We start from the raw sequence: 56,159 nt of genomic DNA, 5'->3' as shown, positions 1-56,159 counted from the left end.
ACTCGAAGAAATGCCTGCGGTTGCTGCTCTGGGTGAGCACGTCGGTGGTGGCCAGACGCTGCAACTCACCTTCGAGCTGTTTTTTCTCGGTGATGTCCTCGGCGATGCCGACGATGATCACCCGCTGGTCGCCTTCACGCTGCTGGTTGATATAGCACTTGTCGCTGAGCCAGCGCACCTCGCCGGCGGCGTTGAGGATGCGGTACTCGCGGTCCTCGACGGTGCCCTTGACCAGCACCTGGGCCAGGCTGCGCTCGGCGTACTCCAGGTCGTCCGGGTAGATGGCGTCGCGCCATTCGTTGTAGTCGGCCAACACCAGGCTGGCCGGGCGGCCGAAGATGCGTTCGTAGGCGGGGCTGACGTAGAGCACCTGGCGGGTTTCCCAGTCGAAGGCCCAGAGCACTGCGTTGACGCTGTCGAGCAGCGAGCTGTACAGCTGCTCGCGTTCGCTCAGGCGGGCCACTTCGCCTTGAGCGTGCAACAGGGCGAGCAGGGTTTGAGCAGCTTCGGGGCGCGGGGTGCCGGTAGAGGTGGGTGGGAGATCTTTGGCCATGAGCACGGAACGGTTCTCGACGATGGGCGTGCGGCCACGGTTCGGCCCGCCACGCGGGCGATATGCCGGATTTGAGTCGATTGCAGGGGGGGAAGTTCCGGTCGGCACGCCCCATTGCGGGGCATGCCGATCAACGGTGCTCAGGCGCCGTTGGGGCGCAGCGAGTAGGTCTTGAGCTGGGCGGCGAAGTCACGCAGCGACTGAATACCACTGGCCTCGGCCTCGTGTACCCAGTCCTTCATGGCGGCGAGCATGTCGTGGCCGTTGGCGCTGGTGCGCGCCCAGATCTGCTGTAGCGCCAGGCGCTTTTCGTAGATGGTCTTGAGAGCCTGGCTGTGGGCCAGCAGCGACTCGATGCGCGCGTGGTGGCGATCCTGCAGCAGGCTGGTTTCCCGCGAGAGCAGACGCTTGGCGCGGCGGAAGCGGTGGCGTACCGAGGTGTCGACCTTGTCCAGCTCCTGCTTGACCAGCGGGCCGATCACCAGCTTGCGGTACTGGGCCATGATCTGGAAGCGGTTGTTGAGGATGGCCATGGCAGTGTCCATGTCCAGCGACGCCTTGCCTTCCACCCGATGGGCGATGGGCGCCACCCGTTGCACCTTGGCGAGGCGCAGCAGGCTCAGCAGGCGGATCCACATCCAGCCCATGTCGAACTCCCAGCGGCGTACCGAAAGCTTCGCCGAGTTGGGGTAGGTGTGATGGTTGTTGTGCAGCTCCTCGCCGCCAATGATGATGCCCCACGGCACCAGGTTGGTGGCGGCGTCGCGGCATTCGAAGTTGCGATAGCCCACGGCATGGCCCAGACCGTTGACCACACCGGCGGCCCAGAACGGGATCCACATCATCTGGATCGCCCAGATGGTGATGCCGATGGTGCCGAACAGCAGCAGGTCGAGTACCGCCATCAGGGCGATGCCGCCGAGCTTGTAGCGGGTGTAGAGGTTGCGCTCGATCCAGTCGTCCGGGCAGTTCTTGCCGTAGATGCGCAGCGTTTCCTCGTTTTTCGCCTCTTCCCGGTACAGCTCGGCGCCCTTGCGCAGCACGGTGCCCAGGCCCTTGTGCACCGGGCTGTGCGGGTCGTCGGGGGTTTCGCACTTGGCGTGGTGCTTGCGGTGGATGGCGGTCCACTCGCGGGTGTTCTGCGCCGTGGTGAGCCACAGCCAGAAACGGAAGAAATGCTTGAGGCCCGCGTTCAGCTCCAGGGCGCGGTGGGCCGAGTAGCGGTGCAGGTAGATGGTGACGCTGACGATGGTCACATGGGTCATCAGCAGGGTGACGGCGACCAGTTGCCAGGCCGACAAGTCGAGCAGACCGTAATACCACATAACGGGAAATACCCTCGGAAAACAGGCGGAACAACGCAGGCATTATCCTTTGGCGGGGAAATAAAACCAGTCGCGCTTTTGGATAGGAAGTCACAGGGTGTTTCAGCCCCTATAATGCCCCTTCTTTTTTCATGGGCTCATTCACCCGACATGTCTGTTTCCGTTCGCGACGCCTTGCGCATGGCCGGGCTCTACGTGTTGCTTTCGATTCTCTGGCTGGTGCTGTCCGAGCTGGTCTTGCACGGCATGACCGAGGATCCGTTGGCCCTTGCCGTGGGGCGGCAGATCAATGTCGTGCTCTGGGTCTTGCTCAGTGCCGCGCTGATCTTCGTTTCACGTGCGCGCCTGCTCAACTTCATTGGTATCGGCGCGCGCCTGCGCAGCGATGACCGCGAGCGCCTGCGCATGGCTGCGGCGGTGTTCGACAGCACCCTGGAAGGGGTGCTGGTGACCGATCGCAACGGCCTGATCGTGCACGTCAACCGGGCATTCATGCGCATTACTGGCTACCAGCAGGAAGAAGTCATCGGCCAACGCCCGAGCAAGTTCAAGTCAGGGCGGCATGGGGCGCCGTTCTACCAGCAGATCTATGCCGCGCTGGCGGAGCAGGGCGAATGGAGCGGGGAAATCTGGAATCGCCGTAAAAGCGGGGAAATCTACCCGCAATGGCAGACGATCTGCGCCATTCGTGACGACAGTGGTGAGCTTAGCCATTACGTCGCAGTGTTCAGCGACATCAGCGTGATCAAGCACACCGAACAGGAGCTGGCCTATCTCGTTCACCACGACCCGCTGACCGGTCTGCCCAACCGCCTGCTGTTCAATGATCGCGCCATGCAGGCGATGGCCGCGGCGCAGGCCAACAAGCGCGGCTGCGCCTTGCTGCTGCTCGACCTCGATCACTTCCAGAGCATCAACGACGGCCTCGGCCACACCATTGGCGACCAACTGCTCAAGCTGGTCGGCGAACGTCTGCGCGAGGTGCTGGGCAACGGTGTGACCCTGGCGCGCCTGGGGGGAGACGAGTTCGGCGTGCTGGCCGAGAGCTGTCAGCAGGTCGGCCAGGCAGGCAAGTTGGCGCAATCGATCATCGAGCGCTTGAAAGAACCGTTCTGTTTCGAGGGCAACCGCCTGTTCATCAGTGCCAGCATCGGCATCAGCCTGTTCCCCAACGATGCACTGAGTGCCGAGCAGCTGCTGCGCAACGCCGATTCGGCGCTGTTCAAGGCCAAGAGCAATGGCCGCGCCTGCTACGCGCTGTACACCGAGGAGCTTACCGCCCATGCCCAGCAGCGGGTCGAGACCGCCGGCGAATTGCGTCGGGCGCTCGAACAGCAGGAGCTGCGGGTGTTCTTCCAGCCGGTGCACGACCTGTTCACCGCCCGGATGATCGGCGTCGAGGCGCTGGTGCGCTGGCAGCATCCCGTGCGTGGCCTGGTTCCCCCCGGGGAGTTCATCCCCATCGCCGAGCGTACCGGGCTGATTGCCGAAATCGACGCCTGGGTGCTGCACCAAGCGTGTCGGCAGATGGTGCAGTGGCAGGCCGAAGGGCGGCAGCTGGCATTCGTGGCGGTGAACATCTCCAGTCGCCTGTTCAGCCAGCGTGACCTGTACCGCCAGGTGGCCGATGCGCTGCACGATACCGGGCTGGATCCGTCGCTGCTCGAGCTCGAAGTGACAGAGAGCGCGGTGATGGAAGACCCCGAGGTCGCCCTGGAACAGCTGCATCGCCTGCGCGAGCTGGGCGTGACCTTGGCCATCGACGATTTCGGTACAGGTTATTCGTCATTGCTGCGGCTCAAACGCATGCCCGTGCAAAAGCTGAAGATCGACCAGGGCTTCGTGGCAGGCCTGCCCCATGATGAAGACGACATTGCCATCGTGCGGGTGATCATCGCCCTGGCGCGAAGCATGGGCATGCAGGTGCATGCCGAAGGGGTCGAGCAGGCCGAGCAGGCGCGGTTCCTGCTGGAGCAGCAGTGCCAGCTGGGGCAGGGGTACTGGTTCGGGCGGCCGGTGCCGGCGGCGGAGCTGCACTGGGGCTGACACCGCATCGCGTGGTAAGCCCGCTCCCACTGGTTGGAGCGGGCTTGCCCCGCGATGGGCTCAACGCTTGTTCAAACCTTTGGCCAAACGGTCCCCACCTAGCTGGATCACCGCCACCAGCGCCACCAGCATCACGATCACGGTCAGCATGATCTGGCTGTCGAAGCGCTGGTAGCCGTAGCGGTAGGCAATATCGCCCAAACCCCCGGCACCGATCGCCCCGGCCATGGCCGAGGAGTTGATCAGCGTCACCAGGGTGATGGTGAACCCGCCGACGATCCCCGGCAGCGCCTCGGGCAGCAGCACGTGCCAGACGATGTGCCAGCGCCGGCAGCCCATGGCCTGTGCCGCTTCGATAAGGCCGTGATCCACCTCGCGCAGGCTGACCTCGGCGATGCGCGCGAAGAACGGCGTGGCGGCAATTGTCAGCGGCACCACGGCGGCCCACACGCCATAGGTGGTGCCGACCACCAGGCGGGTAAAGGGGATCAGCGCGACCATCAGGATCAGGAACGGGATCGAGCGGAACAGGTTGACGATGGCACCCAGCACCCGGTTCAGCGCGGCGGCCTCGAAGATCCCGTCCTTGTCGCTGGTGACCAGCAGCACTGCCATCGGAACCCCGACGACCAGCGCGACCAGCGAGGACACGCCGACCATCAGCAGGGTGTCGAGCAAGCCTTGCAGCAGGCGATCAATCCACATGGCCGAGTACCTCCACATCCGTGGCCCAGCGGCGGGCGCGTTCGAGCAACTGGAGGGTGTCCAGCGGCGAGCCGCGCACTGCCAGGATCAGTTGCCCCAAGGCATGCTCGCCGATGGTCTCGACGCCGCCCTGGAGCAGCCGCACGCGTCCGCCCAGATCGCTGAACAGGGCGCTCAGATCCGGCTCGCCCACCAGGTCGAGCTTGAGCACCACGGCCGCGTCGCGGCTGCCCGGCTGGCTGCGTAGACTGGCCTGCAAGGCGGCCGGCAGCTTGGTCTGCAGCGGTGCGAGCAGGGTGCGGGTGACGTCGTGGCGCGGTGTGCCGAACACTTGCCAGACCTCACCCTGTTCGACGATCTCGCCCCGCTCGAGCACTACCACGCGCTGGCATATATCGCGGATCACCGCCATCTCGTGGGTGATCAGCACCACGGTCAGGCCCAGGCGTTGGTTGATGTCGCGCAGCAGCTCGAGGATCGAGGCGGTGGTTTCCGGGTCCAGCGCGGAGGTGGCTTCGTCGCACAGCAGGATCTCGGGGTCATGCACCAGCGCCCGGGCGATGCCGACGCGCTGCTTTTGCCCGCCCGACAGCTGCGCCGGATAGACATGGTGCTTTTCCGCAAGGCCCACCAGCTCCAGCAGCTCGCGTACCTTGCGCTGGCGCTCGGCCTTGGCCACGCCGGCCACCTTCAGCGGCAGCTCGACGTTCTGCCACACGGTCTTGGCCGACATCAGGTTGAAGTGCTGGAAGATCATGCCGATGCGCCGGCGCAGGGCCACCAGGCGGTCCTCGTCGAACGGCGCGATATCCACCTGGTCGATCAGCACCCGGCCCTGGCTGGGCTGTTCCAGGCGGTTGATCGTGCGCAGCAGCGAAGACTTGCCGGCACCGCTGCGGCCGATGATGCCGAAGATCTCGCCGCGGCGGATGTTCAGGTCGATGCCTTGCAGCGCTGGTTGGCCCTGGCCCGGATAGGTCTTGCCCAGGCCGATGAAGCGGATGTGCGCCTGGTTCACTTCCGGGCGCAGGGCCGTTTCCTCGGCCTTGCACGGTTCGGCAGGGGGGATGGGCGCCCTGAGGGCGCTGGCCTGGGCCATGTCAGCCTTCCCAGCCGGCCTGGTAGAGCTTGCCATGGGCCTTGTCCAGGGCGGCGCGCACGACCGGCGAGTGTTGGTAGATATCGACGAACTTGGCCAGGCGCGGGTCGTTTTTCTCCTGTGGGCGGATAACGAACTGGATCACGTACTCCTTGTTCTCCAGGCCGTCGAACAGCAGCGCCGACGCAGCGTCAAAGGTGTTGGCCAGGCGGATATAGGCCGGGTAGCCCTGCACCAGGTCGGCGTCGTCATAGGCGCGCACCAGTTGCACCGCTTCCACCTGGAGAATTTTGATCTTCTTCGGGTTGGCGATGATGTCGTCCTCGGTGGCCTTGTAACCCACGCCCTGCTTGAGGGTGATCAGCCCGGCCTTGGCCAGCAGTTGCAGGCCACGGCCACTGTTGATCGGGTCGTTGGCGATGGCCACGCTGGCGCCTTCGGGCAGCTCGGCAAAGCTTTTGTACTTTTTCGAGTACAGCCCGACGTTGTTGATGATCCCCGGTGCATAGGGGACCAGGTCGAAGCCGGCGGCGGCCTTGGCGTTTTCCAGGAAGGGGATGTGCTGGAAGTAGTTCACGTCGATGTCGCCGCTGTTGAGGCTGACATTCGGCGCGATCCAGTCGCTGAACTCGATCAGCTTCACCTCCAGGCCTTGTTTGTGGGCTTCTGCCACCGCCGCTTCCAACGGGATGGCGAAGGCGGCGGTGGTGCCGATCTTCAGTGGCTCCGCGGCGAAGGCGGCGGCGGACAGGCCGAGGCCCAGGGCGATGGCCGCGACGGGCCGGAACAGTTTTTCAAGCATGGTGCAGGGCTCCAGTCGGGGCAGGGGTGGGGGTGTTGCGGTAGGAGGATCCGGGATGGTCGGCGGGCAAGTGCGGATGTTCACTGGCGAACAGCTTCTCGCGCAGGGTGCCTTCGGCGTAATCGGTCTTGTAGCGGCCACGGCGTTGCAGTTCGGGTACTACCAGGTCGATGAAGGCCTCGAAGCTTTCCGGGGTGACGGTGCGGGTCAGGTTGAAGCCGTCCAGGCCGGTGTCGTCGAGCCAGCCGATCAGTTGCTCGGCCACCTGCCCGGGGTCGCCGACCAGGGTCACGTAGCGGCCGCCCAAGGCGTGCTGCTCCAGCAGGCGGCGGCGAGTCCAGGCGCTGTCCTGCAATTGGCGGGTGGCGGACTGGATGGCATTGCCCTTGGCGAATCCGATGGGTTCGTCCAGTTCGTAGCGTGAGAAGTCGATACCGGTGGAACTGGCGAAATGCGCAACACCTGCCTCGGCGCTGGCGTAATGCAGGTACTCGGCGTGCAGGGCGTGGGCTTGGTCTTCAGTTGCGGCAACGATCACGGTGATGCCCATGAATACCTTGACCGCCTGCGGGTCGCGACCAGCGGCTTGCGCCGCTGCGCGCACCTTGTCGACCTGGGCGCGGGTGGCGGCCTTTTCCTGGCCGCTGATGAACACGCACTCGGCATGGTTGCCGGCAAAGGCCAAACCGCGCGCCGAACTGCCGGCCTGGAACAGTACCGGTGTGCGCTGCGGCGAAGGCTCGCACAGGTGATAGCCGTCGACCTTGTAGAACTCGCCCTGGTGCTCGACCTTGCGCACCCTGTCCGGCCGCGCATACACGCGCTGCGCGCGGTCGGCGACCACGGCATCGTCGGTCCAGCTGCCTTCGAGTAGCTTGTACAGCACCTGCAGGTACTCGTCGGCCTGGTCGTAGCGGCGGTCGTGCTCGGGTTGCTGTTCCAGCCCCATGGCCCGGGCGGCACTGTCGAGGTAGCCGGTGACGATGTTCCAGCCGACCCGGCCGTTGCTCAGGTGGTCAAGGGTGGAGAGGCGCCGGGCGAACAGGTAAGGCGCTTCATAGGTCAGGTTGGCGGTGAGGCCGAAGCCCAGATGCCTGGTAACGGCGGCCATGGCCGAGACGAGCAGCAGCGGGTCGTTGACCGGCAACTGGATCGACTCCTTGAGCGTCACGTCCAGCGACTGGCCATAGACGTCGTAGGTGCCGACGATATCGGCGATGAACAGCCCGTCGAACAGCCCCCGCTCCAGCAGGCGGGCCAGGTCGGTCCAGTAGTCGAGGGTCTTGTACTGGGTCGAAGTGTCCCGTGGGTGGGTCCACAAACCGTGGTTGATGTGCCCGATGCAGTTCATGTTGAAGGCATTGAGCAGGATCTGCTTGGCCATCAGATGGTCCCTCGGCGCGGCGGTTTTTCGTCGTTGAGGTAGTAGTTGCCGATGGCGTGGTACTTCCAGCGCACCGGGTCGTGCAGGGTGTGCACCCGGGCGTTGCGCCAGTGGCGGTCGAGGTTGTGCTCGGCCAGGGTGGACTGGCTGCCGGCCAGCTCGAACAGGGTGGTGCCGGCGGCCAGGGAGATCTCGGTGCTGATCGCCCGGGCCTCGGCGACGGCAATCGAGGCGGCGGCCAGGGTCTCGGCGTTGCTGTCGGCCTGGGCGATGTCGAGGATTTCACCCGCGCGTTCGAGCAGGGCCTCGGTGGCGTGCAGGCGGATTGCCAGTTGGCCGAAGCTCTTCAGGGTCAGTGGATCGTCGCTGGCCTTGTCGAGGCCAGAGTCGATCCACGGGCGGCTGCGGGTACGCACGAAGTGCAGGGCGTCCTCGTAGGCGGCGCGGGCGATACCGGTGTCGATCGCGGCATGGAGGATCTGCGCCAGGGGGCCGACCGTGGTCGGGCGCTCGAAGGCGCTTTGGAACGGCACCACGTCTTCGGCGCGGACCGGCACATGGTTGAACACCACCGAGCCGCTGCCGGTGGTGCGCTGGCCGAAGCCGCTCCAGTCGTCGATCACCTCGATGCCCGGGCTGTCGGCGGGCACGAAGGCCAGGTGCGATACGCCCTGTTCGTCGATCACCAGGGTCGGGATGCGCTGGGCGTAGATTGCGCCGGTGCAGTAGAACTTACGGCCATCGATGCGGTAATGGTCGCCGTCGCGGCTCAGGCGGGTGGTGCGTTCGTGGGCGTTCTTCGTGCCGAGTTCGGCCAGGGCGTTGCCGAAGCGGCGGCCGGCGAGCACTTCGGCGTAGAGCCGTTGCTGTTGTTCGGCGCTGCCGTTCACCCGCAGCACCTCCAGGGCGTAGAAGTGGTTCTGCGGGATCTGCCCGAGCGAGGCGTCGGCCTGGGCGATGCGTGCGATGACCTTGGCCAGGGTGGCACTGGACACGCCGGCGCCGCCAAAGGCCCTGGGCACGCTGATGCCCCACAGGCCGGACTGCACGAAACGTTCGAGTTCGGCATGGGGCAGGCGGCGTTCGCGGTCGCGCAGGGCGCTGTCTTCGCGCAGGTAGTGGGCGAGTTCGTCGGCGACGGCCAGGGCCTGGCCGTCGGTGGTGATGATGGATGCAGTCATTGTGCTCTCCGGGCACTTGGGGCCGCTGTGCGGCCCTTTCGCCGGCAAGCCGGCTCCCACAGTGAGGCTTCACAGGAATCCTTGTGGGAGCCGGCTTGCCGGCGAAAGGGCTGCACCACAGCCCCTGGGCCGTGAATCAGATCCAGGAATGGCGGGCAGGCAGGGTGCCGTTGAGGTGGTAGGCGCCGACGGCGTGGTATTTCCAGCGCACCGGGTCGTGCAGGGTGTGCACGCGGGCGTTGCGCCAGTGCCGGTCGAGGTTGAACTCGGCCAGGCTGGCGCGGCTGCCCGCCAGCTCGAACAGCTTCTCGCTGGCCTGCAGCGAAATCTCTGTAGTGAGCACCTTGGCTTCGGCCACGGCGATCGAGGCACGGGCCGCGGCGGCGGCATCGATCTCGCCGGCGTTGACCTCGTCGAGCACCCTGGCGGCCTTGCGCAGCAGGGCCTCGGCGGCGTGCAGTTCGAGCTTCAGGCGGCCGATGTCGGCAATCACATAGGGGTCGTCGCTGTTGCGTTCGACCTTGGCCTCGATCCAGGGCCGGGACTTCTCCCGCACGAACTGGATCGTGTCCTCGATGGCCGCTTCGGCGATGCCGGCGTCGATGGCCGCCTGGATCAGCTGCGAGGCGGCGCCCTGGATGCTGGGCTCTTCACGCAGGCGCCAGTTGTCCACCACCAGGTCGGCTTCCACCGGCACCTGGTCGAGCAGCACGGTGCCGCTGGCGGTGGTGCGCTGACCGAAGCCGGACCAGTCGTCGACGATGCGCAGCCCCGGGCTGCCGCGACGGACGAAGGCCAGGCGTTGCCGGCCGTCATCGTCCAGGGCTTTTACCGCTACCCAGTGGGCGTACAGGGCGCCGGTGGAGTAGAACTTCTCGCCACTGATGCGATAGCCGTCGCCCTCGCGGGTAATGCGTGCCTTGAGTGTCAGAGTGTCCTTGGTCCCGCGCTCGGGGCCGGCATTGCCGATGCGCCAGCCGTCGAGCACGGCGCGGAAGATCGCTTCCTGCTGCGCCTGGGTGGCGGTAAGGCGCACCAGTTGCAGGATGCCGAACTGGTTCTGCGGAATCTGCCCCAGCGCCGGGTCGGCGGCACTGATCAGGCGGAACACTTCGGCGATGGTTTCGAACGAGACCTCGGGGCCGCCGAACGCCTTGGGCACGCTGATGCTGCCCAGGCCGCTGCGGGTGAACTGTTCGATCTCGGCCCATGGCAGCTTGCGCTGCTGGTCACGTTTGGCGGCCTGCTGGCGGGCCACCTCGGCCAGTTCGCGGGCGGCCTGCAGGGCCTCTTCGTCGTTGCGCAGCACCTTGGCCGGTAGCAGCAGCGGTGAGCTGTCGTGATCGCTGTGGAATCGGGTAGTTGGTTGGCTGGACATCAGTACTGCTCCTTGGCTGCACTCAATGCCCTGGCGTTATGCACTGGGGTGATTGTGATCCTGACCATTCCTAACCTCACAAAGTTGAAAGCGTCGCCTCAGCTGATGGCGACAGACGTTTGCTGGTCCGGTGGTCCGGTTGATATACCCTATTCGTTTATAAAAAGTTTATGAACTACCGTTTAGGAATATGAATAGAAGAACTGCGGGGGCGGCCCTGTCACTGTGAGCCAGCGACAGGGCAGAAAGGTCAGCGCTGAACCGTTACCACCAGCTTGCCCGCTGCCTGGCGTTGCGCCAGACGTTCGATCGCGGCGCCGCCCTCGGCCAGCGCGTAGGTCTGCGACACCAGCGGTTTCAGCTTGCCCTCGGCATGCCAGGCGAACAGCTGGCGGAAGTTGGCGGCGTTGTCCTCCGGCTGGCGCTGGGCAAAGGCGCCCCAGAACACCCCGACCACCGCCGCGCCCTTGAGCAGCGCGAGGTTCACCGGCAACTGCGGGATCGTCCCGCTGGCGAACCCCACCACCAGCAACCGGCCGTTCCACGCCAGCCCACGCACAGCCTGGTCGAACAACTCGCCACCGACCGGATCGTAGATCACATCCACGCCCTGACCGCCGGTCAGGCGCTTGATCTCGTCCTTGAGGCTGGCCTGGCTGTAGTCGACCAGCTCGTCGGCGCCGGCCGCCTTGGCGATCGCCAGCTTCTCGGCACTGCTGGCCGCCGCAATCACCCGTGCCCCGAGGGCCTTGCCGATTTCCACTGCCGCCAGCCCCACGCCACCCGAGGCGCCGAGCACCAGCAGGGTTTCACCGGCCTTGAGCTGACCGCGCTGGGTGAGGGCGTGCATCGAGGTGCCGTAGGTCATGCCGAACGCGGCGGCAGTGGTGAAGTCCATGTCCGCCGGCATCGGCAGCACGTTGTAGAACGGTACCGCCACTTGCTCGGCGAAAGCGCCCCAGCCGGTCAGGGCCATGACCCGATCGCCAACCTTGAACGCGCCGGCCTTCTCGCCGACCGCGGCCACCACGCCGGCGGCTTCCGCCCCCGGTGAGAACGGCAACGGTGGCTTGAACTGGTACTTGCCCTCGATGATCAGGGTGTCGGGGAAGTTGACCCCTGCGGCGTGCACGTCGAGGAGGATCTCGTTCTTCTTCGGCACGGGGCTGGCGACCTCTTCCAGGACCAGGTCCCGCGCCGGGCCCAGGGCTTTGCACAACAAGGCTTTCATCAGGGCTATTCCTTTGCGTGTGGTGGCCGATAAGTGTAGGAGGGCCGCCCCGAGGGTCAACGAGCATGGTCGGCCCTGATGAGCCGGCATAAGCCCGGGCTTGGGTTTGGCCGGCGCGCTGGGTAAGCTGGCGGCAACTGTAATGAGGAGCGAATTCGTGAAAGCGTGGATCTTGATGGTGCTGGCCCTGATGCTGCCGGCGGCGGCCATGGCCGAGGAAAAGGAAGGCGAGCCCAAGGTCGCCTATATCAGCCTCAGCCCGCCCTTCGTTGGCAACTACGCCCTCGACGGCGGCCCCAAGCTGCGCGTGTACAAGGCCGACGTCGCCCTGCGTGTGACCGGGGATGCCGCCGCCACGGCGGTCAAGCACCACGAACCGCTGATCCGCAACCAGCTGGTGGCGCTGTTCACCCAGCAGGGCGTGGACAACATGAGCAACGTCGAGGCCAAGGAAAAGTTGCGCCAGGAAGCCTTGAAACAGGTGCAGCAGGTGATGGAGTCCGAAGAGGGCAAGCCGATCGTCGAGGACCTGCTGTTCAACAACCTGATCGTGCAGTGATCAGGCGGCGAGGCTGCGGCGAAAGCGCGCCAGGGCCACGCCGAAGAATATCAGGCCGATCGCGGCCAGCGCCGCGACGTCCGGCCAGACCACGCTCAGTCCGGCGTCGCGGAACAGGATCGCCGCGCCGAGGCTGACGAAGTGGGTCGAGGGCGAGCCCTGCATGACCCACTGCAGCCACTGCGGCATGCTGTCCAGCGGCGTGCTGCCCCCCGACAGCAGCAGCATCGGGATGATCACCGGGATCGCCAGCAGGCCGAACTGTGGTGTCGAGCGCGCCAGGGTGGCGAGGAAGATGCCCAGTGCCGTGCTGGCGAACAGGTACAGCGCAGTCACCCCCAGGAACAGCCCCATGGAGCCCGCCAGCGGCACGCCCAGGGCGCCCTTGACCACCACTTCCAGCGAGATCCAGGTACAGGCCACCACCACCAGGGCGTTGCTGGCGATCTTCGCCAGCATGATTTCCAGCGCCGTCAGCGGCAACACCAGCAAGTGGTCGAGGGTGCCGTGCTCACGCTCGCGCAGCAACGCGGTGCCGGTGAGGATGATGGCCAGGATGGTGATGTTGTTGACGATCTGGATCACCGCCAGGAACCAGCCGCCTTCGAGGTTGGGGTTGAACAGGGCTTTCGGGTTGAGCACGGCTGGGCTGCTGGTGCTGCGGCCTGCGTACTCCAGCAGTTCGCGTTCGAAGATCCGCCCGATGTAGCCGGCCCCCATGAAGGCCTGGCTCATGGCCGTGGCATCGACGTTGACCTGCAGCTCCGGCGAACGCCCGGCCAGCAGGTCGGCCTGGAAGTTCACCGGCACGTTGATCACGAAGGTGTATTGCCCGCTGTCCATGGCCTGGTCAAGGCGATCCGCCGGCAGTGCCACGGCGGGCTGGAACTCGGGCGGTTGCAGCGACTCGGCGAGCTTGCGCGAGATGGCGCCGTGGTCTTCGTCGACCACTGCGACACTGGCGTTGTGCACGCCGATCACCGAGCCTGCGGCGGGCATGTAGATCGCCACGCTGAAGGCGTACAGCAGGAACAGCAGCAACACGCTGTCATGGCGCAGGCTGGTGAGTTCCTTCAGGCCCAGGCGCAAGGTATGGGTGAGCTGGCTCATCTCAGGCCTCCTGCTTTTTCAGCATGATCAGGCTCAGCCCGGTGAAGGCGGCGAAGAAGCCCAGCAGCGTCAGGCACTGCGGCCACAGTTCGCGCAGGCCCAAGGCCTTGGTGAAGGTGCCGACGGCGATGTCGAGAAAGTAGCCGGCCGGGAACAGCTGGCCCATCAGCGCCGCCGCGCCGTCCAGCGACGAGCGCGGCACGATCAGCCCGGAGAACTGGATGGTCGGCAGGCTGGTGATGATCATGGTGCCGAGGATCGCCGCGATCTGTGTGCGGGTGAACGCGGAGATCAGCAGGCCCAAGCTGGTGGTCGCCAGCAGGTAGGCCAGGCCACCGCAGGCCAGTGCCAGCGGGCTGCCCTTGAGCGGCACGCCGAACAGCCAGCGGTTCATCGCCACCAGCAGCGCCAGGGTGACCAGGCTTACCGCGAGGTAGGGCGCCTGCTTGCCGAGCAGGAACTCCAGGCGGGTCAGGGGCGTGGCGTAGAAGTTGGTGATCGAGCCCAGTTCCTTTTCCCGCACGATACCCAGCGCGGTCAGCATGGCCGGGATGAAGGCCAGGATCAGCGCCATGACGCCGGGGCCGATGGCGTTCACGCTGACCACGTCCTGGTTGTAGCGAAAGCGTGTTTCCAGGCGTACCGGCTGCTGGCGCGAGACAGGGTTCGGGCCGAGGGCCGCGAGCTGTTCGAGGTTGGCCTGGTGCACGGCTTCGACATAGTTGCGGCTGGTTTCGGCGCGAAACGGCATGCCACCGTCAAGCCAGGCTGCAACCACCGGCTGGCGCCCGGCATGCAGATCGCGGCCAAAGCCTGGCGGGATCTCCAGGGCCAGCTTGATCTCCGAGCGCTGCAAGCGCTGGTGCAGCTGGCGGGCATCGCGGATCGGCGGCCGCTCGGCGAAGTAGCGTGAGCCACGGAAGGCCTCCAGGTAGGCGCGGCTCTGCGGGCTCTGGTCCTGGTCGTACACGGCGAAGGCGAGGTTTTCCACATCCAGCGAGATGCCATAGCCGAAGATCACCATCATGAACAATGCCCCTGCCAGGGCGAAGGCCAGGCGCACCTTGTCGCGCAGCAGCTCTTTGCCTTCGCGACTGGCGACGGCCAGCAGGCGGCGCAGACTGAATGCCTGGCGCAGGGCGGTCGCTGGGGCAGCGGCCTGTTCCAGCTTGGTGTCGGCTTGTGTCTGGGTGGGCGCGTCCTGGGCCTGTTCGAGGCAACGCACGAAAGCGTCTTCCAAGGTGTCGCCGCCGAACTGGATTTGCAGGGCCTGCGGGGTGTCGCAGGCCAGCACCCGGCCGGCGTGCATCAGCGAGATGCGGTCGCAGCGCAGGGCCTCGTTCATGAAGTGGGTGGACAGGAAGATGGTCACGCCCTGTTCGCGGGACAACTCCACCAGCAGCCGCCAGAAATCGTCGCGGGCCGCCGGATCCACGCCCGAGGTCGGTTCATCGAGGATCAGCACTTCCGGGCGGTGCAGCACTGCCACGGCCAGCGACAGGCGCTGACGCAGGCCCAGTGGCAGGGCGCCGGAAGGCTGGTCGGCGATGTTGCCAAGGTCGAAGCGCTCGATGAGTTCGGCGATGCGCGGCGCGCTGTCGGCCTTGGCCAGGTCGAACAGACGAGCGTGCAACTCGAGGTTCTGCCGGGCGCTCAGCTCGCCGTACAGGGAATAACTCTGGGACATGAAACCGACCCGCTTGCGCGTGGCCAGGTCACCGGCATCCACCGGGCGCCCGAGCAGGCTGGCGCTGCCTTCGCTGGCCGGCATCAGGCCGGTGAGCACCTTCATGGTGGTGGTCTTGCCGCAGCCGTTGGAACCGAGGAAGCCGAAAATCTCGCCGCGACCGATGGCGAAGCTGACCTTGTTGACCGCGGTGAAGTCGCCGAAGCGCAAGGTCAGGTCGTGGGCCTCGATGGCGACCGGCCCATCATCCATCTGGCGTGGCGGAATCCGCAGCGGCTCAGGCTGCTCGCGGCCGGCTCCCTGGAAATGGGTAAAGGCATCATCGAGCTTGCCACTGGGCGTGGCCGCGGCCAGCTCACGGCTCAGGCCCGCAGCCAGCAGGCGACCGGCATCAAGCATCAGGCAGTGCTCGAACTGCTCGGCTTCCTCCATGTAGGCGGTGGCCACCAGCAGGGTCAGCTGCGGACGCTGGGCGCGCACCTGTTCGACCAGTTCCCAGAAGCGCCGCCGCGACAGCGGGTCGACGCCGGTGGTCGGCTCGTCGAGGATCAGCAGGTCCGGCTCGTGGATCAGTGCGCAGCACAATCCCAGCTTCTGCTTCATGCCGCCCGACAGCTTGCCAGCCGGGCGCTCGGCGAAACGTTCGAGGTCGGTGGCGCGCAGCAGGCTGGCCATGCGTTGCTCGCATTCGGCGCGGCCGAGGCCGAACAGGGTGGCAAAGAAGCGGATGTTCTCGCGGATCGACAGCTCCGGGTACAGGTTGTTGCCCAAGCCCTGGGGCATGAATGCGACCTTGGGGTACAGCGCGGTGCGGTGGCGGCGTTGGCGGATCGAACCGCCGAGCACCTGCAACTCACCCTGTTGCAGGCGCTTGACCCCGGCAATCAGCCCGAGCAGGGTCGACTTGCCGGCGCCATCCGGGCCGATCAGGCCGCAGCGGGTGCCGGCCGGCAGGCTGAATGCGAGGGGGTGCAGGGCCTGCAGATCGCCATAGCGGTGGCTGACACCGTCGGCCTGCAGCGCTGTCGCCGCGTTCATTGCAGGTTGGCCGGCCAGCCCACGTCGGCGGTGCGCACGTACCCGGCGCCGGGCATGCCCGGCTTGGCCTGGGGCACGGCGCTCGGCTCGGTCAGACGCAGCTTGACCCGGAACACCAGCTTTTGCCGCTCGTCACGGGTCTCGACCTGTTTCGGCGTGAACTGCGCCTTGGCCGCGACAAAGGCGATCTTCGCCGGCAGGGCCTGCTCGGGCAGGGCGTCGAGCACGATCCGCGCCTGGTCGCCCACGGTCAGCCGGCCGGTGGTGGCGGCGGGCAGGTAGAGGTTCATGTACTGGTCGCTGGGATCGATCAGCATCAGCACCCGGCCACCGGCACCGAGCACCTCGCCGGGCTCGGCCAGGCGCAGCTGGATGATGCCGTCGATGGGGGCGCGCAGGCTGCTGTCGTCGATCTCGCTGGTGAGCTGGGCCACCTGTGCCTCGGCGGCGCCGATGGCGGCCTTGATTGCCGCCAGCTGGGCGCGGGCGGCGACCACGGCTGAGGTGGCGGTGTCGTAGCGTGCCTGTTGCTGGTCGAGCAGTTGCTGGCTGGCGAACTTGCGCTGGTAGATTTCGCGAACGCGCTTGAGCTCCTGGCTGGCCAGCAGCAGTTCGCTCTGGCGCAGTTGCACGCTGGCCTGGGCAGCGGCGTAGTTCTCGCGGGCGCGCAGTACCTCGGCCTCGGCCTGGCTGCGCTGGGCCTCCATGGTGCGGGTATCGATGCGGGCGAGCAGTTGGCCGCGGGTGACCTTGTCGCCTTCATCGACCAGCACCTCGGCCAGGCGCCCGGGGACCTTGCTGGCGATCTGCACTTCGGTGGATTCGAGGCGCCCGTTGCCCATGCTCAGGCCTTCGGGCAGGCGGTCGTGAAGGGACTTCCAGTAACCCAGCCCGCCTGCCGCCAGCAACAGCAATACAAGGGCGGAGGCGAAGATTCTGGGGGCTTTTCGATTCATCGGTCTGCATCCTGCGGCTTGCACGCCTTATCCTGGCGCGACGCGCATCCTGGCGCGTTGATATTGATCAAACCCCTGACAATAGACGCACAATCAGCTCAGCGCGAGGATCGCGGCCCATTGTTCGGCGGTCACCGGCATCACCGACAGGCGGCTGCCCTTTTGCACCAGTGGCAGTTCCTCCAGTGCCGCCTGCTGCTTGAGCAGGCCCAGGCCGAGTACCTGTCGGAAGGTCTGCACATGCTCGACATCCACCGCGCTCCACGGGTTCTTCTCGGCGCTGGCCTTGGCGTCGTGGTAGTGGCTTTGCGGGTCGAGGGCAGTCGGGTCGGGGTAGGCCGCGGCGCTGATCCGGGCAATGCCGGCAATCCCTGGTTGCGGGCAGCTGGAGTGATAGAAGAAGAACTCGTCGCCTACGCTCATGGCCCGCAGGAAATTGCGTGCCTGGTAGTTGCGTACTCCGTCCCAGCGGGCGCTGCCCAGGCGTGCCAAGGCTTCGATGGAGAGCTCGTCGGGCTCGGATTTCATCAGCCAGTAGGCCATGGATGCTGCTCCTGAAAGAGTTTGAAATAACTCGTTGCATGAAACCGACAGTCGGTTGGCGTCAACGTTTGCCTAGCGACTCATGTTGTCGGAAAATGCGCCGATTTTAAGCTATACGCTCCGGCAGCCATCAAGAAAGCCGCCGAGCCTGGACAGTTGTTCTTGGGGGGCAATCAATGAAACAACGTAAACCGGACCTGCTCTGGATCCTGGCCTTCATCTTCGGCCTGGGCGTGGTTACCACCGGTTACGCGCAAGGTTTGTGGGAGCGCAAGCTCGATGCCGCCTATCAGCAGGCGCCCGTCGATCCGGCGCAGCAACAGCACCGCTGATCGCGGGTGCATTTCGCCGCCAGGTACCAACCACGGTCTGACACCGTGCCTTGCAACGGTACATCCCAGCTTGCCTGGTTGAGCCGCTCCACCTTCTGGCATTCATGCGCCAGCCCCAGCAGCAATGGTTTTTTCCAGGCCTTGCGCCGGCCCTGGTAGGCCAGGCTGCGGTCATAGAAGCCCCCGCCCATGCCCAGGCGCCCCCCCCTCTCATCGAAGCCGACCAGCGGCAGCAGGATCAGGTCCAGCGCCCAGATCGGCCGTTGGCGTTTGCGCTCCACCATCGGTTCCGCGATGCCGAACCGGTTGGGGCGCAGCTTCTCGCCTGGCTCGAAACGCTGGAACACCATGCGCGTGGCGGGCCAGGCGTGCAGCACCGGCAGGTAGACACACTTGCCGCGTCTGTGCGCTTCGCGCAGCAGCAGGCGCGGGTCGATTTCGCCGTCATTGGGCAGGTACAGGGCGATGTGCCGGGCGCGGCGGAACAGTGGATGCTGCGCCAGCTGGCGATAGAGGCCCTCGGCGGCCTGGCGTTGCTGGGCGGGTGTGAGGGCGCGGCGGGCGTTGCGCAGGAGACGGCGAAGCTGGGGGCGGGTGAGCGGCGCGGTGTCGGTCATGGCACGGGCGATCCCTGAAGAAACGAAAAGCCCGCCGTGGAAGGCGGGCAGTTCTGAAAGCAGGCTCCCCGACAAGACCGCTATCGGTGTAGCCCTTGAACCCGAAAGTTCAAGGTGGAGATTGCAGGGGGCGTTAAGGCTTTCCGTCGGGCGGACATGCACACCGGCCCCAGCGTGCAACCCCCGTGGTTGTGCGTATCGGCTCAGGGACATAACCGACTGGCGCATCCCCCAGGGAGTGGCGCCAGTATACCAATCTCAGTCGCTTTTGCTAACCGGATCGTCGGAGAGCGCCTGGTCGACCCGCTCCAGCAGGTCACGCACCTGTTCGCGGGTGGTGCCGCCGCTGGCCACTTCGGGGCGTTCCTGACGGTGCAGCAGCTCATGGGTGATGTTCAGCGCGGCCATCACGGCGATACGGTCGGCGCCGATCACCTTGCCGCTGCTGCGGATCTCGCGCATCTTGCCATCCAGGTAACGGGCGGCGCCGACCAGGTTGTTGCGCTCCTCGGGCGGGCAGATGATCGAGTATTCCTTGTCGAGGATCTGGACGGTGACGCTATTGCTTGAACTCATGAGTCTTGCTCCAGGGCCTTGAGGCGCAGGATCATCGATTCGATCTTGCGTTTGGCGATCTCGTTCTTTTCGATCAGGTGGGCGCGCTCCTCGCGCCAGGATCGTTCCTGAGCTACTAAGAGTGCGTTTTGCCGCTTTAGTTGCTCGACCCGTTCGATCAGCAACTCGAACCGGCTCATCAGCGCTTGCAGGTCGTTCTCTTGCATGGATTGCACTCGATTCCTTGACTCGCCTGGCGATCATGCCTGCCCCAAGGGCGCGACGGCCAGTGCCGATGGTCTTGGCGCGCCTGCCGGTGCTAGGATACAAGGTCTCCATTCTAGTCATTGCGCCGTCTGGCGCCTAGCTGCCCATGCCCAATACCCAATCGCCCTACATTGCCTTCGCCATGTTGCTTTCGAGCAATGGCCACCCAGTCACCCCCGCCGAGCTGCATGGCCTGCTGATCGGCCGCAGCTGCGCCGGCGCCGGCTTCGATGCCGATGCCTGGCTGGCCGACGCCGCCCAGCTGCTCGAGACCGAGCCCGGTGACACTGTCCGCAACGCCCTGGTCGGCCTGCAAGAGATGGTCAAGGCCGAGCTGACCGGCGACGACGTCGCCATCGTCCTGCTGTTGCCTTCCGATGATGCCGCACTCAGCGACCGCGCCACCGCGCTGGGCCAGTGGTGCCAGGGCTTCATCACCGGTTTCGGCCTGAACGCCGGTGGCAAGGACTTGTCCACCGATGCCAAGGAAGTGCTCCAGGACCTGGTGGCCATCTCGCAGGTCCAGGAAGCGCTGGAAGAATCCGAGGACGGCGAAAGCGACTACATGGAAGTCATGGAGTACCTGCGCGTCGCCCCGCTGCTGCTGTACACCGAGCTGGCCAAGCCCGAAGCGCCCGCGCCAAAGCCATCGCTGCACTGATCTGATCGGGGTCGTTTGCCCATGAGCCACATACCCAAGGCGGAGTACGCCCGTCGGCGCAAGGCGCTGATGGCGCAGATGGTCCCCAACAGCATCGCCATCCTGCCTGCCGCCGCAGTCGCCATTCGTAACCGCGACGTCGAGCATGTCTATCGCCAGGACAGCGATTTCCAGTACCTGAGCGGCTTCCCCGAACCCGAGGCGGTGATCGCGCTGATCCCGGGCCGCGAGCATGGCGAGTACGTGCTGTTCTGCCGCGAGCGCAATCCAGAGCGCGAGCAGTGGGACGGCCTGCGTGCCGGCCAGGAAGGCGCGGTGCGTGATTTCGGCGCCGACGATGCCTTCCCCATCAGCGATATCGACGAAATTCTCCCCGGCTTGATCGAAGGCCGCGAGCGGGTCTACAGCAACATGGGTGGCAACCCCGAGTTCGATCGCCGGCTGATGGAGTGGATCAATGTGATCCGCTCCAAGGCGCGCCTGGGCGCCCAGCCGCCGAACGAGTTCGTTGCCCTGGATCATCTGCTGCACGACATGCGCCTGTATAAATCGGCGGCGGAAGTGAAGGTCATGCGCGAGGCCGCGGCGATCTCCGCCCGTGCCCATGTGCGCGCCATGCAGGCCTGCCGGGCAGGGCTGCATGAGTACAGCCTGGAAGCCGAACTGGACTACGAGTTCCGCAAGGGTGGGGCGAAGATGCCGGCCTACGGCTCGATCGTCGCCGCCGGGCGCAATGGCTGCATCCTGCACTATCAGCAGAATGATGCGCCGCTCAAGGACGGTGACCTGGTGCTGATCGACGCCGGTTGCGAGATCGACTGCTACGCCAGCGACATTACCCGCACCTTCCCGGTCAGCGGGCGCTTCTCGCCCGAGCAGAAAGCCATCTACGAGCTGGTGCTCGCGGCCCAGGCCGCGGCGTTCGCCGAGATCGCCCCGGGCAAGCACTGGAACCATGCCCACGAGGCGACCGTGCGGGTGATCACCGAAGGGCTGGTGGCGCTGGGCCTGCTCAAGGGCGAGGTGCAGGCGCTGATCGACAGCGAGGCCTACCGGGCCTTCTACATGCACCGCGCCGGGCACTGGCTGGGCATGGATGTGCACGACGTGGGCGAATACAAGGTCGGTGGCCAGTGGCGCGTGCTCGAGCCGGGCATGGCGTTGACCGTCGAACCGGGCATCTATATCGCGGCCGACAACCAGGCCGTGGCGAAGAAATGGCGCGGCATCGGCGTAAGGATCGAGGACGACGTGGTGGTAACCAGACAAGGCTGTGAAATCCTCACTTCAGGCGTGCCGCGCACGGTCGCCGAGATCGAGGCGCTGATGCACGAAGCCCGCAAGGACGCCGCATGAACCGGGTCAACCTGGCGATCATCGGTGGCGGCCTGGTGGGCGCCAGTTTGGCCCTGACGCTGCAGGCCGCGGCCAAGGCGCGTGGCTGGACGATCCTGCTGATCGAGCCGTTCGCCCCGGGCGACAGCTTCCAGCCCAGCTACGACGCGCGTTCTTCGGCGCTGTCCTACGGCACCCGGCAGATCTACGAGCGGCTGGGGTTGTGGCAGGCCATCAGCCGCCGCGCCGAGCCGATCCGGCAGATCCAGGTGTCCGACCGTGGCCGCTTCGGCGCCACGCGCCTGGATGCGCTGGAGGAAGGCGTGCCGGCGCTTGGCTATGTGGTGGAGAACGCCTGGCTCGGCCAGTGCCTGTGGCAGGCCATCGACAACGAGGTGGTTAGCTGGCGCTGCCCGGCGCAAGTGCAGGCGATGCAGGCCATCGCCGGTGGCTATCGGCTGCAGCTGGACGACGACACCACGCTGGAATGCGACCTGGCGGTGCTGGCCGATGGTGGCCGTTCGGGCCTGCGCGAGCAGTTGGGCATCCATGTGCGCCACACGCCGTATGACCAGAGCGCGCTGATCGCCAACATCACCCCAGGCGAGGCCCATGCCGGGCAGGCGTTCGAGCGCTTCACCGAGCAAGGGCCGATGGCCCTGCTGCCGCTGGCGGACAACCGCTGTGCGCTGGTATGGACCCGTCAGGGGATGGACGCCAAACGCCTGGTCGAGCTCGACGAGCGCAGCTTCCTGCGCGAGCTGCAGGAAGCCTTCGGCTACCGCCTCGGCGCCCTGCGCCAGGTCGGTGCCCGCCATCTCTACCCGCTGGCGCTGGTGGAGGCCGAGGAGCAGGTGCGCCCGCACCTGGTGGTGCTGGGCAATGCCGCCCATAGCCTGCACCCTATCGCAGGCCAAGGCTTCAACCTGTCGCTGCGTGATGTGCAGTCGCTGGCGGATGCGCTACTGGCCGGCCCGGCGCTGCCGGGCCATCTCGCCACGTTGCAGGCCTATCACCAGCGCCAGCGCCTCGACCAGGCCCTGACCATCGGCTTCTCTGACCAGGTCACCCGTGTGTTCGGCAGCAGCCAGCCGCTGCTGGCTGCCGGGCGCAACATCGGCCTGCTCGGGCTGGACCTGCTGCCACCGGCGAAAAGCTGGTTCGCCCGCCAGGCCATGGGCCTCGGCACTCGCCCCGATCCGCGGGGCCGCCCATGAGCGCTGCGCGCCGGCTCGCACGGCGAGCGCGGATGCTGCGCTGGTTGCTGAACGTCTACCCGCCGTACCTGGGTGCCGGCATCCACATCCAGGAAATCAGCCCGGACATGCGCAGCGTCAAGGTGCGCATGAAGCTGACGCGGTGGAATCGCAACTACGTCGGCACCCAGTTCGGTGGCAGCCTGTACGCGATGGTCGACCCGTTCTACATGCTGCTGCTGATCGAGCAACTGGGGCGCGAGTACATCGTTTGGGACAAGGCCGCCTCCATCGATTTCATCTCGCCGGGCAAGGGCCCGGTGTATGCCCAGTTCCACGTCGACGACGCGCTGCTCGACGAGATCCGCCAGCAGACCGCCAGCGGCAAGAAATACTTGCCGCGGCTGCAGGTGGAGATCCGCGATGGCGCCGGCGAGCTGGTGGCGCGGGTCGACAAAACTTTATACGTGCGGCTCAAGCCGCAAGCGAGGCAGGCGTAAGGCATGGAAATGCGCGCAGATCTGTTGATTGTCGGTGCCGGCATGGTCGGCAGCGCCCTGGCCCTGGCCTTGCGCCACAGTGGCCTGGAGGTGCTCCTGCTCGACGGCGGTCCTTTGTCGGTCAAGCCGTTTGACGGTGAGGCGCCTTTCGAACCCAGGGTCAGTGCCCTGTCGGCCGCCAGCCAGCGCATTCTCGAGCGCCTGGGAGCCTGGGAGGGCATCGCCCGGCGCCGGGTTTCGCCCTACTCGGACATGCACGTCTGGGATGGCAGCGGCACCGGCGAGATTCATTTTTCCGCGGCCAGCGTGCACGCCGAGGTGCTGGGGCATATCGTCGAGAACCGCGTGGTCCAGGACGGCCTGCTGGAGCGTCTGCACGACAGCGATGTCGGGCTGCTGGCCAATGCCCGCCTGGAGCAGTTACGCCGCTCCGGCAACGAATGGCTGGTGACCTTGGCCGATGGTCGCAAGCTGCGCGCGCCGCTGGTGGTCGCCGCTGATGGCGCCAACTCGGCGGTGCGTCGCCTGGCGGGCTGCCAGACCCGCGAATGGGATTACCTGCATCACGCCATCGTCACCAGCGTGCGTTGCAGTGAGGCGCACCGCGCCACGGCCTGGCAACGCTTTACGGATGAAGGCCCGCTGGCGTTCCTGCCGCTGTCGCGTGATGGCCGCCAGGACTGGTGCTCGATTGTCTGGTCGACCACGCCGGAGCAGGCCGAGCAGGCCATGGCGCTGGACGACGCGGCGTTTCGCAAGGCGCTTGAGCGTGCCTTTGAAGGCCGTCTGGGGGATGTGCTCGAGGCTGATCCACGGGTCTGCGTGCCGCTGCGCCAGCGCCATGCCAAGCGCTACGTCGATGAAGGGCTGGCGCTGATCGGCGACGCCGCCCACACCATCCATCCGCTGGCGGGGCAGGGGGTCAACCTGGGCTTCCTCGATGCCGCTGTGCTGGCCGAAGAGCTGGTACGTGCCAGCGAGCGCGGCGAGCGCCTGGCCGATGTGAAGGTGCTGAGCCGCTTCGAACGGCGGCGCATGCCGCACAACCTGGCACTGATGGCAGCGATGGAGGGCTTCGAGCGTTTGTTCCAGGCCAACCCTTTGCCGCTGCGCTGGTTGCGCAACAGTGGGCTGAAGCTGGTGGAGCAGATGCCGGAGGCCAAGGCGCTGTTCGTGCGCCAGGCATTGGGGTTGTCCGGGGACTTGCCGGCGTTGGCCAAGGCCTGAAGCCATCATCGCGGGAGCGTGGGAGCGGGCTTGCCCCGCGATTGTTTGCAACATTCGGTAACGGCTCTACGGATGAGTCTAAAAATGGGAACCACTACCATTTGCACCTCTCAACCCAGCGAGGAGTATCCCGATGTTGCCCCGCAAGCCCCTACTGGCCGCCCTGGCCCTCACTCTGTTCGGCGGCACCGCCCAGGCGGCGGAAGAAGTGGTGGTGTACTCCTCGCGCATCGACGAGCTGATCAAGCCGGTGTTCGACGCCTACACCGCCAAGACCGGCGTCAAGATCAAGTTCATCACTGACAAGGAAGCCCCCTTGATGCAGCGCATCAAGGCCGAGGGCGAGAACGGCGTGGCCGACCTGCTGCTCACCGTCGATGCCGGCAACCTCTGGCAAGCCGAGCAGATGGGCATCCTGCAACCGATCAAGTCGGCCACCATTGACCAGAACATTCCGCCGCAGTACCGCGCCTCGTCCCACGACTGGACTGGCCTGAGCCTGCGCGCGCGGACCATCGCCTACTCCACCGACCGGGTCAAACCTGCCGAACTGAGCACCTACGAAGCCCTGGCCGACCAACATTGGGAAGGCCGCCTGTGCCTGCGCACGGCGAAGAAGGTCTACAACCAGTCGCTGACCGCCACCCTGATCGAGAACCACGGCGAGGCCGAGACCGAGAAACTGATCAAGGGCTGGGTCAACAACCTGTCCACCGACGTGTTCTCCGACGACACCGCAGTGCTTCAGGCCATTGCCGCCGGCCAGTGCGACGTGGGTATCGTCAACACCTATTACTACGGCCGTCTGCACAAGGAAAAGCCCGATTTGCCGGTGAAGCTGTTCTGGCCCAACCAGGGTGACCGCGGTGTGCACGTCAACCTGTCGGGCATCGGCCTGACCAAGCATGCGCCGCACCCGGAAGCGGCAAAGAAACTGGTGGAGTGGATGACCGGCGAGGAGGCGCAGAAGCTGTTTGCCGACATCAACCAGGAATTCCCGGCCAACCCGAAGGTGAAACCCTCGGCGGAAGTGGCGGCCTGGGGTAGCTTCAAGGCCGACAGCATTCCGGTGGAAGTCGCTGGCAAGCGCCAGGCCGAAGCCATTCGCTTGATGGATCGGGCTGGCTGGAACTGAGTCCACCGCCTTATCCTTGAGAACTGATCGCGGGGCAAGCCCGCTCTCGCAAAGTTGTGGGAGCGCGCTTGCCCCGCGATGCTATCGCACAGCCCTCGAGATCTTCCATTTGGCCCACACCCCCCAACGTCGCTGGTACCTCCCGGTCTTGCTGGTCGCCGCCCTGGTCCTGCTGCCGCTCAGCGTCTTGCTGTTGTCATGGCAGTCGGTCGACATGCAGATTTGGTCGCACCTGCTCGACACCCAGATGAGTCGCCTGCTGGGCAACACCCTGACCCTGGTGGTCGGCGTAGGTCTTGGCGTGACCGTGCTGGGGGTGAGTTTGGCCTGGCTCACCAGCCTCTGCGAATTCCCCGGTCGGCGATGGCTGGACTGGGCTTTGATGTTACCGTTCGCCATCCCGGCCTATGTTCTGGCGTTCGTCTTCGTCGGCCTGCTCGATTTTGCAGGCCCCGTGCAGACTGCGCTGCGCGAGGTGTTCGGGCCCATGCGCCTGCCCAGGGTGCGCTCCACCGGTGGCGTGATCACGGTATTGGTGCTGGTGTTCTACCCCTACGTCTACCTGCTGGCGCGCACAGCGTTCCTGGCCCAGGGCAAGGGCTTGATGGAGGCGGCGCGGGTGTTGGGGCTGTCACCGCTGCAGGCGTTCTGGCGGGTGGCCTTGCCCATGGCGCGGCCGGCCATCGGCGCCGGCATCGCCCTGGCATTGATGGAGACCCTGGCCGATTTCGGCGCGGTGGCAGTATTCAATTTCGACACCTTTACCACAGCCATCTACAAGACCTGGTACGGCTTCTTCAGCCTGTCCAGCGCGGCGCAACTGGCCAGCCTGCTGTTGCTGGCCGTGATCCTGGTGCTGTATGGCGAGCGCAGGGCCCGAGGGGCCAGCCGCAGTGGCAACGAACGCCCGAGGGCACAGGCGCTTTATCACTTGCGGGGTATCAAGGCGTTGGCTGCCAGTGTCTGGTGCCTGCTGGTGTTCGCCTGTGCCTTCGTCATCCCGATGCTGCAGTTGCTGGCGTGGCTCTGGCAGCGGGGTCGGCACGACCTCGACGAGCGTTATCTCGGCCTGGTCATGCACACCCTGTACCTCGGTGCCATGGCGGCGTTGATCACGGTCAGCGTGGCCATGCTGCTGGCGTTCGCCAGGCGGCAGGCCCCGACCGCTGGTATCCGCGCCGGGGTCGGCTTGGCCAACCTGGGGTACGCCTTGCCCGGCTCGGTGCTGGCCGTGTCGATCATGTTGGCGTTCAGCTACCTGGACAACGAGCTGGTAGTGCCGCTGTCCCAGTGGTTGGGTGGGGCTGGCAAACCGATGTTGCTGGGAAGCTTGTCGGCATTGTTGCTGGCTTATCTGGTCCGGTTCATCGCTGTGGCCTATGGTCCGCTGGAGAGCAGCCTGGAGCGGATCCGCCCATCGCTTCCGGAAGCGTCGCGCAGCCTCGGGGTCGGTGGCCCAGGATTGTTTTTCAAGGTGTATCTGCCGTTGCTGGTGCCCGGCGCCCTCAGTGCCGCCCTGCTGGTATTCGTCGATGTACTCAAGGAGATGCCGGCGACTTTGTTGATGCGCCCGTTTGGCTGGGACACCTTGGCCGTGCGCGTGTTCGAGATGACCAGCGAGGGCGAATGGGCGCGTGCTTCGCTGCCAGCGTTGACTCTGGTACTGGTCGGCCTGCTGCCGGTGATCGGCCTGATCCGCCGTTCGGCCCATCGTCCGGGGCATCCGCGCTGAGGGTGTCACGCAGCTCCCTTGCGGCTACAATGCGCGGCATTCGCAGCGACGGGTCCTACAAGAACAGGTGATGCTTGAACATCGCCGACCGCCGCCGCCTCGCCACGCCCGGAAGGAGAAACCCATGGGACAGCGTACGCCTCTGTATGACCTGCACCTGGCGCTCGGCGCCAAGACGGTCGATTTCGGCGGATGGGACATGCCCCTGCACTACGGCTCGCAAGTCGAGGAGCACCACCAGGTGCGCAGTGATTGCGGGGTGTTCGATGTTTCCCACATGACGGTCATCGATATCGATGGCTGCGCCGCCACGCCCTGGCTGCAGCACCTGCTGGCCAACGACGTGACGCGCCTGGAAAGCCCCGGCAAGGCCCTCTACAGCCCGCTGCTCAATGCCGAGGGCGGGGTCATTGACGATCTCATCGCCTACCGCACCGAAGACGGTTATCGCCTGGTGGCCAATGCCGCCACCCGCGACAAGGTGCTGGCCTGGCTGCAGACCCGCAGCGAAGGCTTCAAGGTGAATTTCAAGGCGCGGCCTGAACTGGCCATTCTCGCCATCCAGGGGCCTCACGCCCGAGAAAAGGTCGCTGCCCTGCTCAGCGCCTCGCGGGCCGCGCTGATCCGCGAGCTGCGCCCCTTCGAAGGCCTCGCCGACGGTGACTGGTTCATTGCCCGCACCGGCTATACCGGGGAAGACGGGCTGGAAATCATTCTTCCGGGCGAACAGGCCCCGGCGTTCTACAACGACCTGGTCGGCGCCGGTATCGCCCCGAGTGGCCTGGGCGCACGCGATACGCTGCGCCTGGAAGCCGGCATGAACCTGTATGGCCAGGACATCGACGAGGCCCATACTCCGCTGACCTCCAACCTGGGCTGGAGTGTCGCCTGGGAGCCGGCCGGGCGCGAATTCGTCGGCCGCAGCGGCCTGCTCGCGGAAATCGAACAGGGCGTGAAGGAGAAACTGGTCGGCCTGGTGCTCGAGGAGCGTGGCGTATTGCGCGCGCATCAGGTGGTCCGTGTGTCCGGGATTGGCGAAGGGGAGATCACCAGTGGTAGTTTCTCGCCTACGCTGAGCAAATCCATTGCCTTGGCCCGTGTGCCCATGGCCACCGGTGACCGGGCCGAGGTGGAAATCCGCGGCAAGTGGTACCCGGTGCGAGTGGTAAAGCCGACCTTCGTGCGCCATGGCAAGATCCTGATCTGAACATTAACGGCGGGCCGTCCGCTGACCCATTACGAGGAATACAAGACAATGAGCCAAATCCCCGCCGACCTGCGTTTTGCCGAAAGCCACGAGTGGGCTCGCCTGGAAGCCGATGGCACGGTGACCGTGGGTATCAGTGACCATGCCCAGCAAGCACTGGGTGACGTGGTGTTCGTCGAACTGGCCGAAGTCGGCAAGGTGTTCGAAGCCGGCGACGCTGCTGGTGTGGTCGAGTCGGTCAAGGCCGCCTCGGATATCTATGCGCCGGTGGGTGGTGAAGTCATCGCGGTCAACGAAGAGCTGGCTGACAGCCCGGAGCTGCTCAACGAAGAACCTTACGAGTCGTGGATCTTCAAGCTGAAGCCGAGCAACCCGGCTGAATTGGACAAGCTGCTGGATGCTGCTGGTTACAAGGCTGCCATCGGCGAGTAAATGATCGCGGGGCAAGCCCGCTCCCACGACGTGCGCCATGGCGATGTGTTCCAGGCGTGGGAGCGGGCTTGCCCCCGATGAGGGCTGCACGGCAAACGCAATAATCCCCGCATATTCGGCAATCCTTCCTAGACTTGTAAGTCTCCATGAGAGCTGGTCCAGGAAGAGATCGTCGCCATGTCCCAGTCACCATCGCTGAGCCAACTGCAAGAGCCAAACCCTTTCCTGCGTCGCCACCTGGGGCCCGATGCCCAGGAGCAGCAGGCCATGCTCGACGCCCTCGGCGTCGCCAGCCGCAGTGAACTGATCGAGCAGACGGTGCCGCCGGGCATCCGCTTCAATCGCCCACTCGACCTGCCGCCGGCCCTCGATGAGCAGGCCGCACTGGCCAAACTCGCAGGCTACGCTGCGCAGAACCAGCTATGGACCAGCCTGATCGGCATGGGCTACCACGCCACCATCACGCCCACCGTCATCCTGCGCAACGTGCTGGAGAACCCTGGCTGGTACACCGCCTACACACCCTACCAACCAGAGATCGCCCAAGGCCGGCTGGAGGCGCTGCTGAATTTCCAGCAAATGGTCATCGACCTTGCCGGCCTGCCCCTGGCCAATGCCTCGCTGCTTGACGAGGCCACCGCCGCCGCCGAAGCCATGGCCCTGGCCAAGCGCGTGGCGCGCAGCAAGAGCAACGCCTTCTTCGCCGACGAACACTGCCATCCGCAGACCCTGTCGGTGCTCAAGACCCGTGCCGAAGGCTTTGGCTTCGAGCTGATCGTCGACACCGTGGACAACCTGGGCAAGCACAAGGTGTTTGGGGCGTTGCTGCAGTATCCGGACACCCACGGCGAGGTCCGCGACCTGCGCCCGCTGATCGACCAGTTGCACGGTCAGCAGGCCCTGGCCTGCGTCGCCGCCGACATCCTCAGCCTGGTGGTGCTGACACCGCCCGGCGAACTGGGGGCCGACGTGGTGCTCGGCTCGACCCAGCGCTTTGGCGTGCCCATGGGTTATGGCGGGCCGCACGCGGCCTATTTCGCCTGCCGCGACGACTACAAGCGGGCGATGCCCGGGCGCATCATCGGCGTATCACGTGATGCCCGTGGCAACACTGCGCTGCGCATGGCCCTGCAGACACGCGAGCAACATATACGTCGCGAGAAAGCCAACTCCAACATCTGCACGGCCCAGGTGCTACTGGCCAACATCGCCGGCTTCTATGCTGTCTATCACGGGCCTGAGGGCTTGCAGCGCATCGCCCAGCGCGTGCACCGGCTGACCTTCGTCCTGGCCGCCGGGCTCGAGGCCAAGGGCATCAAGCGCCTCAACCAGCATTTCTTCGACACCCTGACGCTGGACGTCGGCGGCACCCAGGCTGCGATTATCGAAAGCGCCGAGGACGCCCGCATCAACCTGCGCATCCTTGGCCGTGGCCATCTGGGGGTGAGCCTGGACGAAACCTGCGACGAGGCCACGGTGCTCAAGCTGTTCGACATTTTCCTCGGCGTCGACCACGGCCTGGACATTGCCGCCCTCGACCAGCAGGCCCTGCCCGAAGGCATCCCTGGCGCGCTGGTGAGGCGCACGCCGATCCTGCAGCACCCGGTGTTCAACCTGCACCACAGCGAGACCGAGATGCTGCGCTACCTCAAGCAGCTGGAGAACAAGGACCTGGCACTCAACCAGTCGATGATCCCGCTGGGCTCGTGCACCATGAAGCTCAACGCCACCAGCGAGATGATCCCCATCACCTGGCCTGAGTTCGCCCAACCGCATCCGTTCGCCCCGGCAGCGCAGGTGCAAGGCTACAAGGCGATGATCGACGAGCTCGAAGCCTGGCTGTGCGCCATCACCGGCTTCGATGCCATCTGCATGCAGCCCAACTCGGGCGCCCAGGGCGAGTACGCCGGGCTGATGGCGATCACTCGTTACCACCGCAGCCGCCACCAAGCCGGGCGCACGATCTGCCTGATCCCGTCCTCGGCCCATGGCACCAACCCGGCGTCGGCACAGATGGCCGGCATGGAGGTGGTGATCGTCGAGTGCGACGGGGATGGCAACGTCGACCTCGACGACCTCAAGGCCAAGGCGCGGCAGGCCGGCGAGCGGCTGTCGTGCCTGATGGTGACCTACCCGTCCACCCATGGGGTGTATGAAGAAGGCATCCGCGAGATCTGCGAGGTGGTGCACCAGCTTGGCGGGCAGGTTTACATGGACGGCGCCAATCTCAATGCCCAGGTAGGGCTGACGCGGCCGGCGGACATCGGTGCCGATGTCTCGCACATGAACCTGCACAAGACCTTCTGCATCCCCCATGGCGGCGGTGGCCCGGGCATGGGGCCCATTGGCATCCGGGCACATCTCAAGCCGTTCGTGGCCAGCCACCCGGTGGTGCCGGTGCCGGGGCTGGACCCGAACAACAGCGCGGTGAGCGCGGCGCCTTGGGGCAGCGCCAGCATCCTGCCGATCAGCTGGATGTACATCGCCATGATGGGTCCGCAGCTGGCCGATGCCAGCGAGGTGGCGATCCTGTCCGCCAATTACCTGGCCAGCCAGCTGCGCGATGCCTTCCCGGTGCTGTACCGAGGGCGCAACCAGCGCGTGGCCCATGAATGCATCTTCGATCTACGCCCGCTCAAGGCGCTGACCGGCATTACCGAGGAGGACGTGGCCAAGCGCCTGATGGACTATGGCTTCCATGCCCCGACCATGTCGTTCCCGGTACCGGGCACGTTGATGGTCGAGCCCACCGAGAGTGAGTCGAAGGCCGAGCTGGACCGTTTCGTCGAAGCGATGCTGGCGATCCGCGCCGAGATCGCGCAGGTGCAGGACGGCAACTGGCCTGCGGAGGACAACCCGCTCAAGCATGCCCCGCATACCCTGGCCGATGTACTGGCGCCGTGGAGCCGGCCCTACAGCATCGAACAGGGCATCGCCCCCAGCGCTCACGCCCGCCAGCACAAGTACTGGCCGGCGGTGAACCGGGTCGACAACGTGTATGGGGACAGGAATCTGTTCTGCGCGTGCGTGCCGGTGGAGGCGTATCGCTAGGGTCTGGCGAGGCAGGGGCAGTTGTATTGCATGGGGGCTGCAACGCAGCCCTGGGACTTACTCGGCCACGGCGTTCTTGGCCAGGATCGCGTTGGCCAGCTCCATGTCACTGGCCTGCACGCCCGGGTTGTCCGCACGCACCTGGCGGATTGCGGCTTCCAGGAACGGCCCGCGAATGGCGCCATCACTGGCAACGAAGCTGCCGGCGTCGTCCTGGGCGGCGACGATCAGCTTGTGGTCCTTGAACGTCAGGTAGGTCGAGGCGGTAGTCGCGCCGGAGGAGATGATATTGCGCCAGAACGTGTCGGCCATGGCGGAGCCAAGGGGCAGCGAGAACAGGACGGTGGCTGCGATGGCTGTTTTGAAACGCATGATGAATCACCTCGGTGTATGAGGGCGGTTGAGATGCCGATTTGAGCGTTTCTCACTGCCCCAAGTTCCCGGCCACAAAGGGGATTTCTTGGTTATCCACAGACCCGCAGGACCTCTTCGGTACAGGTCCTGCCCTGGGCGACCCGGTCGCCACCGTGCCGTCTAAGGTCACGCAGCCCGTCTATCTCGGCCTGTTGCCGCAGGGCGGCGAGGTCGCTGGTGGGGGTGATCCGTTCGCGCAATGCGGTGCTGACCTGGAGCAGTTCGAACAGCCCGGTACGCCCATGGAAACCCGTACCCCTGCATTGCGGGCAGGCCTGGCGATCCTGCGGGCGCAGGTCCACACAAGCGCGACATAGCGTGCGCACCAGGCGCTGGGCCATGACCCCGATCAGAGTCGCCCGGATCAGGTAGTCGGCGACGCCAAGCTCCAACAAGCGGGTGATCGCGCCGCAGGCGTCCTGGGTATGCAGGGTCGACAACACCAGATGCCCGGTGAGGGCCGCCTGCACGGCCACCTGAGCGGTTGCTCGGTCGCGGATTTCGCCGATCATGATGATGTCCGGGTCCTGGCGCAGCAGGGCACGGACACCGCTGGCGAAGTCCAGCTCCAGGCTGGGCTGGACCTGCAACTGGTTGATCATCGGTTCAAGACGCTCGATCGGGTCTTCGATGCTGCACAGGTTGACCTGGGGGGTAGCCAAGTGCCGGAGGCTGGCATAGAGGGTGCTGGTCTTGCCCGAGCCGGTCGGCCCCGTCACCAGCAGGATGCCCTGGCGCTGTTGCAGCAGGGCCAGCCACTGCTCCAGCAACACGCCCTCCAGGCCCAGGGTTTCTAGGCTGTCGTGCAGTTGCTGAGGGTCGGACAGGCGCAGCACCAGCTTCTCGCCGAACGGGGTGGGCAGGGTGGACAGGCGCAGTTCCACCTCGGCGCCGCTGGGCAGGCGGGTTTTCAGGCGGCCGTCCTGTGGCCGGCGTTTTTCGGCGACGTTCATGCGGCCCAGGTGCTTCAGCCGGCTGACCATGGCCAGTGTGACGCTGGCCGGGAAGGCATACACCGCGTGCAGCAGGCCATCGATGCGCAGGCGCAGATGGCCTTGTTCACGGCGGGGCTCCAGGTGGATATCGCTGGCGCGCTGCTCGATGGCGTACTGCAGCATCCAGTCGACGATGTGCACGATATGGGCGTCGTCCGCGCTGGCCTGGGCTTGCCTGGCACCCAGTTCGAGCAGTTGCTCCAGCTCGCCGAGACGGGGCAACTGGCCAAGGCCCGCGCCGCGCACGGAGTGGGCCAGGCCCAGGAAGGTCGGGCGCAGCTGGCGGAGCTGTCGCGGACTGGCCAGCACCCGACGCACTGCCTTTCCCAGGCTACGGCTCAGGTCTGCCTCCCATTCGTGTTGATAAGGCTGCGCGCTGGCCACCGTGACACTGTATTCATCCACGGCCACGGCGAGGATGCCATGGCGCTGGGCGAAGGCTGCGGACATCAGCCCGGCCACGCGCACCAGGTCGACCTGCAAGGGGTCGATTACCAGAAAAGGCTGGCCTACCCGGTCTGCCAGCCAGCGGCACAGGGCGTCCAGCTCCAGCGGGTGGCCGATGGCGGCGATCAGTTCCAAGGGATGTTCAGCAGGGTGGGTCTTGCCGCGCTCGAGTGCCGCGAGAGCGGCTTCGGGGGCGATCCGCTGCTCAGCCAGCAAGGCATCCAGCAGGCGATTGAGGTCAAGATCATGGTGGTCGTTGGCGAGCATGGAAGCGTCCTTGCCGAGCTTCAGAGGCCTGGGCAAGGCTAGCCGTGCGGGACGCAAGGCGTCGGTGCAAAGGGTTTCCGGACATTGCCTGGCGGTTTCAACGGCGGGCTACCTCCGCAAGCTGTGGCAGGTTCGCCAGGCACACTTCGCTGACGCAGACCAGGTTGCGCAGTTTCTGCGCGATCACTTCGGCCCGGTGCCAGCTCAGGCCGCCGACGCCGATCGCCACGTCCAGCAGATCGTCGCACTGGCTCACGTTGACGCTGTGCGGGGTGAGGAATTGCAAGGCGAACAGGTTGAGCACGCGGCACAGGCTGTCCGGTTCGGCGTCTGCCTGCAGGCGGTAGTGCACCGTGCAGTGGACAGTGTTGGCGGCCCAGGCGTCGATGCGGGGCAAGTTGAGGGGCCGTTCGAGTGCGTTCATGCTGGGTCTCCGCGAAAGTGGAGAAATTCTTGCACGTCACACGGGGCATTTTTTCGCTATGATTCGCCAATATCGCGCTAACGCGAATTTTTTAATTCGCAAAAATGCAAATTGGAGAATTAATAATGCTTGGCGAATTGGACGCTTATGACCGGCGCATCCTTGAACTGCTGCAAGACGACGCCTCGCTGTCCAGCGCGCAGATCGCCGAGCGTGTGGGCCTGTCGCAGTCACCTTGCTGGCGGCGCATTCAGCGCCTGAGAGAGGAGGGCGTGATTCGCGGCCAGGTGACGCTGCTGGACCGCAAGAAGGTAGGGCTGAACACGCAGATCTTCGCCGAAGTGAAGCTCAACGCCCATGGCCGTTCGAACTTCGCCGAGTTCACCGAGGCGATCCGCGGTTTTCCCGAAGTGCTGGAATGTTATGTGCTGATGGGGGCGGTGGACTTCCTGCTGCGTATCGTCACCTCGGATATCGAGGCTTACGAGCGGTTCTTCTTCGAAAAGCTGTCGAACGTGCCGGGTATTCAGGAAGTTAACTCGATCGTGGCGTTGTCGGAGATCAAGTCGACCACGAGCCTGCCGCTGAGGCCCTGAAGCGCCAATCGCGGGGCAAGCCCGCTCCCACGAGTGCAGGAGCGGGCGGTGCGGACTCAGGCCTTGAGCAGGTGCTTCCAGGCGCGGTTCTGCTCGATGGCGCGAGCCTGTTCGATGCGGGCCTCCAGCAGTTCGCCCTTGTCTTCCTCCAGCAGCGGCAGTTCGGCCAGCTCGTGAAGCTTGTTCAGCTCGCCGTACAGACGGTCCAGCTGTGGCAGGTCGAGTACCTGGCGGGCGTGGTGCAGCCAAGTTTGCACGGTCTCGATGCGCGGCAGCTGCTCGGCCAGGTCCTCCGGACGCTGTACATACAGCGGCAGCTTCAGGGCGCGGGCTTCCTCGCCCAGCAAGTGCTGCAGCCAGCTGGCCAGCTGCGCCTTGCCCTGGCGCTCGCCACGGCCCTTGCGCTCGACGGTCCAGGTGCGGGCGGTCAGCCAGCGTGCGGTCTCCAGGGAGAACTGGCCCCAGCGCGGGTCTTCCAGCTCTTCAGCGAACTGCTCGGGCGCGGCGCGGCGGATGTCTTCGTCATCGTTGCCGGCCAGTACCAGCGGGCGCCAGTCTTCCAGCAGCGCATCGAGGCTGGCGCGCAAGGCTCGGGTGGTCGGGCGCGGTGCCGCCTGGCCGAGGCTGGCGGTGATGGCGCGCAGTTCGGCCAGGCAGCGGACCCAGTCCTGCAGCAGGCGCCAGTGGCCATTGTGGCGATACTGCTCGGCCAGGCGCTGGCTGCTGCCCAGCAGTTGCCAGGCCAGGGCGGCGTAGGCGTCGTCCAGCGGCATCTCGGCGTGCAGCTCGGTCGCGGGCAGGCCCAGCTCGTAGCTGTCCGGATCGAGCAGGCGGTAGCCCCGCTCGGCCTTGCTGATGTCGCATGGCATCAGGGCGAGGCTGGCGGACAGCTCGGCGGCCAGTTCCAACAGCGCCTCCGGGGCACCTTCACGCAGCTCCAGTTCCAGCTCGCAGATCTCTTCCTTGCGCTTGCCGGCGATCACGAAGCCCTGGTCGATGGCCGCTTCGATCACCACCTTGGCCTTGCCGCGGCCCCAGGCGATTTCAGCGTACTCGCGGGTGAAATCGGTGGTGAACAGCGGTTTGATGGCCTTCTTGTCCAGCCCTGCCAGTTGCTCGGGCCAGCAGGTGCCATCGAGTTTCTTCAGGTCGAGCTTGACCTTGTCCAGGTGCCATTCGAACTCGTTGCGCTCGGACAGGCCGGCCACGCTCTGGCCGCGGCACTTGAGGGTCTGGATGATGACCTCGCCATCGCGGCGCAGGCGCAGGGCGACACGGGCGGCGGACAGGTCGCGCTCCGGGGTGTCGAAGTACTGGTTGAGCAGTTCGCGGGTCTGCCAGCCGGACTTGTTGCGCTTTTTCAGCAGCGGGTGCTCGCGCAGGGCGGCAAGGGTCTCGCGACTGGCGCGGAGTTTGAGTTCGGTTTCTTTGTGCATCGCGGGCTCGGAAGGAGGGGCATCGTGGTGTGCAGTCTACAGGAGTCGGGTGGTGCCTGCCGGTCCGTGAAGGGGCGTATGGGGTTGTCCTGCCAGGCGACCGCGTTGTTATGATGCCTCTCACGCTTCCGAGGAGTCCGCGCATGCCGTTGCCATCGCTGAAAGACCAGTTTGCCGCCCTGATCGCCGCACCTTCGGTCAGTTGCACCCAGGCTGCGCTGGACCAGTCCAACCGAGCCGTCATCGACCTGCTGGCCGGCTGGTTGGGTGACCTTGGTTTCACGTGCGAGATCCAACAGGTCAGCCCTGGCAAGTTCAACTTGCTGGCAAGCCGCGGCACCGGCCCGGGCGGCCTGGTGCTGGCCGGGCACAGCGACACGGTGCCCTTCGACCCGCAACTGTGGAGCAGCGACCCGCTCAAGCTCACTGAGGTCGATGGCCGCTGGGTAGGCCTGGGCAGCTGCGACATGAAGGGCTTCTTCGCCCTGGTCATCGAGGCGGTGATCCCGCTGCTCGAGCACGATTTCAAACAGCCGCTGCTGATCCTCGCCACCTGCGACGAAGAAAGCTCCATGTCCGGCGCCCGGGCCTTGGCCGAGGCCGGCCAGCCCCTCGGGCGGGCGGCGGTGATCGGCGAGCCCACCGGGCTCAAGCCGATCCGCATGCACAAGGGCATCCTCATGGACCGCATCGACATTCTGGGGCGCAGTGGCCATTCGTCGGATCCGACCCTGGGTCGCAGCGCCCTGGAAGCGATGCATGCGGTGATGGGCGAGCTGATGACGCTGCGCCGCAGCTGGCAGGAGCAGTACCGCAACCCACAGTTCACGGTGCCTGCGCCGACCCTGAACTTTGGCTGTATCCATGGCGGCGACAATCCCAACCGCATCTGTGGCCAGTGTGCCCTGGAGTTCGACCTGCGGCCATTGCCGGGCATGGATGTTGAGCAGCTGCGCTCAGCGATCCGCGGCAAGCTGGCACCGTTGGCCGAACGCCATGAAGTGCGCATCGATTACGCGCCACTGTTCCCCGAGGTGCCACCTTTCGAACAGGCCGCCGACAGCGAGCTGGTGCGCCTGGCCGAGCGTCTGACCGGCCATCGCGCCGAAGCGGTGGCCTTTGGCACCGAAGCGCCTTATCTTCAGCAGCTCGGTTGCCAGACCATCGTGCTGGGCCCCGGTGACATCGCTTGTGCCCACCAGCCAGGGGAATACCTTGAAATGTCACGCATCGAGCCTACCGTGCGTCTATTGCGTGATCTGATCCGGCACTATTGCCTGAACCATTGATCCTTCCTGAGCAGAGGAGACCGCGCGTGACCGCAAGCCTGTTCCGACGATGACTTTCGAACGTTGTGCGCCTTTTCGTTCTCCGTTCACTTATCCACAGGCCTTGTCATGCCCGATTACGTCAACTGGTTGCGCCATGCTTCCCCCTACATCAACGCCCACCGCGACTGCACCTTCGTGGTCATGCTCCCCGGTGATGGCGTCGAGCACCCGAACTTCGGCAACATTGTCCACGACCTTGTGCTGCTGCACAGCCTGGGCGTGCGCCTGGTGCTGGTACACGGCTCACGTCCGCAGATCGAAAGCCGCCTGGCCAGCCGTGGCCTGACCCCGCACTACCACCATGGCATGCGCATCACCGACGCGGCGACACTGGACTGCGTGATCGACGCCGTCGGTGCCCTGCGCCTGGCCATCGAAGCACGCCTGTCGATGGACATGGCGGCCTCGCCGATGCAGGGCTCGCGCCTGCGCGTGGCCTCCGGCAACCTGGTCACCGCACGGCCGATCGGCGTGCTTGAAGGGGTCGACTATCACCATACCGGTGAAGTGCGCCGGGTCGACCGCAAGGGCATCAATCGCCTGCTCGATGAGCGTTCCATCGTGTTGCTGTCGCCGCTGGGCTACTCGCCGACCGGCGAGATCTTCAACCTGGCCTGCGAGGATGTGGCCACCCGCGCCGCCATCGAGCTGGGGGCCGACAAGCTGCTGCTGTTCGGGGCCGAGCCGGGCTTGCTGGATGAGCGTGGGCAATTGGTGCGCGAGCTACGCCCGCAACAGATTGCGCCGCACCTGCAGCGACTGGGCAGCGACTACCAGGCCGAGCTGCTGGATGCCGCTGCCGAAGCCTGCAAGGGCGGTGTGGCGCGCAGTCACATCGTCAGTTACGCCGAGGACGGTGCGCTGCTGACCGAGCTGTTCACCCGCGGGGGCGGTGGCACGCTGGTGTCCCAGGAGCAGTTCGAAGTGGTACGCGAGGCGACCATCGAGGATGTCGGCGGCCTGCTGGAACTGATCAGCCCGTTGGAAGAACAGGGTATCCTGGTGCGCCGTTCGCGGGAGGTGCTGGAGCGGGAGATCGAGCAGTTCAGCGTGGTCGAGCGCGAGGGCATGATCATCGCCTGCGCGGCGCTCTATCCGATCGCCGATTCCGAGGCGGGGGAGCTGGCGTGCCTTGCAGTGAACCCGGAGTACCGGCATGGCGGGCGTGGCGATGAGCTGCTCGAGCGTATCGAGGAGCGGGCGCGCACGCTGGGCCTCAACACCTTGTTCGTGCTGACGACCCGGACCGCACACTGGTTCCGTGAGCGCGGCTTCTCGCCCAGTGGCGTGGAACGGCTGCCGGCGGCGCGGGCATCGCTGTACAACTACCAGCGTAATTCGAAGATCTTCGAGAAACCGCTCTGATGCCATCGCGGGTCAAGCCCGCTCCCACGGTGTACCCGGGCTGGCACACGTGGGAGCGGGCTTGACCCGCGATGCGATGGCAAAGAAAAACGCCGCCCCTGAGGGCGGCGTTTTCGTTTACACGGTGTGCAGATACCAGTTGTACTCGAGGTCGGAGATCGAGTGCTCGAACTCCTCCAGCTCGCTTTCCTTGCACGCGACGAAGATGTCGATGTACTTCGGATCGATGTACTTGTTGAGGATCTCGCTGTCGTCCAGCTCGCGCAGTGCATCGCGCAGGTTGTTCGGCAGGCTCTGTTCCAGCTGCTCGTACGAGTTGCCTTCGATCGGCTCGCCCGGTTCGACCTTGTTGGTCAGGCCGTGGTGCACGCCGGCCAGTACCGCAGCCATCATCAGGTACGGGTTGGCGTCGGCGCCGGCCACGCGATGTTCGATGCGCACGGCATCCGGCGAGCCGGTCGGCACGCGCAGCGCCACGGTACGATTGTCCAGGCCCCAGCTCGGTGCGTTCGGCACGTAGAACTGCGCGCCGAAACGGCGGTACGAGTTGACGTTCGGGCAGAGGAACGCCATCGAGGCGGGCAGGGTCTCGAGCACACCGCCGACAGCGTGACGTAGCGCGGCGTTCTGCTCGGGATCCTCGCTGGTGAAGATGTTGTTGCCATCTTTGTCCAGCACGGAGATGTGTACATGCAGGCCGTTGCCTGCCTGGCCCGGGTAGGGCTTGGCCATGAAGGTGGTGTCCATTTCATGGTCGTAGGCGATGTTCTTGATCAGGCGCTTGAGCAGCACCGCATAGTCACAGGCCTTGAGCGGGTCGGCGACATGGTGCAGGTTGACTTCGAACTGCGCCGGGGCGCTTTCCTTGACGATGGCGTCGGCCGGGATGCCTTGTTCCTTCGCGCCTTCGAGGATGTCCTGCAGGCAATCGGCGTATTCGTCGAGGTCGTCGATCAGGTACACCTGGGTCGACTGCGGGCGCTTGCCCGAAATCGGCGAGCGTGGCGGCTGCGGGCGGCCGTTCACGTTCTCCTGGTCGATCAGGTAGAACTCCAGCTCGAACGCGGCGCAGATGGTCAGGCCCAGGTCGGTGAACTTGCTCACCACCTGGCGTAGCACTTCACGCGGGTCGGCAAAGAACGGCTCGCCTTCGATCTCGTGCATGGTCATCAGCAGCTGCGCGGTCGGGCGCTTCTGCCAAGGCTCGTTGCAGAGAGTGTCGGGGATTGGGTAGCAGATCCGGTCGGCATCGCCGATGTCCAGGCCCAGGCCTGTGCTTTCGACGGTCGAACCGTTGATATCCAGGGCGAAGAGGGAGGCCGGCAGGTTGATGCCTTTCTCGTAAACCTTGTGGAGGCTGGTGCGCTCTATGCGCTTGCCGCGCACCACACCATTCATATCTGCAATCAGAAGGTCAACGTAGAGAACCTCAGGATGTTCCTTAAGGAACGCGTTCGCTTCGTTAAGCTGAACGGCACGCGGGGGTACCGACATGATGCAACACCTTTGTTGTTAAAAATATCAATCAAGGGGGGCTTGCAACCCCAGTCAATCGGAAAGACCAGGTTAAGTCAAGCCAGCACCCTGATGCCCTTAAATGGCACATCTACGGCAGATTTGCTGCATCTCGGGGCGTGCCATTATCCGCTATTTTCGTCTTGAAGGGTTATCCCGAGCGGGGCGTGTTTTATTTTTTACGGGGGAGTTGTGTAAAAAAATGAACGAGGCTAAGCTCGGCATCAACCCAGAACACAATAATACGAGGGTCACATGGTCCGCCTGTCGAGACCTGTCAGCGCCGCATGCACGGTGCGTTCAGGTACATCTCCCGGTTGCCGTCCGGTCACTGCACGCCTGCTTCGAAGGGGTGCCGCGCTGGCCGCAATAATTGACGGTTCGCTTGAAAAAGCCATGCCTCGTAACGCTTTAGCGCAACACCTCCTTTCCTTCTGCCCTTCGCTTTCTGTCCGGGCGCGCGCCCATGGCGTGTATCCATTGTCGTCCTGCGCGAGGGTTTTTGCTTTAGCCATGCACAGCATCCAGAATCAAGGCGCGGGCCTGTCCAGGCCCCTCGGCGCGCTGCGCGCCGACTTTGTCCGACGCCTGGCGTCAGTGGCCGCCGGTTGCCGCCAACCGCGCCACATTACCTCCTGAGGTATTTATGAGTAACAACCTCGACCAGCTCACCGATTGGTTGAAAGAGCACAAGATCACCGAAGTGGAGTGCCTGATCAGCGACCTGACCGGCATCACCCGCGGCAAGATCTCGCCGACCAACAAATTCATCGCCGAAAAGGGCATGCGCCTGCCCGAGAGCGTGCTGCTGCAGACCGTGACCGGCGATTACGTCGACGATGACATCTATTACGAACTGCTCGACCCGGCCGACATCGACATGATCTGCCGCCCCGACGAGAACGCGGTGTTTCTCGTGCCATGGGCCATCGAGCCGACCGCCCAGGTGATCCACGACACCTACGACAAGAAGGGCAACCCGGTCGAACTGTCGCCGCGCAATGTGCTGAAGAAGGTCCTGAAACTCTACGCCGACAAGGGCTGGCAGCCGATCGTCGCGCCCGAGATGGAGTTCTACCTGACCAAGCGTAGCGAAGATCCCGACTTTCCGCTGCAGCCGCCGGTGGGTCGTTCCGGTCGCCCGGAAACGGGGCGGCAGTCGTTCTCCATCGAGGCGGCCAACGAGTTCGACCCGCTGTTCGAGGACGTCTACGACTGGTGTGAGCTGCAGCAGCTGGACCTCGACACGCTGATCCATGAGGACGGCACGGCGCAGATGGAAATCAACTTCCGTCACGGCGACGCGCTGCACCTGGCCGACCAGATCCTGGTGTTCAAGCGCACCATGCGCGAGGCGGCGCTCAAGCACAACGTGGCCGCCACCTTCATGGCCAAGCCGATGACCGGCGAGCCGGGCAGCGCCATGCACCTGCACCAGAGCGTGGTCGATGCCGTCACCGGCAAGAACATCTTCTCCAACGCCGACGGCAGCATGAGCGAGCTGTTCCTCAATCACATCGGCGGCCTGCAGAAGTTCATCCCCGAGGCCCTGCCGCTGTTCGCCCCCAACGTCAACTCGTTCCGCCGCTTCCTGCCGGACACCTCCGCGCCGGTAAACGTCGAGTGGGGCGAAGAGAACCGCACCGTCGGCTTGCGCGTACCGGATGCCGGGCCGCAGAACCGCCGGGTCGAGAACCGCCTGCCGGGCGCCGACGCCAACCCGTACCTGGCCATCGCCGCCAGCCTGCTGTGTGGCTATATCGGCATGGTCGAAGGCATCGAGGCTAGCGCGCCAGTCCAGGGTCGTGGCTACGAGCGCCGAAACCTGCGCCTGCCGCTGACCATCGAGGACGCCCTCGAGCGCATGGAAATCAGCCGCGCGCTGGAGCAGTACCTGGGCAAGAAATTCATCACCGGCTACGTCGCCACCAAGCGTGCCGAGCACGAGAACTTCAAGCGCGTCATCAGCTCCTGGGAGCGAGAGTTCCTGCTGTTTGCTGTGTGATCAACCCTGAGGCCGCCAGGGCGCGGCCACCGGACCATGGAGAAGCACATGAGCGTCAACAACCCGCAAACCCGTGAATGGCAAACCCTGAGCGGCGAGCACCACCTTGCACCTTTCAGCGACTACAAACAGCTGAAGGAAAAGGGGCCGCGCATCATCACCAAGGCGCAGGGTGTGCATTTGTGGGACAGCGAGGGGCACAAGATCCTCGACGGCATGGCCGGCCTGTGGTGCGTGGCGGTCGGCTATGGCCGCGAAGAGCTGGTGCAGGCGGCAGAAAAACAGATGCGCGAACTGCCGTACTACAACCTGTTCTTCCAGACCGCCCACCCGCCGGCGCTGGAGCTGGCCAAGGCGATCACCGACGTGGCGCCCAAGGGCATGACCCATGTGTTCTTCACCGGCTCCGGTTCCGAGGGCAACGACACCGTGCTGCGCATGGTTCGCCACTACTGGGCGCTGAAGGGCAAGCCGCACAAGCAGACCATCATCGGCCGCATCAACGGCTACCACGGCTCCACATTTGCGGGTGCGTGCCTGGGTGGCATGAGTGGCATGCACGAGCAGGGCGGCCTGCCGATCCCGGGCATCGTGCATATCCCGCAACCGTACTGGTTCGGTGAGGGGGGCGACATGACCCCGGACGAATTCGGCGTGTGGGCGGCCGAGCAGCTGGAGAAGAAGATTCTCGAAGTCGGCGAGGACAACGTCGCCGCCTTCATCGCCGAGCCGATCCAGGGTGCGGGCGGGGTGATCATTCCGCCTGAGACCTACTGGCCGAAGATCAAGGAGATCCTCGCCAAGTACGACATCCTGTTCGTCGCCGACGAAGTGATCTGCGGTTTCGGCCGTACCGGCGAGTGGTTCGGCTCCGACTACTACGACCTTGCACCCGACCTGATGACCATCGCCAAGGGCCTGACCTCCGGTTACATCCCCATGGGCGGTGTGATCGTGCGTGACAAAGTGGCCAAGGTGATCAGCGAAGGTGGTGACTTCAACCACGGCTTCACCTACTCCGGCCACCCTGTGGCGGCAGCGGTGGGCCTGGAAAACCTGCGCATCCTGCGCGACGAGAAGATTGTCGAGCGTGCCCGCAACGAAACGGCACCGTATTTGCAAAAACGACTGCGTGAGCTGCAGGACCACCCACTGGTGGGCGAGGTGCGCGGCCTGGGCCTGCTCGGCGCGATCGAGTTGGTCAAGGACAAGGCCACCCGTAGCCGCTATGAGGGCAGGGGCGTCGGCATGATCTGCCGCACCCATTGCTTCGAGAACGGCCTGGTGATGCGCGCGGTGGGCGACACCATGATCATTGCGCCGCCGCTGGTGATCAGCCGCGAAGAGATCGACGAACTGGTGGAAAAGGCGCGCAAGTGCCTGGATCTGACCTACGAGGCGGTCAAATGACAGTCTGCTAGGCTGGCGAGGTGACATTAATGTCGTTGCAAGGCCCTGCTTCTGTTGAAACAGCGCCTTGTAACTTGCCAGACTAACGGCTGTTTAGTCGCCCAACGCGCGTCCCGTGGTACCTGGCTGCTGAACAGATGGCTTGATAATAAATTCTGGAGCATTACGCATGAAGAAATTGGGCAAGACGCTGCTGGCCGCCGCCCTGATGGGTGCCATGGCCACCGCTGTTCAGGCTGACGACAAGGTGCTGCACGTCTACAACTGGTCGGACTATATCGCCCCGGACACCGTGGCCAACTTCGAGAAAGAGACCGGCATCAAGGTCGTCTACGACGTCTTCGACAGCAACGAGACCCTTGAAGCCAAGCTGCTGGCGGGCAAGTCGGGTTACGACATCGTCGTGCCGTCCAACAACTTCCTGGCCAAGCAGATCAAGGCCGGCGTCTACCAGGAGCTGGACCGCTCCAAGCTGCCGAGCTGGAAAAACCTCGACCCGGCCCTGCTCAAGGCGGTCGGCGATGCCAGCGACCCGGGCAACAAGTTCGCCTTCCCCTACATGTGGGGCTCCATCGGCATCGGCTACAACCCGGAGAAGGTCAAGGCCGCGCTGGGCATCGACAAGATCGACTCGTGGGACGTGGTGTTCAAGCCAGAGAACATCGCCAAGCTCAAGAGCTGCGGCGTGAGTTTCCTCGATGCGCCGACAGAGATGATCCCGGCCGCGCTGCACTACCTGGGCAAACCGAGCGACAGCACCAAGAAGGAAGACCTGAAGGCGGCCGAGGACCTGTTCCTGAAAATCCGCCCTTCGATCACCTACTTCCACTCTTCCAAGTACATCTCGGACCTGGCCAACGGCAACATCTGCGTGGCCGTGGGTTACTCGGGTGACCTGGAGCAGTCCAAGGCCCGTGCCCACGAGGCCGGCGACAAGGTCAAGCTGAGCTATGTCATTCCGAAGGAAGGTGCCGGCACCTTCTACGACATGGTCGCGATTCCGAAAGATGCCGAGAACGTCGACGCCGCCTACAAGTTCATGGAATACCTGCTACAGCCTAAAGTCATGGCCGGTATTACCAACGCCGTGCGTTTCCCGAACGGTAACAAGGCAGCCACCGAGTTCGTGGACAAGGACATTACCAGCGATCCGGCGATCTACCCTTCCGAGGAAGTGAAAGCGCAGCTCTACGCGATCAAGGCGCCAGATAAGACCGCCCAGCGCGAGATCACCCGCAGCTGGACCAAGATCAAGTCGGGCAAGTAAGCCCGATGCGGCAACCTCTGGGCCGGGCTTTTCCGGCCCAGAGGCCAGTAAAGGCAAATAAGTTTGCGGCATCCACGCCGTGAAGGTAAGTTGCGCGCCGGTTTTGCGTGTGCGGCCGAGGTTTACTGCCCGCAAAGGCACTGATTGTGAGGACCACCCACTTGTCTATTTCTGTTTTTCGCCAGGCCTTGATGGCCGGAGCGGGTCTGACGCTGGCTTGCAGCGTCCAAGCGGCGCCCACGGTGCACATCTACAACTGGTCCGACTATGTCGGCCCCACCACGCTCGCCGATTTCCAGAAGGAAACCGGGATCGAGCCCAAATACGACGTCTTCGACAGTAACGAGACGCTGGAAGGCAAGCTGCTGGCCGGGCGCACCGGCTATGACGTGGTCGTGCCGTCCAACCATTTCCTCGGCAAGCAGATCAAGGCGGGCGCGTTCCAGAAGCTCGACCGCGACCTGCTGCCCAACTATGCGAACCTCGACCCGGCGCTGATGAAGCGCCTGGAGAAGAACGATCCGGGCAACCAGTACGCCGTCCCCTACCTGTGGGGCACCAATGGCATCGGCTACAACGTCGAGAAGGTCAAGGCGGCGCTGGGCACCGACAAGATCGATTCCTGGGCGGTGCTGTTCGAGCCTGAGAACATGAAGAAACTCAGCAAGTGCGGCGTGGCCTTCCTCGACTCCGCCGACGAGATGCTGCCGGCGGTGCTCAACTACATGGGCCGCGACCCCAACAGCAGCAACCCCAAGGACTACGCCGATGCAGAGAAGAAACTGCTGGCCGTGCGTCCCTACGTGACTTACTTCCATTCTTCGAAATACATCACCGATCTCGCCAACGGCGATATCTGCGTGGCCGCCGGTTTCTCCGGCGACGTGTTCCAGGCCAAGGCCCGCGCTGAAGAGGCGAAGAAGGGCGTGAAGCTGGCCTACGCCATCCCCAAGGAAGGCGGCAACCTCTGGTTCGATGTGCTGGCGATTCCCAAGGACGCCAGCAACGTCAAGGAGGCCCATGCCTTCATCAACTATTTGCTGAAACCTGAGGTTATCGCCCAGGTCAGTGATTACGTCGGTTACGCCAACCCGAACCCCAAGGCTGGCGACCTGATGGACCAGGCCGTGAGGACTGACGCCGCGGTTTACCCACCGCAGGAAGTGCTGGACAAGATGTTCGTCAACGCCGAGTTGCCACCCAAGGTGCAACGTTTGATGACCCGCAGCTGGACCAAGGTCAAGTCGGGCAAGTAACAATCCAGGCCCGCCAGCGCAGCGGCGGGCACACAAATCTTGTTGGGAGTTTCACTCATGGCAGTTGCCTCCGGTGCCTATAAGAAAGCCCTCGAGGGTGGCCAGCAACCCAAGCAGGTGCTGGTCAAGATCGACCGGGTCACGAAAAAGTTCGACGAAACGGTAGCCGTGGACGATGTGTCCCTGGAAATCCGCAAGGGCGAGATCTTCGCCCTGCTGGGCGGCTCCGGTTCCGGCAAGTCCACCTTGCTGCGCATGCTGGCCGGTTTCGAGCGTCCGACCGAAGGGCGGATCTTCCTCGATGGCGTCGACATCACCGACATGCCGCCCTACGAGCGGCCGATCAACATGATGTTCCAGTCCTACGCGCTGTTCCCGCACATGACCGTGGCGCAGAACATCGCCTTCGGCCTGCAGCAGGACAAGATGCCCAAGGCCGAGATCGACGCCCGCGTGGCCGAGATGCTCAAGCTGGTGCACATGACCCAGTACGCCAAGCGCAAGCCGCACCAGCTCTCCGGTGGCCAGCGCCAGCGCGTGGCTTTGGCACGCTCGCTGGCCAAGCGCCCCAAGTTGCTGCTGCTCGATGAGCCGATGGGCGCGCTGGACAAGAAACTGCGCTCGCAGATGCAACTGGAGCTGGTGGAGATCATCGAGCGCGTGGGCGTGACCTGCGTGATGGTGACCCACGACCAGGAAGAGGCCATGACCATGGCCCAGCGCATCGCCATCATGCACCTGGGCTGGATCGCCCAGATCGGCAGCCCGATCGATATCTATGAAACCCCGACCAGCCGCCTGGTCTGCGAGTTCATCGGCAACGTCAACCTGTTTGAAGGCGAAGTGGTCGACGATGCCGAAGGCCATGCGGTCATCGCCAGCCCGGAGCTGGAGCGCAAGATCTACGTCGGCCACGGTGTCACCACTTCGGTCGAGGACAAGCACATCACCTACGCCCTGCGGCCGGAAAAGCTGCTGGTCACCACCGAGCAGCCTACCTGCGAGCACAACTGGTCGCGCGGCAAGGTCCACGACATCGCCTACCTCGGCGGCCACTCGGTCTTCTACGTCGAGCTGCCCAGCGGCAAGATCGTCCAGTCGTTCGTCGCCAACGCCGAGCGCCAGGGCACCCGCCCGACCTGGGACGACGAAGTCTACGTGTGGTGGGAAGACGACAGCGGCGTGGTACTGCGGTCATGAAAATCCGCAAGCTCAAGCGAGCATTCCAGCGCCTTGTCCCGGAGGGGCGGCACCTGGTGATCGGCGTGCCGTTCATCTGGCTGTTCCTGTTCTTCATGCTGCCGTTCTTCATTGTCCTGAAGATCAGCTTTGCCGAAGCCGATGTGGCCATCCCGCCGTACACCGAGATCTACACCTACCTGGAAGGCAAGGTCCAGCTGGTGCTGAACCTGGCCAACTATGGCCTGCTGACCGAGGACGAGCTGTACATCGCGGCCTACCTCGGCTCGCTCAAGGTGGCCTTCTTCAGTACCTTGCTCTGCCTGCTGATCGGCTACCCGATGGCCTATGCCATCTCCAAGGCCAGGAAAGAGTCGCAGACCGTCCTGCTGCTGCTGATCATGATGCCGACCTGGACTGCGATCCTGATCCGCGTCTACGCCTGGATGGGCATTCTCAGCAACAACGGCCTGCTCAACAGCTTCCTGCTGTGGCTGGGGCTGATCGACCAACCGCTGCAGATCCTCAACACCAACCTGGCGGTGTATATCGGCGTGGTCTATTCGTACCTGCCGTTCATGATCCTGCCGCTGTACGCCAACCTGGTGAAGCACGACGAAAGCCTGCTGGAAGCTGCATCCGACCTTGGCTCGAGCACCTTCAACAGCTTCTGGAAGATCACCGTGCCGCTGTCGAAGAACGGCATCATCGCCGGCTGCATGCTGGTGTTCATTCCGGTGGTCGGCGAGTTCGTGATTCCTGAACTGCTCGGCGGCCCGGAAACCCTGATGATCGGTAAAGTGCTGTGGCAAGAGTTCTTCAATAACCGTGACTGGCCGGTGGCATCCGCGCTGGCGGTAGTGATGCTGGCGATCCTGATCGTACCGATCCTGCTGTTCAACCGCAGCCAGGCCAAAGAGATGGAGGGCCGCGCATGAAACGCTTCAGTTTCTCCAAGCTGATGCTGGTGCTCGGCTTGCTGTTCATCTACCTGCCGATGCTGATCCTGGTGATCTACTCGTTCAACGCCTCCAAGCTGGTAACGGTATGGGGCGGCTGGTCGGTGAAGTGGTACGTCGGCCTGCTCGACAATACCCAGCTGATGGGTTCGGTGATGCGCTCGCTGGAGATCGCCTGCTACACGGCGGTCGCCGCGGTGGCGCTGGGCACCCTGGCGGCCTTCGTGCTGACCCGGGTCACCCGCTTCAAGGGCCGCACCCTGTTCGGTGGCCTGGTCACCGCGCCACTGGTGATGCCCGAGGTGATCACCGGTCTGTCGCTGTTGCTGCTGTTCGTGGCCATGGCGCAGATGATCGGTTGGCCGCAGGAGCGCGGCATCGTCACCATCTGGATCGCCCACACCACGTTCTGTGCAGCCTACGTGGCGGTGGTGGTGTCGGCGCGCCTGCGCGAGTTGGACCTGTCCATCGAGGAGGCGGCCATGGACCTGGGCGCCAAGCCGTGGAAGGTGTTCTTCCTGATCACCATCCCGATGATCGCACCGTCGCTGGCGGCGGGCGGCATGATGTCGTTCGCCCTGTCGCTGGATGACCTGGTGCTGGCCAGCTTCGTCTCCGGCCCTGGCTCGACCACCCTGCCGATGGAAGTGTTCTCGGCCGTGCGCCTGGGCGTGAAGCCGGAGATCAACGCTGTGGCCAGCCTGATCCTGCTGTCGGTGTCGCTGGTGACTTTCATGGTCTGGTACTTCAGCCGCCAGGCCGAGGAGCGTCGTCGTCGGGCGATCCAGCAGGCCATCGAAGAGGGCGCCGCGGCGAACGTCTCGCAGCCGCAGGTACGTCGTCCGGCCCAGGCCGCCGCGCAGGCCTGAGCCAACGCATCGCGGGGCAAGTCGCATCGGCGGTGTGCCGATGCGCCTTGCCCCGCGGTCTTTTCAGCCCTGGTCCGGCCAGTTCCAGGCCGGTTCATCCAGCATGCCTTGCCCGACGATACCGGTCTGCCCCAAGGTCTTCTCCAGGTGGATCGAGTTACAGTCGGCATCCTCTTCCAGGGCCGCCACCAGCCTCGGCGCGTGCGACACCACCCATACCTGACATTCGCGCGCCGTGCGGCGGATCAGGCGCGCCAGCGCCGGCAACAAGTCCGGGTGCAGGCTGGTCTCCGGCTCGTTGAGCACCATCATGCTCGGTGGGCGCGGCGTGAGCAGGGCAGCCACCAGCAACAGGTAGCGCAAGGTCCCGTCGGACAGCTCGGCAGCGCTCAGCGGCCGCAACAGCCCGGCCTGGTGGAAACGCAGGGCGAACAGACCGCCGGGCTGGGCGTCGACCGCAAGCCGGGCGCCGGGAAACGCGTCGCTCACTGCATCCTGCAGGGCCTGCAGGTCGCCGATCTCGTCGATGGTCTGCAGGGCGGCGGCGAGGTCGCGGCCATCGTGATGCAGCACCGGCGTGCGCGTCCCCAGCCGCGATTGTCGGGCGGGCGCCTCGGCATCGGTACGGAAATGGTCGTAGAAGCGCCAGCTGCGGATCTGCTCGCGCAGATGCGGCACCTCGGGGGAGCCCTGGAGACTGCCGACCTGGTCGAACAGGCTGTCGAATTCGGTCATGTGCTGGTGCAGCACCTGCCATTGGCGCCCGTCGCGGGCCTTGACCATCCCCGCATGGCGCTGCACCAGTTGGCTGGCGGGTCGGCACAGGGGGCCGGCCCAGATCGTCTCCTGCTTGATCTGCGGGTCCAGAGCGAACTTCGACCGGCTGGGTTCGGGCAGACCGAGGCTGATCGCGTATCCGAAGTCTTCGCCGGCAAAGCCCATTTTCAGGCGCCGGGCTTGCTGGCGTGGCCCGCCTTCCACTGGCACCTCGCCGTTGAGCATGCGCCGGGTGAGCTTCTCGGGGCCTGCCCAGAAGGTCGATTCCAGCCCGCCCTCGGCAGCCAGCGCGTTGACCACGCCGCCGCGCGCGGTCTCGGCCAGCAGGCGCAAGGCCTTGTACAGGTTGGACTTGCCACTGCCATTGGCACCGGTAATCACGTTCAGCCGGCCCAGCGGCAGCACCAGCTGGTTGATCGAGCGGTAGTTGGCAATGGCCAGGGTGGTGAGCATAGGCGGCATCCTTGAGCGGTCGGAACGCAGTATCGCCGATACGGCCTCGCTTTGTTGAACCCTGGCCGATGCCGTTTGTCGATCCCTGATCTACGCTTTCAAACGCATCCCTTTCACCTGAGAGAAGCAAGGAGCCTGCATGACGCTAGAGCGTGTGCCGCTGGTCGTTTGCCTAGGGTTGCTGTCCCTGCTTTCAGGATGTGGCAAGGAGGAGGTCGGCCAGGTGCTGCCCAGGGTCGCGGTGCAGCAGGTGCAGCCCACCGACTTTGCCGCCCGGGTCACCCTGACCGGTGACGTGCAGGCGCGGGTGCAGACCGACTTGTCGTTCCGCGTGGGCGGCAAGATCATTGCGCGCAGCGTCGATGTCGGTGACCACGTGAAGGCCAATCAGGTACTGGCGCGCCTGGACCCCAAGGACCTGCAGAACAACGTCGATTCGGCCAAGGCCGAGGTGTTCGCCGAACAGGCCCGGGTTACCCAGACCAGCGCCGCGTTCGTGCGCCAGCAGAAACTCTTGCCCAAGGGCTACACCAGCCAGAGCGAGTACGACTCCGCTGAAGCCGCGTTGCGCAGCAGCCAGAGCGCGCTCAAGGCCGCCCAGGCGCAACTGGCCAACGCCAACGAGCAATTGAGCTACACGGCATTGGTGTCCGAGGCCGACGGCGTGATCACTGCGCGCCAGGCCGAAGTCGGCCAAGTGGTGCAGGCGACCATGCCGATCTTCAGCCTGGCGGTCGATGGCGACCGTGACGCGGTGTTCAATGTCTATGAATCGCTGCTGGTGGCACCCAGCGGTGACAAGGGCGTGACGGTCAGCCTGATCGACAACCCCGCCATCACCGCCCAAGGCCACGTGCGCGAGATCACCCCGACGGTCTCTGCGCAAAGCGGCACGGTGCAGGTCAAGGTGGCCCTGCGCGATGTGCCCAAGGGCATGGCCCTGGGGGCACCGGTAACGGCGTCGGCCAGTGCCCATGGCAAACCGAGCGTCGAGCTGCCCTGGTCAGTCCTGACCAAGGCGTTGAACGAGCCCGCCGTGTGGGTGGTCGGTGAGGGTGACAAGGCGCAACTGCGCAAGGTCCAGGTGGCGCGCTACCTGACCGGAAAAGTGGTGATCAGCGCGGGTCTGGAGGCCGGTGAGATAGTGGTGGTCAGTGGTGGCCAGCTGTTGAACCCAGGTATTCAGGTCGAGAAGATCGATGCCAGAAACGGGGGAGTCGCGCCATGAGGCCGTTGCTGCCGATAGTGTCTGCCTGCCTGTTGCTGGTTGCCTGTGGTGGCGAGGAAGTCCAGCCCGAACCCGTGCGACCGGTGTTGTCGACCGTGGTCGAACCCCAGGTGCAAGCGCAGCTTGGGCGCTTTGCCGGCAATATCCAGGCGCGCTTCGAGAGCACCTTGGGCTTCCGCGTGTCTGGCCGTATCGCCCGGCGCTGGCTGGATGTCGGGGCCCAGGTCAAGCCCGGCGATACCTTGGCTACCCTCGATCCGACCGACCAGCAGAACCAGCTGCGTGCCGCCGAAGGCGACCTTGCGCGGGTGCAGGCGCAGTGGATCAATGCCCAGGCCGATGCCCGTCGCCAGCAACAACTGTATGACCGCGGCGTCGGCGCCCAAGCCCAGCTGGACATCGCCCAGACCAACCTGAAGACTACCGGCGCGTCGCTGGCGCAGGCGCGTTCGGCAGTCAGCCAGGCCCGCGACCAGCTCGACTACAGCACCCTGCGTAGCGACCATGCCGCGGTGATCACGGCCTGGCAGGCCGAGGCCGGGCAGACTGTCAGCGCCGGCCAGGCCGTAGTCACCCTGGCGCGCCCGGACGTGAAGGAAGCGGTGATCGACCTGCCGATAGCCTTGGCCGAACAACTGAGCCGCGACCTCACCTTCACCGTCGCCTCGCAGCTCGACACCAGCATCAACACTACTGCCACCTTGCGCGAGCTGGAGCCCCAGGCAGATGCCACCACCCGTACCCGCCGCGCCCGCCTTACCCTGGCCAGCACCCCGGAGGCTTTCCACCTGGGGACCGCTATCAGCGTCACCCTGACCTCGGCGCTGACGCCGCGCAGCCAGTTGCCGCGTTCCGCGTTGCTCGAGCGCGATGGCAAGACCCAGGTCTGGGTGGTCGACCCGCAGGGCAAGACCGTGGCCACCCGTGACGTCACCCTGGCGGAGCGTGGCCCTGACAGCATCATCCTGTCCTCCGGTGTGCAACCCGGCGAGCGCGTCGTCACCGCCGGCGTGAACAGCCTCAAGCCTGGCCAGAAGGTCATCTTCGACGAGGACGCACGATGAAAGGAAGCTTCAACCTCTCCGAATGGGCGCTCAAGCACCAGTCCTTCGTCTGGTACCTGATGTTCGTCGGCCTGCTGATGGGGATTTTTTCCTACTTCAACCTGGGTCGAGAGGAGGATCCGTCCTTCACCATCAAGACCATGGTGATCCAGACCCGCTGGCCCGGCGCGACCCAGGACGAGACGCTGTACCAGATCACCGACCGGATCGAAAAGAAACTCGAGGAGCTCGATTCGCTCGACTACGTGAAAAGTTATACCCGCCCCGGTGAATCGACGGTCTACGTGTACCTGCGCGACACCACCAAGGCCAAGGACATTCCGGACATCTGGTACCAGGTGCGCAAGAAGATCCAGGACATCCGCGGCCAGTTCCCCCAGGGCGTACAGGGCCCGGGCTTCAACGACGAGTTCGGCGACGTGTTCGGCTCGATCTACGCTTTCACCTCCGATGGCCTGAACCTGCGTCAGCTGCGCGACTATGTGGAGCAGGCCCGTGCGGAGGTGCGCGAGGTGCACAACATCGGCAAGATCGAGCTGATCGGCACCCAGGACGAAGTGCTCTACCTGAACTTCTCCACCCGCAAGCTGGCAGCCCTGGGCATCGACCAGCGGCAGGTCATGGAGGCGCTGAAATCGCAGAACGCGGTGACCCCGGCGGGGGTGATCGAAGCCGGCCCCGAGCGGATTTCGGTGCGCACCACCGGGCAGTTCGCCTCGGAGAAGGACCTGGAGACGGTCAACCTGCGCATCAACGACCGCTTCTTCCGCCTGGCCGATATCGCCGACATCGAGCGCGGCTATGTCGACCCGCCGTCGCCGATCTTCCGCTACAACGGCCAGCCGGCCATCGGCCTGGCCATCGGCATGAAGGCCGGCGGCAACATCGAGGTGTTTGGCGCTGCGCTGAAAAAGAAGATGGACAGCATCGTCAGCGAACTGCCGGTCGGGGTCGGCGTGCACACCGTGTCCGACCAGGCGGTAGTGGTCAAGCAGGCAGTTGGCGGCTTCACCAGTGCCTTGTTCGAAGCCGTGGTGATCGTGCTGGTGGTGAGCTTCGTCAGCCTGGGCGTGCGTGCCGGGCTGGTGGTGGCCTGCTCGATCCCGCTGGTGCTGGCCATGGTGTTCGTGTTCATGGAGTACAGCGATATCACCATGCAGCGGATCTCGCTGGGTGCGCTGATCATTGCCCTGGGCCTGCTGGTGGATGACGCGATGATCACCGTGGAGGTGATGGTCACGCGCCTGGAAATGGGCGAGACGAAAGAGCAGGCGGCGACTTTCGCCTACACCTCGACGGCCTTCCCCATGCTTACCGGCACCCTGGTGACCGTGGCCGGTTTCGTGCCGATCGGCCTCAATGCCAGCTCGGCCGGTGAATACACCTATACCTTGTTCGCGGTGATCGCCGTGGCGCTGCTGGTGTCGTGGGTGGTGGCAGTGTTCTTCGCCCCGGTGCTGGGGGTGCATATCCTCAGCAGCGAAAAGCTCAAGCCCCACGAGGCCGAACCCGGGCGAGTGGGCCGGGCATTCGAACATGGCCTGCTGTGGTGCATGCGCCACCGCTGGGTGACGGTGATCGGCACCATCGTGCTGTTCGCACTGTCGGTGGTGGGCATGCGCTTCGTGCAGAACCAGTTCTTCCCATCCTCGGACCGCCCGGAGATCCTGGTCGATCTCGACCTGCCGCAGAACGCCTCGATCGAGGAAACGCGCAAGGTGGTGGATCGCCTGGAGGCGAAGATCAAGGACGACCCCGACCTGGTGCGCTGGAGCACTTACATCGGCCAGGGCGCGATCCGCTTCTACCTGCCCCTCGACCAGCAACTGCAGAATCCCTATTACGCCCAGCTGGTGATCGTCAGCAAGGGCTTCGAAGAGCGCCAAGACATGATCGAGCGCCTGCAGAAACTGCTGCGCGAGGACTTCGTCGGCATCGGCAGCAACGTGCAGTCGCTGGAGATGGGCCCGCCGGTGGGCCGGCCGATCCAGTACCGGGTCAGCGGCAAGGACATCGACCAGGTGCGCCGCTATGCCATCGAACTGGCCACGGTGCTCGACGGCAACGAACATATTGGCGACATGATGTACGACTGGAACGAGCCCGGTAAGGTGCTGCGCATCGAGATCGCCCAGGACAAGGCACGCCAGCTGGGGCTGTCGTCCGAAGACGTGGCCAATGTGATGAACAGCATCGTCAGTGGTGTGCCGGTTACCCAGGTCAACGACAACATCTACTTGATCGACGTCATCGCACGCGCCGAGGACAGCGAGCGGGGCTCGCCCGACACCCTGCAGAACCTGCAGATCGTAAGCCCCAGCGGTGTGTCGATTCCCCTGCTGGCGTTCGCCACCGTGCGCTACGAGCTGGAGCAGCCATTGGTGTGGCGGCGCGACCGCAAGCCGACCATCACCATCAAGGCCTCGGTGGTCGGCGATATCCAGCCGACCAACCTGGTGGCGCAGCTCAAGCCGAAGATCGACGAGTTCGCCGGCAAGCTGCCGCCCGGCTACGGCGTGGCCACCGGCGGTACGGTGGAGGAGAGCGGCAAGGCCCAGGGGCCGATCGCCGACGTTATTCCGCTGATGCTGTTCCTCATGGCGACCTTCCTGATGATCCAGCTGCACAGCGTGCAGAAGCTGTTCCTGGTGGTCAGCGTCGCGCCGCTGGGTCTGATCGGCGTGGTCCTGGCCCTGGTACCCACGGGCACGCCCATGGGCTTCGTGGCGATCCTCGGCATCCTCGCCCTGGCCGGGATCATCATCCGCAACTCGGTGATCCTGGTGACCCAGATCGACGAATTCGAGGAGCAGGGCTACACCCCCTGGGACGCGGTGGTGGAGGCGACCAACCACCGCCGCCGGCCGATCCTGCTGACGGCGGCGGCGGCGAGCCTGGGCATGATCCCGATTGCCCGGGAAGTGTTCTGGGGGCCGATGGCCTACGCCATGATCGGCGGCATCATCAGCGCAACGCTGCTGACGCTATTGTTCCTGCCGGCGCTGTACGTGGCCTGGTACAAGATCCGCGAGCCGGAAAAGACTTCCTGAGAACCACG

48 protein-coding genes and 1 other RNA gene (1 of these 49 running past the window's edge) are annotated in these 56,159 nt (G+C 65.0%); 26 read left to right on the top strand and 23 right to left on the bottom strand.

The genetic code is table 11. The features are described from left to right. Positions 1-553: the 5' portion of a GGDEF domain-containing protein gene (locus tag ACQ4OD_RS16250; RefSeq protein ID WP_110697135.1), read on the bottom strand. Its footprint begins 437 nt before the window's first position; 553 of the gene's 990 nt are visible here — the first part of the coding sequence; the start codon lies at positions 551-553; its stop codon lies off the left edge, out of view. Positions 554-693: 140 nt separating this feature from the next. Next, positions 694-1,878: a delta-9 fatty acid desaturase DesA gene (gene desA, locus ACQ4OD_RS16245; RefSeq protein WP_139674441.1), complete on the bottom strand. Its 1,185-nt coding sequence runs from the start codon at positions 1,876-1,878 to the stop codon at positions 694-696. A gap of 150 nt (positions 1,879-2,028) precedes the next feature. Here desA and dibA point away from each other — a divergent pair, with 150 nt between their 5' ends. Next, on the top strand, positions 2,029-3,924 hold the full coding sequence (gene dibA / locus ACQ4OD_RS16240; RefSeq protein ID WP_102683488.1) for a phosphodiesterase DibA: 1,896 nt from the start codon (positions 2,029-2,031) through the stop codon (positions 3,922-3,924). A gap of 60 nt (positions 3,925-3,984) precedes the next feature. Here dibA and ACQ4OD_RS16235 read toward each other — a convergent pair whose 3' ends face one another. From ACQ4OD_RS16235 to ACQ4OD_RS16205, 7 genes are all read right to left on the bottom strand, one after another. After that, complete coding sequence (locus ACQ4OD_RS16235) at positions 3,985-4,629, bottom strand: methionine ABC transporter permease (protein ID WP_110697137.1); 645 nt, start codon at positions 4,627-4,629, stop codon at positions 3,985-3,987. After that, positions 4,619-5,728, bottom strand: coding sequence for a methionine ABC transporter ATP-binding protein (locus ACQ4OD_RS16230; RefSeq protein WP_198755818.1), 1,110 nt, complete (start codon positions 5,726-5,728; stop codon positions 4,619-4,621). Before ACQ4OD_RS16230 ends, ACQ4OD_RS16235 begins: the two co-directional genes overlap by 11 nt. A gap of 1 nt (position 5,729) precedes the next feature. Beyond that, positions 5,730-6,530 (bottom strand): MetQ/NlpA family ABC transporter substrate-binding protein, encoded by an 801-nt coding sequence (locus ACQ4OD_RS16225; protein ID WP_198755817.1) that lies wholly within the window; start codon positions 6,528-6,530, stop codon positions 5,730-5,732. After that, on the bottom strand, positions 6,523-7,914 hold the full coding sequence (locus ACQ4OD_RS16220; RefSeq protein WP_430944576.1) for an LLM class flavin-dependent oxidoreductase: 1,392 nt from the start codon (positions 7,912-7,914) through the stop codon (positions 6,523-6,525). Before ACQ4OD_RS16220 ends, ACQ4OD_RS16225 begins: the two co-directional genes overlap by 8 nt. Next, positions 7,914-9,095, bottom strand: a complete 1,182-nt coding sequence (locus ACQ4OD_RS16215) for an SfnB family sulfur acquisition oxidoreductase (RefSeq protein ID WP_430944575.1) — start codon at positions 9,093-9,095, stop codon at positions 7,914-7,916. The genes ACQ4OD_RS16220 and ACQ4OD_RS16215 overlap by 1 nt, the downstream gene beginning before the upstream one ends. Before the next feature lie 136 nt (positions 9,096-9,231). Continuing rightward, positions 9,232-10,473: an SfnB family sulfur acquisition oxidoreductase gene (locus tag ACQ4OD_RS16210; RefSeq protein ID WP_139674426.1), complete on the bottom strand. Its 1,242-nt coding sequence runs from the start codon at positions 10,471-10,473 to the stop codon at positions 9,232-9,234. 250 nt (positions 10,474-10,723) lie between these two features. After that, positions 10,724-11,704: an NADPH:quinone oxidoreductase family protein gene (locus tag ACQ4OD_RS16205; RefSeq protein WP_139674421.1), complete on the bottom strand. Its 981-nt coding sequence runs from the start codon at positions 11,702-11,704 to the stop codon at positions 10,724-10,726. Between the two features lie 157 nt (positions 11,705-11,861). Here ACQ4OD_RS16205 and ACQ4OD_RS16200 point away from each other — a divergent pair, with 157 nt between their 5' ends. After that, positions 11,862-12,263 carry a flagellar basal body-associated protein FliL gene (locus tag ACQ4OD_RS16200; protein WP_046853718.1) on the top strand — a complete coding sequence of 134 codons (402 nt, stop codon included), beginning with the start codon at positions 11,862-11,864 and terminating at the stop codon, positions 12,261-12,263. Here ACQ4OD_RS16200 and ACQ4OD_RS16195 read toward each other — a convergent pair whose 3' ends face one another. The 4 genes from ACQ4OD_RS16195 to ACQ4OD_RS16180 all read right to left on the bottom strand — a co-directional run bounded on the left by ACQ4OD_RS16195 (position 12,264) and on the right by ACQ4OD_RS16180 (position 17,597). Then, entirely contained in the window at positions 12,264-13,373 is a 1,110-nt protein-coding gene (locus ACQ4OD_RS16195; RefSeq protein WP_430944574.1) for an ABC transporter permease, read from the bottom strand. It abuts the gene before it with no gap. Position 13,374: 1 nt separating this feature from the next. Beyond that, the gene (gene rbbA / locus ACQ4OD_RS16190; protein WP_430944573.1) at positions 13,375-16,098 is read right to left on the bottom strand and encodes a ribosome-associated ATPase/putative transporter RbbA; all 2,724 of its coding nucleotides are present in this window, start codon (positions 16,096-16,098) and stop codon (positions 13,375-13,377) included. After that, positions 16,095-17,054, bottom strand: a complete 960-nt coding sequence (locus ACQ4OD_RS16185) for an HlyD family secretion protein (protein ID WP_046853721.1) — start codon at positions 17,052-17,054, stop codon at positions 16,095-16,097. The genes rbbA and ACQ4OD_RS16185 overlap by 4 nt, the downstream gene beginning before the upstream one ends. Before the next feature lie 93 nt (positions 17,055-17,147). Beyond that, entirely contained in the window at positions 17,148-17,597 is a 450-nt protein-coding gene (locus tag ACQ4OD_RS16180; protein ID WP_046853722.1) for an EVE domain-containing protein, read from the bottom strand. A gap of 176 nt (positions 17,598-17,773) precedes the next feature. Here ACQ4OD_RS16180 and ACQ4OD_RS16175 point away from each other — a divergent pair, with 176 nt between their 5' ends. Continuing rightward, a complete protein-coding gene (locus ACQ4OD_RS16175) occupies positions 17,774-17,929 on the top strand; it encodes a hypothetical protein (protein WP_011536298.1) in 156 nt (51 codons plus the stop codon). Here the strand turns inward: ACQ4OD_RS16175 and ACQ4OD_RS16170 are convergent. The 4 genes from ACQ4OD_RS16170 to ACQ4OD_RS16155 form a co-directional block, all read right to left on the bottom strand. Continuing rightward, positions 17,887-18,546, bottom strand: a complete 660-nt coding sequence (locus tag ACQ4OD_RS16170) for a 5-formyltetrahydrofolate cyclo-ligase (RefSeq protein ID WP_430944572.1) — start codon at positions 18,544-18,546, stop codon at positions 17,887-17,889. The two genes, ACQ4OD_RS16175 and ACQ4OD_RS16170, sit on opposite strands and share 43 nt — an antisense overlap. Before the next feature lie 61 nt (positions 18,547-18,607). Continuing rightward, a non-coding RNA gene (gene ssrS, locus ACQ4OD_RS16165) (6S RNA) lies at positions 18,608-18,787 on the bottom strand. Between the two features lie 17 nt (positions 18,788-18,804). Then, positions 18,805-19,122 carry a cell division protein ZapA gene (locus tag ACQ4OD_RS16160; protein WP_023631617.1) on the bottom strand — a complete coding sequence of 106 codons (318 nt, stop codon included), beginning with the start codon at positions 19,120-19,122 and terminating at the stop codon, positions 18,805-18,807. Then, positions 19,119-19,328: a TIGR02449 family protein gene (locus ACQ4OD_RS16155; protein ID WP_023631616.1), complete on the bottom strand. Its 210-nt coding sequence runs from the start codon at positions 19,326-19,328 to the stop codon at positions 19,119-19,121. The genes ACQ4OD_RS16160 and ACQ4OD_RS16155 overlap by 4 nt, the downstream gene beginning before the upstream one ends. A gap of 146 nt (positions 19,329-19,474) precedes the next feature. On the opposite strand from ACQ4OD_RS16155, the gene ACQ4OD_RS16150 reads away from it, so the two are divergent. The 10 genes from ACQ4OD_RS16150 (at position 19,475) to gcvP (ending at position 31,844) form a co-directional block, all read left to right on the top strand. Further along, positions 19,475-20,029: a YecA family protein gene (locus tag ACQ4OD_RS16150; protein WP_038707024.1), complete on the top strand. Its 555-nt coding sequence runs from the start codon at positions 19,475-19,477 to the stop codon at positions 20,027-20,029. Positions 20,030-20,050: 21 nt separating this feature from the next. After that, the gene (gene pepP, locus ACQ4OD_RS16145; RefSeq protein ID WP_046853725.1) at positions 20,051-21,385 is read left to right on the top strand and encodes a Xaa-Pro aminopeptidase; all 1,335 of its coding nucleotides are present in this window, start codon (positions 20,051-20,053) and stop codon (positions 21,383-21,385) included. Then, a complete protein-coding gene (gene ubiH, locus ACQ4OD_RS16140; RefSeq protein WP_430944571.1) occupies positions 21,382-22,581 on the top strand; it encodes a 2-octaprenyl-6-methoxyphenyl hydroxylase in 1,200 nt (399 codons plus the stop codon). Before pepP ends, ubiH begins: the two co-directional genes overlap by 4 nt. After that, positions 22,578-23,060, top strand: coding sequence for a DUF4442 domain-containing protein (locus ACQ4OD_RS16135; RefSeq protein WP_110697164.1), 483 nt, complete (start codon positions 22,578-22,580; stop codon positions 23,058-23,060). The genes ubiH and ACQ4OD_RS16135 overlap by 4 nt, the downstream gene beginning before the upstream one ends. A 9-nt stretch (positions 23,061-23,069) precedes the next feature. Beyond that, a complete protein-coding gene (locus ACQ4OD_RS16130) occupies positions 23,070-24,287 on the top strand; it encodes a 2-octaprenyl-3-methyl-6-methoxy-1,4-benzoquinol hydroxylase (RefSeq protein ID WP_198755018.1) in 1,218 nt (405 codons plus the stop codon). A gap of 133 nt (positions 24,288-24,420) precedes the next feature. Continuing rightward, positions 24,421-25,422 carry an extracellular solute-binding protein gene (locus ACQ4OD_RS16125; RefSeq protein WP_139674403.1) on the top strand — a complete coding sequence of 334 codons (1,002 nt, stop codon included), beginning with the start codon at positions 24,421-24,423 and terminating at the stop codon, positions 25,420-25,422. A 109-nt stretch (positions 25,423-25,531) separates the two neighbouring features. Next, positions 25,532-27,154, top strand: coding sequence for an ABC transporter permease (locus ACQ4OD_RS16120; RefSeq protein ID WP_139674400.1), 1,623 nt, complete (start codon positions 25,532-25,534; stop codon positions 27,152-27,154). Between the two features lie 124 nt (positions 27,155-27,278). Further along, complete coding sequence (gcvT, locus tag ACQ4OD_RS16115; RefSeq protein WP_139674398.1) at positions 27,279-28,361, top strand: glycine cleavage system aminomethyltransferase GcvT; 1,083 nt, start codon at positions 27,279-27,281, stop codon at positions 28,359-28,361. A gap of 48 nt (positions 28,362-28,409) precedes the next feature. After that, positions 28,410-28,793 (top strand): glycine cleavage system protein GcvH, encoded by a 384-nt coding sequence (gcvH, locus tag ACQ4OD_RS16110; RefSeq protein ID WP_111531967.1) that lies wholly within the window; start codon positions 28,410-28,412, stop codon positions 28,791-28,793. Positions 28,794-28,970: 177 nt separating this feature from the next. Further along, positions 28,971-31,844, top strand: coding sequence for an aminomethyl-transferring glycine dehydrogenase (gene gcvP, locus ACQ4OD_RS16105; RefSeq protein WP_139674392.1), 2,874 nt, complete (start codon positions 28,971-28,973; stop codon positions 31,842-31,844). A gap of 57 nt (positions 31,845-31,901) precedes the next feature. On the opposite strand, the gene ACQ4OD_RS16100 is transcribed toward gcvP, so the two are convergent. From ACQ4OD_RS16100 to ACQ4OD_RS16090, 3 genes are all read right to left on the bottom strand, one after another. Continuing rightward, on the bottom strand, positions 31,902-32,216 hold the full coding sequence (locus ACQ4OD_RS16100) for a DUF2388 domain-containing protein (protein ID WP_102685073.1): 315 nt from the start codon (positions 32,214-32,216) through the stop codon (positions 31,902-31,904). Between the two features lie 92 nt (positions 32,217-32,308). Beyond that, positions 32,309-33,967 (bottom strand): GspE/PulE family protein, encoded by a 1,659-nt coding sequence (locus ACQ4OD_RS16095; protein ID WP_430944570.1) that lies wholly within the window; start codon positions 33,965-33,967, stop codon positions 32,309-32,311. Positions 33,968-34,064: 97 nt separating this feature from the next. Beyond that, positions 34,065-34,391, bottom strand: coding sequence for a hypothetical protein (locus tag ACQ4OD_RS16090; protein ID WP_430944569.1), 327 nt, complete (start codon positions 34,389-34,391; stop codon positions 34,065-34,067). 125 nt (positions 34,392-34,516) lie between these two features. Here ACQ4OD_RS16090 and ACQ4OD_RS16085 point away from each other — a divergent pair, with 125 nt between their 5' ends. Next, a complete protein-coding gene (locus ACQ4OD_RS16085; RefSeq protein ID WP_023631494.1) occupies positions 34,517-34,987 on the top strand; it encodes an Lrp/AsnC family transcriptional regulator in 471 nt (156 codons plus the stop codon). Between the two features lie 56 nt (positions 34,988-35,043). On the opposite strand, the gene ACQ4OD_RS16080 is transcribed toward ACQ4OD_RS16085, so the two are convergent. After that, on the bottom strand, positions 35,044-36,423 hold the full coding sequence (locus ACQ4OD_RS16080) for an inorganic triphosphatase (RefSeq protein WP_198755003.1): 1,380 nt from the start codon (positions 36,421-36,423) through the stop codon (positions 35,044-35,046). A 143-nt stretch (positions 36,424-36,566) separates the two neighbouring features. Here ACQ4OD_RS16080 and argE point away from each other — a divergent pair, with 143 nt between their 5' ends. Continuing rightward, entirely contained in the window at positions 36,567-37,712 is a 1,146-nt protein-coding gene (argE, locus tag ACQ4OD_RS16075; RefSeq protein ID WP_430944568.1) for an acetylornithine deacetylase, read from the top strand. Between the two features lie 108 nt (positions 37,713-37,820). Then, positions 37,821-39,119: an amino-acid N-acetyltransferase gene (argA, locus tag ACQ4OD_RS16070; protein ID WP_102685077.1), complete on the top strand. Its 1,299-nt coding sequence runs from the start codon at positions 37,821-37,823 to the stop codon at positions 39,117-39,119. A gap of 117 nt (positions 39,120-39,236) precedes the next feature. On the opposite strand, the gene ACQ4OD_RS16065 is transcribed toward argA, so the two are convergent. Further along, complete coding sequence (locus ACQ4OD_RS16065; RefSeq protein ID WP_038707015.1) at positions 39,237-40,613, bottom strand: glutamine synthetase family protein; 1,377 nt, start codon at positions 40,611-40,613, stop codon at positions 39,237-39,239. Between the two features lie 667 nt (positions 40,614-41,280). On the opposite strand from ACQ4OD_RS16065, the gene ACQ4OD_RS16060 reads away from it, so the two are divergent. From ACQ4OD_RS16060 to ACQ4OD_RS16030, 7 genes are all read left to right on the top strand, one after another. After that, a complete protein-coding gene (locus ACQ4OD_RS16060) occupies positions 41,281-42,639 on the top strand; it encodes a glutamine synthetase family protein (RefSeq protein WP_038707014.1) in 1,359 nt (452 codons plus the stop codon). Positions 42,640-42,687: 48 nt separating this feature from the next. Then, positions 42,688-44,049 (top strand): aspartate aminotransferase family protein, encoded by a 1,362-nt coding sequence (locus ACQ4OD_RS16055; RefSeq protein WP_198755004.1) that lies wholly within the window; start codon positions 42,688-42,690, stop codon positions 44,047-44,049. Between the two features lie 169 nt (positions 44,050-44,218). Continuing rightward, positions 44,219-45,316, top strand: coding sequence for a polyamine ABC transporter substrate-binding protein (locus tag ACQ4OD_RS16050; RefSeq protein ID WP_139674374.1), 1,098 nt, complete (start codon positions 44,219-44,221; stop codon positions 45,314-45,316). Positions 45,317-45,477: 161 nt separating this feature from the next. Beyond that, positions 45,478-46,572, top strand: a complete 1,095-nt coding sequence (locus tag ACQ4OD_RS16045) for a polyamine ABC transporter substrate-binding protein (RefSeq protein ID WP_046853739.1) — start codon at positions 45,478-45,480, stop codon at positions 46,570-46,572. Positions 46,573-46,629: 57 nt separating this feature from the next. Then, a complete protein-coding gene (potA, locus tag ACQ4OD_RS16040; protein WP_046853740.1) occupies positions 46,630-47,772 on the top strand; it encodes a polyamine ABC transporter ATP-binding protein in 1,143 nt (380 codons plus the stop codon). Then, a complete protein-coding gene (locus tag ACQ4OD_RS16035) occupies positions 47,769-48,689 on the top strand; it encodes an ABC transporter permease subunit (protein ID WP_023630467.1) in 921 nt (306 codons plus the stop codon). The genes potA and ACQ4OD_RS16035 overlap by 4 nt, the downstream gene beginning before the upstream one ends. Next, positions 48,686-49,579: an ABC transporter permease subunit gene (locus ACQ4OD_RS16030; protein ID WP_038707013.1), complete on the top strand. Its 894-nt coding sequence runs from the start codon at positions 48,686-48,688 to the stop codon at positions 49,577-49,579. Before ACQ4OD_RS16035 ends, ACQ4OD_RS16030 begins: the two co-directional genes overlap by 4 nt. Positions 49,580-49,642: 63 nt before the next feature. Here ACQ4OD_RS16030 and ACQ4OD_RS16025 read toward each other — a convergent pair whose 3' ends face one another. Then, positions 49,643-50,809 carry an AAA family ATPase gene (locus tag ACQ4OD_RS16025; RefSeq protein ID WP_110697190.1) on the bottom strand — a complete coding sequence of 389 codons (1,167 nt, stop codon included), beginning with the start codon at positions 50,807-50,809 and terminating at the stop codon, positions 49,643-49,645. A 139-nt stretch (positions 50,810-50,948) separates the two neighbouring features. Between ACQ4OD_RS16025 and ACQ4OD_RS16020 the strand changes: the two genes are divergently transcribed. Genes ACQ4OD_RS16020 through ACQ4OD_RS16010 form a run of 3 tightly spaced genes read left to right on the top strand, consistent with a single transcriptional unit; the run spans position 50,949 to position 56,151 of the window. Continuing rightward, the gene (locus ACQ4OD_RS16020; protein WP_430944567.1) at positions 50,949-52,037 is read left to right on the top strand and encodes an efflux RND transporter periplasmic adaptor subunit; all 1,089 of its coding nucleotides are present in this window, start codon (positions 50,949-50,951) and stop codon (positions 52,035-52,037) included. Next, the gene (locus ACQ4OD_RS16015; RefSeq protein ID WP_111531973.1) at positions 52,034-53,101 is read left to right on the top strand and encodes an efflux RND transporter periplasmic adaptor subunit; all 1,068 of its coding nucleotides are present in this window, start codon (positions 52,034-52,036) and stop codon (positions 53,099-53,101) included. The genes ACQ4OD_RS16020 and ACQ4OD_RS16015 overlap by 4 nt, the downstream gene beginning before the upstream one ends. After that, the gene (locus tag ACQ4OD_RS16010) at positions 53,098-56,151 is read left to right on the top strand and encodes an efflux RND transporter permease subunit (protein ID WP_430944566.1); all 3,054 of its coding nucleotides are present in this window, start codon (positions 53,098-53,100) and stop codon (positions 56,149-56,151) included. Before ACQ4OD_RS16015 ends, ACQ4OD_RS16010 begins: the two co-directional genes overlap by 4 nt. Positions 56,152-56,159: the final 8 nt, after the last annotated feature.

Origin of the sequence: Pseudomonas sp. WC1 (assembly GCF_050586565.1) — a bacterium.
Classification (GTDB): domain Bacteria; phylum Pseudomonadota; class Gammaproteobacteria; order Pseudomonadales; family Pseudomonadaceae; genus Aquipseudomonas.
This window is presented reverse-complemented; position numbering and strand designations above follow the sequence as displayed.

What these genes read in the sequence shown, in the direction of transcription:
- ACQ4OD_RS16215 (WP_430944575.1), bottom strand. Translation starts at nt 9,095, where the DNA reads ATGACTGCATCCATCATCACCACCGACGGCCAGGCCCTGGCCGTCGCC.
- ACQ4OD_RS16160 (WP_023631617.1), bottom strand. Translation starts at nt 19,122, where the DNA reads ATGAGTTCAAGCAATAGCGTCACCGTCCAGATCCTCGACAAGGAATAC.
- pepP (WP_046853725.1), top strand. Translation starts at nt 20,051, where the DNA reads ATGAGCCACATACCCAAGGCGGAGTACGCCCGTCGGCGCAAGGCGCTG.
- ACQ4OD_RS16030 (WP_038707013.1), top strand. Translation starts at nt 48,686, where the DNA reads ATGAAACGCTTCAGTTTCTCCAAGCTGATGCTGGTGCTCGGCTTGCTG.
- ACQ4OD_RS16010 (WP_430944566.1), top strand. Translation starts at nt 53,098, where the DNA reads ATGAAAGGAAGCTTCAACCTCTCCGAATGGGCGCTCAAGCACCAGTCC.
- ACQ4OD_RS16080 (WP_198755003.1), bottom strand. Translation starts at nt 36,423, where the DNA reads ATGCACAAAGAAACCGAACTCAAACTCCGCGCCAGTCGCGAGACCCTT.
- ACQ4OD_RS16100 (WP_102685073.1), bottom strand. Translation starts at nt 32,216, where the DNA reads ATGCGTTTCAAAACAGCCATCGCAGCCACCGTCCTGTTCTCGCTGCCC.
- ACQ4OD_RS16170 (WP_430944572.1), bottom strand. Translation starts at nt 18,546, where the DNA reads ATGACCGACACCGCGCCGCTCACCCGCCCCCAGCTTCGCCGTCTCCTG.
- argE (WP_430944568.1), top strand. Translation starts at nt 36,567, where the DNA reads ATGCCGTTGCCATCGCTGAAAGACCAGTTTGCCGCCCTGATCGCCGCA.
- ACQ4OD_RS16210 (WP_139674426.1), bottom strand. Translation starts at nt 10,473, where the DNA reads ATGTCCAGCCAACCAACTACCCGATTCCACAGCGATCACGACAGCTCA.
- ACQ4OD_RS16035 (WP_023630467.1), top strand. Translation starts at nt 47,769, where the DNA reads ATGAAAATCCGCAAGCTCAAGCGAGCATTCCAGCGCCTTGTCCCGGAG.
- ACQ4OD_RS16235 (WP_110697137.1), bottom strand. Translation starts at nt 4,629, where the DNA reads ATGTGGATTGATCGCCTGCTGCAAGGCTTGCTCGACACCCTGCTGATG.
- gcvT (WP_139674398.1), top strand. Translation starts at nt 27,279, where the DNA reads ATGGGACAGCGTACGCCTCTGTATGACCTGCACCTGGCGCTCGGCGCC.
- ACQ4OD_RS16205 (WP_139674421.1), bottom strand. Translation starts at nt 11,704, where the DNA reads ATGAAAGCCTTGTTGTGCAAAGCCCTGGGCCCGGCGCGGGACCTGGTC.
- ACQ4OD_RS16155 (WP_023631616.1), bottom strand. Translation starts at nt 19,328, where the DNA reads ATGCAAGAGAACGACCTGCAAGCGCTGATGAGCCGGTTCGAGTTGCTG.
- ACQ4OD_RS16055 (WP_198755004.1), top strand. Translation starts at nt 42,688, where the DNA reads ATGAGCGTCAACAACCCGCAAACCCGTGAATGGCAAACCCTGAGCGGC.
- dibA (WP_102683488.1), top strand. Translation starts at nt 2,029, where the DNA reads ATGTCTGTTTCCGTTCGCGACGCCTTGCGCATGGCCGGGCTCTACGTG.
- ACQ4OD_RS16185 (WP_046853721.1), bottom strand. Translation starts at nt 17,054, where the DNA reads ATGAATCGAAAAGCCCCCAGAATCTTCGCCTCCGCCCTTGTATTGCTG.
- potA (WP_046853740.1), top strand. Translation starts at nt 46,630, where the DNA reads ATGGCAGTTGCCTCCGGTGCCTATAAGAAAGCCCTCGAGGGTGGCCAG.
- ACQ4OD_RS16175 (WP_011536298.1), top strand. Translation starts at nt 17,774, where the DNA reads ATGAAACAACGTAAACCGGACCTGCTCTGGATCCTGGCCTTCATCTTC.
- desA (WP_139674441.1), bottom strand. Translation starts at nt 1,878, where the DNA reads ATGTGGTATTACGGTCTGCTCGACTTGTCGGCCTGGCAACTGGTCGCC.
- ACQ4OD_RS16135 (WP_110697164.1), top strand. Translation starts at nt 22,578, where the DNA reads ATGAGCGCTGCGCGCCGGCTCGCACGGCGAGCGCGGATGCTGCGCTGG.
- ACQ4OD_RS16025 (WP_110697190.1), bottom strand. Translation starts at nt 50,809, where the DNA reads ATGCTCACCACCCTGGCCATTGCCAACTACCGCTCGATCAACCAGCTG.
- ACQ4OD_RS16060 (WP_038707014.1), top strand. Translation starts at nt 41,281, where the DNA reads ATGAGTAACAACCTCGACCAGCTCACCGATTGGTTGAAAGAGCACAAG.
- rbbA (WP_430944573.1), bottom strand. Translation starts at nt 16,098, where the DNA reads ATGAACGCGGCGACAGCGCTGCAGGCCGACGGTGTCAGCCACCGCTAT.
- ACQ4OD_RS16050 (WP_139674374.1), top strand. Translation starts at nt 44,219, where the DNA reads ATGAAGAAATTGGGCAAGACGCTGCTGGCCGCCGCCCTGATGGGTGCC.
- ACQ4OD_RS16065 (WP_038707015.1), bottom strand. Translation starts at nt 40,613, where the DNA reads ATGTCGGTACCCCCGCGTGCCGTTCAGCTTAACGAAGCGAACGCGTTC.
- ACQ4OD_RS16130 (WP_198755018.1), top strand. Translation starts at nt 23,070, where the DNA reads ATGCGCGCAGATCTGTTGATTGTCGGTGCCGGCATGGTCGGCAGCGCC.
- ACQ4OD_RS16220 (WP_430944576.1), bottom strand. Translation starts at nt 7,914, where the DNA reads ATGGCCAAGCAGATCCTGCTCAATGCCTTCAACATGAACTGCATCGGG.
- ACQ4OD_RS16090 (WP_430944569.1), bottom strand. Translation starts at nt 34,391, where the DNA reads ATGAACGCACTCGAACGGCCCCTCAACTTGCCCCGCATCGACGCCTGG.
- ACQ4OD_RS16230 (WP_198755818.1), bottom strand. Translation starts at nt 5,728, where the DNA reads ATGGCCCAGGCCAGCGCCCTCAGGGCGCCCATCCCCCCTGCCGAACCG.
- ACQ4OD_RS16020 (WP_430944567.1), top strand. Translation starts at nt 50,949, where the DNA reads ATGACGCTAGAGCGTGTGCCGCTGGTCGTTTGCCTAGGGTTGCTGTCC.
- ACQ4OD_RS16015 (WP_111531973.1), top strand. Translation starts at nt 52,034, where the DNA reads ATGAGGCCGTTGCTGCCGATAGTGTCTGCCTGCCTGTTGCTGGTTGCC.
- ACQ4OD_RS16095 (WP_430944570.1), bottom strand. Translation starts at nt 33,967, where the DNA reads ATGCTCGCCAACGACCACCATGATCTTGACCTCAATCGCCTGCTGGAT.
- argA (WP_102685077.1), top strand. Translation starts at nt 37,821, where the DNA reads ATGCCCGATTACGTCAACTGGTTGCGCCATGCTTCCCCCTACATCAAC.
- ACQ4OD_RS16085 (WP_023631494.1), top strand. Translation starts at nt 34,517, where the DNA reads ATGCTTGGCGAATTGGACGCTTATGACCGGCGCATCCTTGAACTGCTG.
- ubiH (WP_430944571.1), top strand. Translation starts at nt 21,382, where the DNA reads ATGAACCGGGTCAACCTGGCGATCATCGGTGGCGGCCTGGTGGGCGCC.
- gcvH (WP_111531967.1), top strand. Translation starts at nt 28,410, where the DNA reads ATGAGCCAAATCCCCGCCGACCTGCGTTTTGCCGAAAGCCACGAGTGG.
- ACQ4OD_RS16180 (WP_046853722.1), bottom strand. Translation starts at nt 17,597, where the DNA reads ATGGCCTACTGGCTGATGAAATCCGAGCCCGACGAGCTCTCCATCGAA.
- ACQ4OD_RS16150 (WP_038707024.1), top strand. Translation starts at nt 19,475, where the DNA reads ATGCCCAATACCCAATCGCCCTACATTGCCTTCGCCATGTTGCTTTCG.
- ACQ4OD_RS16225 (WP_198755817.1), bottom strand. Translation starts at nt 6,530, where the DNA reads ATGCTTGAAAAACTGTTCCGGCCCGTCGCGGCCATCGCCCTGGGCCTC.
- ACQ4OD_RS16125 (WP_139674403.1), top strand. Translation starts at nt 24,421, where the DNA reads ATGTTGCCCCGCAAGCCCCTACTGGCCGCCCTGGCCCTCACTCTGTTC.
- gcvP (WP_139674392.1), top strand. Translation starts at nt 28,971, where the DNA reads ATGTCCCAGTCACCATCGCTGAGCCAACTGCAAGAGCCAAACCCTTTC.
- ACQ4OD_RS16195 (WP_430944574.1), bottom strand. Translation starts at nt 13,373, where the DNA reads ATGAGCCAGCTCACCCATACCTTGCGCCTGGGCCTGAAGGAACTCACC.